This window comes from Kocuria sp. APC 4018 (assembly GCF_030407675.1).
Classification (GTDB): Bacteria; Actinomycetota; Actinomycetes; order Actinomycetales; family Micrococcaceae; genus Kocuria; species Kocuria rhizophila.
This window is the reverse complement of the sequence record NZ_JASDCY010000012.1, coordinates 1-54930: the sequence shown is the minus strand read 5'-3', so window position 1 is coordinate 54930 and position 54930 is coordinate 1. Positions and strand designations below refer to the sequence as shown.

The window sequence follows — 54930 nt, the reverse complement described above, 5'->3', positions numbered from 1 at the left end:
GAATCGGATGGAGCTGTGACTGCCGGGCGGTGGTGCTGCGGTGTGGTGGTGCTGCGGTGGAAGGGGACCGCGCGCCGGGAGGTCGTAGGCTCGAGGAACCAGAGCCCTGCACCTCCCGCGGTGCGGGCGTGACACCACAGTACCCAACCGGGCGCGCCGCCGTACGGGAACCGGGATGCGGGCCCGGGCCGGGCCCCTGGAACGGCCCCGCCGGCGGAGGCGCGGTCCGGGAGGGTGCGGACGAGACGGAGAGGACATCTCATGGCGGCCAAGAAGCACTCGGCACCGGCCACCCCGGCCACCCGGGCCCTGGAGGCGGCGGGAATCCCGTTCGAGGCACTGCCCTACGAGCACGACCCCCGGGCGGAGTCCTACGGGGACGAGGCGGCACAGGCCCTGGGACTGCCCCCGGAGAGCGTCTTCAAGACCCTGGTGGTGGCCCTGGACCACGGTGGCTTCGGGGTGTGCGTGGTGCCGGTCTCCGCGCGGGCGGACCTCAAGGCGGTCGCCGCGGCGCTGGGTGCCAAGAAGGCGCACCTCGCAGACCCCGGGGACGTGCAGCGGCTGAGCGGCTACGTGCTCGGCGGGGTGAGCCCACTCGGGCAGCGCACCACGCTGCCCACGGTCGTGGACGAGAGCGCACGTCGTCTGGAGCGCGTGTACGTCTCCGGCGGCCGACGTGGTTTCGATGTGGGGCTGGCGCCGGAGGACCTCGTGCGGGCCACCGGGGCCGTGTTCGCGGCGGTGGGGCAGAACCCGGGGTAGGAGAGTCGGGCGTCCTGGGCGCCGCGCTCGCCGCGCCGGGGATGCTCAGGCCACCCGCACCGTTCCCCGACGGGGCCGGTCGCTTATGCGTGTCGGACGGCCTTGGCACCGTCTCAGGAGTCGAATAAAGTTTCGAATACCTGGGGAAGGTGAGCCATCATGACGGTGCTGGACGCGGTGGAGATCGAGCGCCACGAGGACCCGTGGGAGGCGGTCCCCGTGATCGGCGGAACCCTCGTGGACGCGAGGGCCGAGGGTGCGGGGGAGGCCGTCGTGCCGGATGCCACGGGGGAGTTCTCGGTGCACTGCGACTCCTCCGGGAATCCGTGTGAGCTGTTCTACCGTGGCCGCGGTCAGCGCGTGCTGCAGCCCGTGATCCACTGGTACGAACGCTGCAACTGGTGGGATCTGGCGGATCGCGTCCCGCGCGAGAGCCCCACCAGTGCGGTGGACCGGGAGCGCTGGCGGGTCCAGGCCGTGGAGGCCGGCGCCGCCGTGGCGCGCACCTTCGAACTCACCCGGGACCAGTCCACGGGCCGGTGGGGACTGCTCCGTGTCAGCTGCTGAGACCCCCGTGCAGCACCGGGCGGTGGGAGCCCCGCAAGGGTCTGTGGTGGTTGACAAACATTCGAACAAAGTTTCGAATATGGGCATGTGGTTCCCTCACCTTCACGTGGCCTCGGCCTTCAGCGCGCACTACGGTGTGGCGCGTCCCGAGGAGCTCGCGGAGACGGCGGCCGGGCAGGACGCCCAGATCCTGGCCTGCACGGACCGGGACGGCCTCTACGGTGCGGTCAAGCACGTGCTGGCCTGCCGGGCCCACGGCATCACCCCCGTGCTGGGGGTGGACCTCGCGCTGCTGGGGGCCACGCCGCCACGGTCCTCGGAGGGGCAGGGCGTCCGCGGCCCCGGAACTGCACGCGGAGCGTCCCCCGGAGGGGGTGCGCCCCGGCGGGACACCGCGTCCCGAGGACGGAGCGCATCCCGCCGGGTGGCCCCGTCGTCCGGGACGGGGCCCGGGCGGCGTCGCCCCGTCACGCCCCGGGTGGTCGGACGCGTGGTCGTGCTCGCCACGGGCCACAACGGCGGGGCCGGGTACGCCGCCCTGTGCCGGCTGGTCTCGGCCGCGCACCGCGCCCACGACCGCAGCGCGGCGCACCCCGTGGGGCTCACCCCCGAGCAGATCGCCCGTCACGTGCACCGCGCCGCCCGTGGCGGGGAACCGGGACTCGTGGTGCTCGTGGGGCCGGACTCGGACGTGGGCAGACTGCTGGCCCGTCGGCACTACCGGGCCGCCCGGAACGCGCTGTCCCGCTGGCAGGCACGAGTGCCTCCCGGGGCCCTTGTGGTGGAGACCACCACCCACCTGGCACCCCAGGGCGCGCCGCTGAGCACGGGTCACGCCGTGCGCATGTACGAGATCGGGCACCAGGCGGGAGTGCCCGTGGTGCTCAGCAACGCCGTGCGCTACGCCCACCCGGGGCAGGCCGTGACCGCGGACGTCCTCGACGCCGCCCGCACGCTGATGTCCCTCGACGAGCTCGCCGGGGCGGAGCGCGGCGTGCTGCAGCCCAACGGCCAGGGCTGGCTCAAGGACGGTGACCGGATGGCGCGCCTGGCCCACGAGATCACGAGCGCCGCGGACCAGGGGGCCACCGGGCCCGCGGGACTGCTCGCGGACACCCACCACCTGGCGCAGCGCTGCGCCCTGGACCTCCAGGAGGACCTGGGGGTGGGCAGGCCCGTGATCCCCGAGGCCTCCGTCCTCGGGCTGCGGGGGGACCCGGACCGCGAACTCGCCCGGCGCTGCTACGCCGGTCTCGCCCGGCTGCACGGCGGCGAGGACTGGGACCGCACCGTCCCCGGGCTCAACCGAGAGTCCCTGCGGGGGCGTCTCGAACGCGAGCTGGACGTCATCTCCCGGCTGGGCTTCGCCGGGTACTTCCTCACCGTGGGAGAGGTCTCGGACCTGATGAGCGCCATGGACGTGCGCCACGCCGCGCGCGGCTCCGGGGTCTCCTCCCTGGTGGTGCACCTGCTCGGGATCTCCCCGGCGGACCCCCTCGAGTACGACCTCGTCTTCGAGCGCTTCCTCTCCCCGCTGCGCCCCAACCTCCCGGACATCGACATCGACATGGAGAGCGCGCGGCGCCACGACGTCTACCGGCGGATCTTCGAGCGCTTCGGAGCCCGCCGGGTCACCCTCATGAGCATGCAGAACGCCTACCGCTCCCGCGGGGCCGTCCGCGACGCCGGGCTCGCCCTCGGCCTCGGGGCCCAGGACGTGGACCACGTGGCCGGCCAGCTGTGGCGCGTTCCCGGGGGCACGCTGCGCGAGGAGATCTCCCGCCGTCCCGAACTGGCACCCCTCGCGGAGCGGCTCAGGGACAACCGGCAGATGGACCTGCTCGTGGACCTCACCGAACGCCTCGACCGGCTGCCCCGCCACATCTCCATGCACCCCTGCGGGGTGATCCTCTCGGACACCACCCTGCTGGAGCGCACCCCCGTGCAGGCCAGCGGGATCGGACTGCCCATGTCCCAGTACGACAAGCACGACATGGACCCCATGGGGCTGATCAAACTCGACATCCTGGGCGTGCGCATGCAGTCCACCCTGGCCCACGCCGTGGCCGAGATCACCCGGTTGCACCCCCACGAACCACCCCCGGACCTCGACACCATGCCCCGGGACGACCCCGACACCTTCCGTCTCATCAGCTCCACCCACACCCTCGGGTGCTTCCAGATCGAGTCCCCGGGCCAGCGCGAGCTCATCGGGACCATGGGACCCGAGGAGTTCAACGACCTCGTCGTGGACATCTCCCTCTTCCGCCCCGGACCCATGCAGGCCAACATGGTTCGCCCCTACCTCAACGCCCGGCACGGCTGGTCCACCCCCGTCTACCCCCACCCGGACCTCGAGGAGATCCTCGCCGAAACCCGCGGCGTGGCCGTCTACCACGAGCAGATCATGCGCATCATGGACCGCATGACCGGGTGCGGACTCGGACAGGCGGACGTCTGGCGGCGACTGCTCGGCTCCCCCTCCGAGGGCCCCGTGGAAACCGCGTTCCGGGACGGCGCACGCGCTCGCGGCTACTCCCCGGCGGTGGTCGACACGGTGTGGGAGATCCTCCACGCCTTCGGCAGCTTCGGGTTCTGCAAGGCCCACGGAGTGGCCTTCGCGGTCCCCACATACCAGTCGGCGTGGTTGAAGACCCACCACCCGGAGGCCTTCATGGCGGGCGTCTGGGAGCACGATCCCGGCATGTACCCGGCGCGGCTGCTCGTGGGGGAGGCCCGCCGCATGGGGATCCCCGTCCTGGGCCCGGACATCAACCGCAGCGGGGAGTGCCACCGCGTGGAGCCGGTCACCCCGCGTCCCGGGACCGTGGCCTCCGGGGACCTGGACGCGGGAATCCCCCACACCCAGGACGGGGCGTGGGGGATCCGGATGTCGTTGGGTGCCATCACCGGCATCAGTGCCGCCGAGGTCGAGCGGCTCCTGGCAGGACAGCCGTACGGGAGCCTCGCCGAGGTCCGGTCCCGGGCCCGTCCCTCCCGCAGGACCCTGCAGAGACTGGCCACCGCCGGGGCCCTCGACAGCCTCCTGCGCGATGCCGGGGCCCGTGCCTCGCGCACGGACATGGTGCGGTTCCTCACGGACCGGGCGGACCGCCCGGCCGTGGCGCGCGGAGCCGCGAGCGGAGCGCAACCGGGTGAGGGTCAACTGGCTCTTCCCCTGGGGGACGTGGACCTGACCTCCCTGCCGGCCCGGCTCCCGGAGCCGTCCCCGCAGGAGAGGGTGAGAGCGGAGATGGAGACCATGGACATCGAGGTCAGCGCTCACCTGATGGACTCCCACGCGGAGCTCATGCGCTCCTACGGGGCCACCCGCGCCGAGGACCTGCTGGGACTGCGCAGCGGCAGCGAGGTGGTGGTGGCCGGGGTGCGGGTGTCCACCATGACCCCGCCCATGCGCAGCGGCAGACGCGTGGTGTTCATCTCTCTGGACGACGGCTCCGGGGCCGTGGACTGCACGTTCTTCGACGAGGCCCAGGCCGAGTCCGGGGAGGTGCTCTTCGCCCCGACCCTGCTGCTGGTCCACGGCCACACCCGGCGCACGGGGCCGCGGGGGATCGGCATCCAGGCCGCCCGGGCGTGGGACCTCTCCCGGCCGGAGACCCTCCCGGACCCCCGCACGCTGCTGGGTTCCCGGCCTGCCGCGTCCCGCCCACCACGGGAGCAGGGCCCCGGCCACGCCCGGCGGCTCCGCGAGCACGGACCGGGGAACGGGGCGGCGGCCGCACCCGGCAGAGTCCTGCGAAAGGCAGGCACACCATGACACGGAGCGTGAGCGCGCAAACGCGCGACAGTACACGCCCGGGCCTGTGGAACACTGTGAGCCATGGCGAAGAACAGTGGTGGCGGGGACCTGCTGCCGTCCGTGGACCAGGTCACGGAAGAAGCGATCAACGTCGGCTACCGCTTCGACCAGAAGCTGCAGCGGTGGCGCCAGGGCCGGGCAGTGCAGCGGGGGGACATCCCCACCATGCTCGCCTTCGACGGCTACGGCAGTCCGCGCTACGTGCGCGCGCTGGGTCGCGTGCTGCTCAAGACCCGCTCGCTCGTGGACGAGACGGACGACGCCGCAGAGTCCATCCGCGGCTGGCGTTCCTTCTCCTCCGTGCCCTACGCCTTCGCCCACGTCAACGTGTGGCTGGGGGACCACGAGTTCCACTTCGTGGCGGACAGAGGCGGTGTGATCGACGTGGACCTCAACGTCTCCATGGCGCCCGGGGTGCACACCATCTACATGCAGGCCGAGGGCTCCACCGTCACCGAGGCCACGATCACCGTGGTCTCGGACCAGCAGCACCTGGGCGTGGTGTGCGACGTCGACGACACGGTGATGGTCACGGCCCTGCCGCGGCCCATGCTCGCCGCGTGGAACTCCTTCGTGGCCAACGAGCACGCGCGCATCCCCACCCCGGGGATGTCCACCATGATGGACCGGCTGCGGCGCAGGCACCCGCACGCCCCGTTCCTGTACCTCTCCACGGGCGCGTGGAACGTGGCACCCACGCTGCGCCGGTTCCTCACCCGCAACGCCTACCCCTCCGGGGCGCTCCTGCTCACGGACTGGGGGCCCACCACCGACCGGTGGTTCCGCTCGGGTTCCCAGCACAAGGTGCAGAACCTGCAGCGCCTGGTCGAGAGGTTCCCACACGTGAAGTGGATCCTGATCGGGGACGACGGCCAGCACGATCCGCAGATCTACTCGGGTTTCGCCCAGCGCTATCCGGAGTCCGTCGCGGCCATCGTGATCCGCAACCTGTCGCCCACGGAGGCCGTCCTGGCCTCGGGTGCGCGCGTGACCGACCGGCACCGGGTCACGGTGCCCCAGGGCGTCCTGTGGATCGAGGCCAACGACGGCGCCTCCATCTCCGACCAGCTCCGGGACGCCGGACTGCTCTGACCACCGGGCTGCCCACGCACCGTGGGCCGAGGTGCCGGGTCGCGCCCGGACCGCCCGCGCTGTCCCTTGCGCTGCTCCCGCATCCTCCGCAACCCTGCCCGGAAAGTTTTTCGGTGACTTCCGGAACACCTCTTGTCCACACCTCAGGGGTCCGGGACCGCGTGATCACGCGGTCCCGGAGCTCGTGTCCTGTGGACAAGCCGGGGGAAAACCCGGGTGCCCCTGTGGAACACGCGACCACATCATGTTGGGTGCCCTACCCACGCGCGACACTAGATGTAGTATTGATCCAGATGTTCCACCGTCTGGCGCACCGCCCCGGTCACCCACCGCGAGGCTTCGGAAGCGCCGGAGAAATCGGTACTTCCCGCAAGGAGAATGGGCTATGTCAATCACCGTGTATTCCAAGCCGTCGTGCGTCCAGTGCAACGCTACCTACCGCGCCCTCACCAAGAAGGGCATCGACTACACGGTGGTGGATGTCACCGAGGACTCCGCCGCGTACGACCACGTGGTGGGTCTGGGCTACCAGCAGGTGCCCGTCGTGGAGACCGGCTCGGACCACTGGTCCGGCTTCCGCCCGGACAAGATCAACTCCCTGGCTCTGCTGCTCTCCGCCTGAGCGCACGGCGCCGCGGGAGACCATGGTTCCGCCACCCGCGCAGGACCGGGCGGGATCAGGGCACCGGGCGGGATCAGGGGGCGTCCCCGGCACGAACCCCGGCCCCTGCGAACGACGCTCCCGGTGGAGAACGCTCGCGGAGGAGGGTCACCGGGTGGCCCGTCTCCCCGGCCGGCGGCGACTTCGGGCCCACCCGGAGCGGAGAGCATCTCCGAGAGCACAGACCCGAACCGGAGACGAATCCGGACCGGAGACGAATCCGGACCGGTCGGCCTCCCGGGCCGGCGCCTCCGGGCCAGGTCCCCGGGGCACCGCCGATGCCCCGTATCGGAACCATCACACAACACCCCCGAAGAATCGAAGTGACCCGGCATGAGCGCACTGGCCTCGGTTCTCGCTCAGGCGCAGGAGCGGGAACGTCATCGCATTCCGATCGTGGCGGACGAGGACGCACCCCTGGTGGTGTACTTCTCCTCCGTCACACGCAACACCGACCGGTTCATCGCCAAGCTTCCGGTGCGATCCGTCCGGTTGCCCCTCAAGACCTCTGAGCCTGCTCCCCGCATCACGGAGCCGTACGTGCTGGCAGTGCCCAGCTACGGACGCCCCGGGGGAGCGGGGTCCGTTCCCCCGCAAGTCGTCAAGTTCCTCAACGACGCCCCGTCCCGTCAGCACCTCACAGGTGTGCTCGGTGCGGGCAACACCAACTTCGGCCCGCTGTTCTGCGTGGCTGCGGAGAAGGTGGCCGCCAAGTGCCAGGTCCCTCTGCTCTACAAGTTCGAGCTGATGGGCACGGACGAGGACGTCGAAAAAGTCACCCAAGGATTGGAAGAGTTTTGGCAAGCATTCACGCAACCCCGGGAGTGAGCGTCGAGCCCGGCCACGAGGACCCCACCTGCCCGGAGCAGTACCGGGGTCTGGGCTACCACGAGCTCAACGCCCTGCTGAACCTCTACGACGCCGAGGGCCGCATCCAGTTCGAGGCGGACCGGCAGGCGGCGCGGCAGTACTTCCTGCAGCACGTCAACAAGAACACCGTGTTCTTCCACGACCTCGAGGAGAAGCTCAAGTACCTGGTGGACCACCAGTACTACGAGGCCGAGGTGCTGGACAAGTACAGCTTCGAGTTCGTCAAGAAGCTGTCCAAGCAGGCGTACGGCTACAAGTTCCGCTTCCAGACCTTCCTGGGGGCGTTCAAGTTCTACACGTCCTACACGCTGAAGACCTTCGACGGTCAGCGCTACCTGGAGCGGTTCGAGGACCGCGTGGTGATGGTGTCGCTGTACCTCGCGGACGGGGACGAGGCCCTGGCCGAGCGGCTCGTGGCGGAGATCATCTCCGGGCGCTTCCAGCCGGCCACGCCCACGTTCCTCAACGCGGGCAAGAAGCAGCGCGGCGAGCTCGTCTCGTGCTTCCTGGTGCGCTTCGAGGACAACATGGAGTCGATCGGGCGGAACATCAACTCGGCGCTGCAGCTGTCCAAGCGCGGCGGTGGTGTGGCGTTCGCGCTGAGCAACCTGCGCGAGTCGGGTGCTCCGATCAAGATGATCGAGAACCAGTCCTCGGGCGTGATCCCCGTGATGAAGCTGCTCGAGGACTCCTTCTCCTACGCGAACCAGCTGGGCGCTCGCCAGGGCGCCGGTGCGGTGTACCTGCACGCGCACCACCCGGACATCCTCAACTTCCTGGACACCAAGCGGGAGAACGCGGACGAGAAGATCCGCATCAAGACCCTCTCCCTGGGCGTGGTCATCCCGGACATCACGTTCGAGCTGGCCAAGAACAACCAGGACATGTACCTGTTCTCCCCGTACGACGTGGAGCGCATCTACGGCGTGCCCTTCGCGGACGTGAACGTGAGCGAGAAGTACCACGAGATGGTGGACGACTCCCGCATCACCAAGCGAAAGATCAACGCCCGCGAGTTCTTCCAGACCGTGGCGGAGGTGCAGTTCGAGTCCGGCTACCCGTACATCATGTTCGAGGACACCGTGAACCGGGCCAACCCGATCGACGGCAAGATCATCATGTCCAACCTGTGCTCCGAGATCCTGCAGGTCTCCGAGCCCTCCACGTACAACGAGGACCTCACGTACGCCGAGGTGGGCAAGGACATCTCCTGCAACCTGGGGTCGATGAACATCGCGATGGCCATGGAGTCCGAGGACTTCGGCGCCACGATCGAGACCGCCATCCGGGGTCTGACCGCGGTCTCGGACATGTCCAACATCGACTCTGTCCCCTCGATCCGGCGCGGCAACCAGATGTCCCACGCGGTGGGTCTGGGGCAGATGAACCTGCACGGCTACCTGGCCAACGAGCACATCTTCTACGGCTCGGAGGAGGGTGTGGACTTCACCGACATGTACTTCTACGCGGTGACCTACCACGCCATCCGCGCGTCCAACCTGATCGCCAAGGAGCGTGGGGAGTCCTTCGTGGGCTTCGAGAAGTCCGACTACGCCAACGGCACGTACTTCGACAAGTACACCGACCGCGCGTGGGAGCCGGCCACGCAGCGGGTGCGGGAGCTGTTCGCACAGGCCGGGATCACGCTGCCCACGGTCGAGGACTGGAAGCGGCTGCGCGAGAAGGTCATGGCGGACGGGATGTACAACCAGAACCTGCAGGCCGTGCCGCCCACGGGTTCCATCTCCTACATCAACAACTCCACGTCCTCCATCCACCCGATCGCCTCGCGCATCGAGATCCGCAAGGAGGGCAAGCTGGGCCGCGTCTACTACCCGGCGCCCTTCATGGACAACGAGAACCTGGAGTACTTCCAGGACGCGTACGAGATCGGCTACGAGAAGATCATCGACACGTACGCCGCGGCCACCCAGCACGTGGACCAGGGCCTGTCGCTGACGCTGTTCTTCAAGGACACCGCCACCACGCGTGACATCAACCGCGCCCAGATCTACGCGTGGCGCAAGGGCATCAAGACCATGTACTATTCGCGGATCCGCCAGCTCGCGCTCGAGGGCACCGAGGTCGAGGGCTGCGTGTCCTGCATGCTGTGACGCGCCGTTCTCGTCCATGAGCACGGGGCACGACGCCGCCGCGTGACGTCCCGCACGTGCCTCACCCTGCTCCGCTGCCCCGTTGGACCAACCGGTCGTGCGGGGCAGCGGCGTCCCCGGGCTCGCCGAGTGCGTGCCCGCCCGTCCCGCCACGTCAGGAGGATCCACGCATGACCCAGCCCCAGCCGAGCACCTCGGAGAGCGCACCGCAGTGGTTCACCGCCCGGCAGATCCTCGACGCCGTGAGCCCACGGCGCGCCCGTCAGCTGCTGGCCCAGACGCTGCAGGACGGCTTCCGCCCCGAGGAGGATCCGGCCCGCGACAACGTGCCGGCGGGGGAGGGCCACATGCTGCTCATGCCCTCCGTGCTGGGACCGTGGAGCGGCATCAAGGTGGCCTCGGTCTCCCCGGGGAATCCGCAACGGGGCCTGCCACGGATCCAGGCAACCTATCTGCTGCTGAACACCGCCACCCTCACCGTGCGCGCCATGATGGAGGGCAACGCGCTCACCACGCTGCGCACGCCCGCGATCTCCGCACTGGCCGCCGACCACCTGGCAACCCCGGACGCCCGCACCCTGATGGTGTTCGGCACGGGCCCGCAGGCACTGTCCCACATCGAGGCGTTCGCGGACGTGAGGGCTCTGGACGAGGTGGTCGTGTGCGGGCGGTCCCCGGAGAAGGTTGATGCGGCCGTCGAGCACGCGCGGTCCCTCGGGCTGACGGCCCGTGCGGGTAACGCGGACGAGGTGGGCTCGGCGGACCTCGTGGTGTGTGCGACCTCCGCGTCCCAGCCGCTGTTCGACGGGACGCTGGTTCGGGACTCGGCGTGCGTCGTCGCCATGGGCTCCCACGAGCCCGGAGCCCGGGAGCTGGACGACGCGCTGATGGCCCGCGCCCAGGTGGTCGTGGAGGACCGCGGGACGGCGTTGCGGGAGGCGGGGGACGTGATCCAGGCCGTGGCCCACGGGGCGCTGGCGGAGGAGGCGCTCGTGCCGCTCGCGGACGTGGTCGCGGGACGCGCAGCCGTGGCCGAGGACCGGCCCCGCGTGTTCAAGTGCGTGGGGATGAGCTGGCAGGACCTCGCAGTGGCGGCCGGTGTGCTGGAGGCCGCAGACACGCCGTGACTCCCATCCGGGCGCGGCCCTCAATGCCACGCCCGACGGGAGCGCCAGAACCCACGCGCACCAGGGACGTGACGGGGCAGTGCCCGGACATGAGAAAACCCCGGAACCAGAGTTCCGGGGTTGTTCCTGGTGCGCGATACTGGGATCGAACCAGTGACCTCTTCCGTGTCAGGGAAGCGCGCTACCGCTGCGCCAATCGCGCTCAATGTTCAATGTATTGAACGAGGTGGTTGCACCGAGGTGGAGACGGGATTCGAACCCGCGTTGACGGCTTTGCAGGCCGCTGCCTAACCACTCGGCCACCCCACCGGGGACCAGATCCTTGGAGGACAAGGTCTCAGGTCTCGACCAGGGTCGAAAACTGCGAGCGGACGACGGGAGTCGAACCCGCGACCCTCACCATGGCAAGGTGATGCTCTACCAGCTGAGCTACGTCCGCATTGTCGGTCAATCGGAAACCTGGTCTGCGGTTCTCCGTTCTTCCGAGCGGAAACTGTATCACAGGTTTTCGCGCTACCCGCTTGCTGCGACTTCCGGGTGTTTCCATCCGGTGGGCCTGGCCTGCGGGGCGTTGCCAACGAGGAAGAACATTACCCACACGCCCGGGTCCGGGCAAATCGCCGTCGCCGGCCGCGGGCCACGCGGGGGAGGGAAGTGGATTTGCCGATCGCGGATCATGTGTTCTAGAGTCTTCAACGTTGCAAGCGCGATTGGCGCAGCGGTAGCGCGCTTCGTTCACACCGAAGAGGTCACTGGTTCGATCCCAGTATCGCGCACGGAACGACGAGAAACCCGGTCCCGGGAGGGGCCGGGTTTTTCGTGTCCGCGCTGTGTTCGCGCCGTGTCCGTGTCTGCGCCCGTTCCTACGCTGGGCCCATGACGCAACCCCGTTTGGCCCAGTCCACGCCCACCGGTCGCATGTACGCGCGCAGGGAGGGCGGGGACCTGGAGGTTCCGTCCATCACCACGATCATCGGCTGCGAGGCCAACGACCTGGGCGGCTGGTACGGCTACAGCGCGGCCCAGGCCCTCGCCGCGGACCCGCAGCTGCCGGACGCTCTGCGGGACTCCCGACGCCGTCGTGCCCTGGTCAACCACGCGGCGAAGGCCGCCGAGCGGCACCGGGACCAGGCCGCGCAGCGGGGGGACCGCGTGCACGACTACTGCGAGCAGCTTGCGCTGCGTGCCATGGGCCGGGACCACCAGGTGGAGCGTGCCCGTGCGGACCTGGAGGAGCACCACGAGGCACGGTTCGCGGACAGTGCGGACCAGTGGTGGCAGCTCTACCGCCCGGAGCCGCTCGCGGCGGAGATCACCGTGTGGAACTCCACGGTGGGCTACGCCGGGACCCTGGACCTGGTGACGCGGATCGGCGGCAAGGTGTGCCTGATCGACTACAAGACCAAGGGGACGGACCGCACCGGGCGTGTGAAGGCACCGGATCCCAAGGTCGTGACCCAGCTGGTGGCCGGGCTCAAGGCGGAGGAGTCTCTGGTGGACGCCGCCGCCGGGCAGTGGGAGCCCTGGGCGTACGGGGATGCCGAGGTGCTCATGGCCGTGGCCATCGGGGAGACCGAGGCGCTGACCGTGCAGGCGGTGGCCGAGCACCTGCCGGCGCACTGGTACAAGTTCTGCGCCCTGGCCAAGGTCTGGGCACGGTCCGCGCAGCTGGACGCGGCGGGCCCGCAGCTGCGCAGCATCGCCCCGCCGCCGCTCGAGGGTCAGCCCACGGGCCGGGTGGCGGGGGGAGCGGCCCCGGAGACCCGGACCGTGGCCGGGCCCGCCGTAGACTGAGACGAGCTGTTCACATCCACCCCACCCTCGCGAGGAGAGCATCACACGGTGAGTATTCTGCGCATCCGCACCATTGGGGACCCGGTGCTGCGGACCCCCGCCCAGGAGGTCACGGAGTTCGACGAGTCCCTCCGGACGCTCGTGCGGGACATGCTCGAGACCATGTACGCCGTGGGCGGGGTGGGTCTCGCCGCCCCCCAGGTGGGCGTGGGGCTGCAGGTCTTCACGTGGGGCATCCACGGGGACGAGGGCCACGTGGTCAACCCGCGGCTGAGCGTGGGGGACGAGCCGCAGGAGAGCGGCGAGGGCTGCCTGTCCGTGCCGGGCCTCTCGTACGAGACCCCCCGCAGGGACAGCGCCACGATCACGGGCGTGGACATGCACGGCAATCCCGTCCACCGCGAGGCCACGGGACTGCTGGCCCGCTGCTTCCAGCACGAGACCGACCACCTCTTCGGCCGGCTGTACGTCGACCGCCTGGAGGGGGAGGAGCGCAAGGACGCCATGAGGCAGCTGCGCAGCGACGCGTTCCGTGCCACGGCCGAGCGGATCGCGCGGGAGCGGGACGAGCAGCGCGACGCCCCGGGCGTGGCTCCCGGCGCCTCTTCCCTGCCCTCTGGTGCCCCTGCCTTCCGTGCGGTCCACCGTTCCGCCGCCGGCCCGGAGCACGACGCCGCCGCGCCGGGTTCCGCGTTCGCCCGCTCGTCCTCCGCCTCCCACGCTGACGGCGCCCGCGGCGCCAGTGCCTTCCACCGGGCGGGAGGAACCCGATGAGCCAGGAACCGTTGAAGGTGCTCTACGCGGGCACCCCGGAGACCGCGGTCCCGCCCCTGGAGGCGCTGCACGAGGATCCCCGGCTGCAGGTGGTGGCCGTGCTGACCCGCGAGGACGCCCCCGTGGGCCGGAAGAAGACCATGACGCCGTCTGCAGTGGCGCGCCGGGCCGAGGAGCTGGGCCTTCCCGTGCTCAAGGCCAACCGGGTGGGCCCGGAGCTGCACGACGCCCTGCGGGCCACGGGAGCGAGCATTGCCGCCGTGGTGGCCTACGGGGCCCTCCTGCCGCAGGCCGCGCTGGAGCTGTTCGAGCACGGCTGGATCAACCTGCACTTCTCCCTGCTCCCGCAGTGGCGCGGGGCGGCTCCCGTCCAGCGCGCGCTGATGGCGGGCGACCGCGTGGTGGGCGCCTCCACGTTCGTGCTGGACCAGGGGATGGACACCGGCCCCGTGGTGGGAACCCTCACGGACGAGGTCTCCGAGGAGGACACCGCCGGCACCGTCCTGGACCGGCTCGCGCACACAGGGGCCCCGCTGCTCGCCGAGTCCCTGCTGGGGGTGGCCTCGGGTGCCCTCCACCCGGAGCCTCAGCGCGGAGAGGCCAGCGCGGCGCCCAAGCTCACCGGCCCGGACGCCCGGATCACGTGGTCACAGCCTGCCGTGGTGGTGGCGCACCACGTCCGCGGCGTCACCCCGGAGCCCGGGGCGTGGACGGAGTTCGACGGCCAGCGCGTCAAGATCGAACGCGTGGTGCCGGCACCCCAGGTCACGGGGATCACCCCGGGTCACGTCGAGATCCGGGACCGGCAGGTCTTCGCCGGGACCGGGTCCTACGCGGTGGAACTGACCCGCGTGCAGCCCGCAGGCAAGAAGCCCATGGCGGCCCTGGACTGGGCCCGTGGCAAGCAGCACATGGAACAGGTGGCGTTCATATGAGTCAGGACCGCAGCACCCACGGACAGGGTGGGCAGGAGGACGGCCGGGACCGTCCAGGACGGGCCGGTCGAGGCGGCTCCGGCGGCCGTGAGGACGGCCCCCGGGCGGCGCGGGACTCCTTCCGCTCCCGCGGCGGCACCGACCAGGGTCGGGCCGGGAACCCACGGCGCGGACCGGGGGACCGGCGTGGCGGAGCGACCGGCTCCGCGGTCCGCCCCGTCGACCGCCCGAACCGGGAGGGACAGGGCGGGTCGGGGCCGGGTAGCTCCCGCCGCAACGCCAAGGGCCACGAGCGCAACCGGCGTGCCCAGCACGAACGGCCCTACTCCGCACAGGCCCCGGGCCAGCGGCGTCGCCACTCCGATCCGGCGCGGCTGGCGGCGTTCCGGGCGCTGCGCGCGGTGAACTCCGAGGACGCCTACGGCAACCTGGTGCTGCCTGGCCTGGTCCGGGAGCTGCGCCTCGACAAGCGGGACGCGGCGTTCGCCACGGAACTGGCCTACGGCACCATGCGCTGGAGCGGCACGTGGGACGCCGTCCTGGCCGGGTGCGTGGACCGCCCTCTGGACCAGCTGGATCCCGCGGTGCTGGACGCCCTGCGGCTGGGTGCCCACCAGCTGCTGGCCATGCGCGTGCCCGACCACGCGGCCCTGGACGCCACCGTGGGGCTGGTGCGCGGTGAGGTCGGGCAGGGCCCGGCCGGGCTCGTCAACGCGGTGCTGCGCAAGGTGGCCCGGCGCACCCAGGAGGAGTGGCTCGAGGCCCTCGAGAGCGAGCAGCCGGACGAGTGGCGTCGCATGAGCATCCGCTACGCGCACCCCGTGTGGGAGATCCGTGCGCTGCGCCGTGCGCTGCGGGCCAACGGGCGGGACCCCGAGGAGATCACGGATCTGCTGGCCGCCGACAACGACGCGCCGCGCGTGCACCTCGTGGCACTGCCGGGCCTCGGCTCGCTCGAGCCCGCGCTGGAGGACGGAGCCAAACCCGGGGATCTCGTACCCGGCAGCGCCGTCAGCGGCGGGGGAGACGTCCACCGTGTGCCCGGCGCCCGCGAAGGAGTGGTGCGTGTCCAGGACGCGGGCTCGCAGCTCGTGGCCCGTGTGCTGGCCCGTGCCGAGGTCGCGGAGGACTCCGGTCGCTGGGCCGACTTCTGCGCCGGTCCCGGCGGCAAGGCCGCGCTGCTCGCGGCGCTCGCGCACCAGCAGGGCGCCTCCTTGCTGGCCAACGAGGTCAGCGAGCACCGCAGCGACCTCGTGCGCCAGGCGCTGCAGCCCGTGCCGCGTGAGGCCTGGGAGGTGCGCACCGGGGACGCGCGGCAGCTCCCGGAGGTGCACCAGGCCGCGTTCGACCGCGTGCTCGTGGACGTCCCGTGCACCGGACTGGGTGCGCTGCGCCGCCGCCCGGAGGCCCGCTGGCGGCGCACCCCGTCCGACGTGGCGAACCTCGCCGGAATCCAGCGCGAGCTGCTCGACGCCGCGGTGGCGGCCGCCCGCCCCGGCGGCGTGGTGCTGTACGCCACGTGCTCCCCGCACACCGCAGAGACCCACGACGTCCTCCAGGACCTGCTGGAGAAGCGCACGGACGTGCAGGTCCTGGACACCGCCGCGCTGGCCGTCGAGGCGGCCCTGCCGGGTGCCCTGGAGGACGCGCGCTCCGTGCGCCACGAACTTCCCGGTGGTGGCACGAGCGTCCAGCTGTGGCCGCACGTGCACGGCACGGACGCGATGTACATGGTCGCGCTGCGCCGCACGGCCTGACCCCGGACCGCTGCTGTCCACCGCCCTCGCCAGACCGCTTCCCCCAGGAGGAACCCATGACCCGCTGCGACATCCACCCGTCCATCCTCTCCGCGGACTTCTCCCGTCTGGGCGAGGAGCTGCAGCGCATCAGCACGGCGGATGCCGCGCACGTGGACGTGATGGACAACCACTTCGTCCCCAACCTCACCCTGGGGCTGCCCGTGGTCGAGCGGCTGCAGGCGGTCTCGCCGGTGCCGCTGGACCTGCACCTGATGATCGAGGACCCGGACCGCTGGGCTCCCGCCTACGCGGAGGCCGGGTGCGCGTCCGTGACGTTCCACGCGGAGGCCGCCACGGCCCCGGTCAAGCTGGCCCGGGAGCTGCGCTCCGCGGGCGCGAAGGCGGGTCTCGCGGTGCGTCCGGCCACCCCGATCGAGCCGTACCTCGACCTGTTCCCCGAGCTCGACATGCTGCTCGTGATGACCGTGGAGCCGGGCTTCGGCGGCCAGACGTTCCTGGACGTGACCCTGCCCAAGATCCGCCGCGCGGCCCAGGCACTGCGCAGCCACGGGGGCACCGTGGCGCTGCAGGTGGACGGTGGGATCACCGAGGAGACGATCGTGCGCGCCGCCGAGGCGGGCGCCGACACCTTCGTCGCGGGATCCGCCGTGTACGGCAAGGAGGACCCCGCCGCGGCGATCGCCGCCCTCCGGGAGACCGCGCGTCCCCACATGGGCTGACGGGTGAGCCGAGCCCCACCTCCCGTGCCCGTGGCGTCGGAGGTGCGTGGCATACTGTGCCCAGCAACGTGTTCCGGGGTCGGTGCAATTCCGAACCGGCGGTGACAGTCCGCGAACCGTGAACACCGTGACCGTGGTGCCGGGCCCCTCCGAGGGTCGGGATCGCGGCCACGGAGTGAACGGCCGAACCGGTGGAATTCCGGTGCCGACAGTACAGTCTGGATGGTAGGCACACGTGGGCACCGCGGTCCCGCGGCGCACCCTGTCCTGGGTGGGTCGCCCTGGGCGTTGTCGTGGTGCCGTCCGCCGCACGGTCTCGACCGTGGGCGTGCTCCTGCTCCCCGGAACCACCGATTCGTGGCGGGTGAGAGGAGACACCGTGGAGGTCCTGCGTTGGTTGTTCGACGCGCAGTTGCGCGTGGGGGACGGCTTCATCCTGTGGCGTGAAGTGATCGGCAACGTGTTCGGCCTGCTGTCCGCCGTGGGCGGGATGCGCCGCAAGGTGTGGGCCTGGCCCGTGGGGATCGTGGGCAACGCCATCCTTCTCACGGTGTTCCTGGGCGCGGTCTTCGAGACCCCCAATCCCGTGAACCTGCTGGGGCAGGCCGGACGCCAGGTCATGTTCATCGCGGTGTCCGTCTTCGGGTGGGTGCAGTGGCACCGCTCGCGGGGCGCCTCGCAGGAGGCCGTGACCCCGCAGTGGGCCGGCACCCGTCAGCGCCTGCTCCTGGTCGCCGCCCTGCTGCTGGGCACTGCCGTGCTCACGCCCATCTTCCGCGCCCTGGGGTCCTACGAGCCCGTGTGGGCGGACGCCTGGATCTTCATGGGTTCCCTGCTCGCCACGTGGGGGATGGCCAAGGGCTGGGTCGAGTTCTGGCTCTTCTGGGTGGCGGTGGACATCGTGGGCGTGCCCCTGCTGTTCTCCGCGGGCTACTACGCCTCGGGGATCATGTACCTGGTCTACGGCGGCTTCACCCTGGCGGGCTTCTTCGTGTGGTGGCGCGTCAACACGCGCCAGCGCAAGGCGGCCACCATCGGCACCGGGTTCCCGGACCTGCACCTCTCGGTCGGGGACGACCGGTCGTGACGGGCGTCCCCGACCTCCCGGCGGCAGACCCCCACGCCCACGACGACGCGGGACTCCCGCACCCCACACGCGTGCCATCGAGCGCGGCGGGTGCCCCCGATCTCCCGGCGGCAGGACCCGATGCGTACGACGACGCCGGACTCCCGGCTCGCGCGCACACGTCACCGCACGCTGCAGGCGCCCCCGCGACGTCGGACCCCGCGGCCGGCCGATGCCCGGAACGGGGATTCACCGCCGCGGAGACGGCCGCGATGCGCGCGGCACTGACTGCTGCGGCGCGCGGGGTGCGGGGCGCCAACCCGGTGGTGGGCGCCGCGCTGCTGTCCGTCGAGGGCGAGGTCCTGCACGTGGGGCACCACCGGGGCGCCGGGACCGCCCACGCCGAGGTCGCCGTCCTGGACGCCGCGCGGGAGGCGGGGACCCCGCTGCAGGACACCACCCTGCTCGTGACGCTCGAACCGTGCCACCACACGGGCCGCACGGGGCCGTGCACGAAGGCCATCCTGCGTGCCGGAATCGGCCGGGTGGTGCACGCCGTGGCCGACACCACGGACGCGGCGCGCGGCGGTGCCGCGTGGTTGCGGGAGCACGGCGTCGAGGTCCGGGAGGGGCTGCTCGCGGCCGAGGCGCTGGAGCTGAACGAGCGCTGGCTGCGCGCCCAGCAGCAGCGTCGCCCGTTCGTGAGCCTGAAGATCGCCCAGAGCATCGACGGCCGCGTGGCCGCCGCGGACGGCACGAGCCAGTGGATCACGGGCGCTCCGGCCCGCGCGGAGGGCCACCACCTGCGCACCCGCGTGGACGCGGTCCTCGTGGGCGGGGGGACGCTGCGCAGCGACGACCCCTCGCTCACGGCGCGCACCGCCGCAGGACAGCTCTGCGCCAGGCAGCCCCTGCGCGCGGTGATGTCCACCCGACCGGTGCCGGAGGCGGCCCGGATCCGTGGCGGAACCGCGCAGGTCGTTCCCGCACCGGGGCCCGGCGGCCCGGTGCCAGAGCTCGGAGCCTCCGGGTCCGGCGTGCCTGTGCCCGGCGCCCCTGCGCCGGAGGCCAGCGGCCCTGGGCCTGGCGCTGCTGGGACCGGCGCCCCTGCGCCGGGGGTGGATGCCCACGTGACCAGAGCCCCTGTGATTGGAGCCCCTGTGACCGGAGCCGCCGCCTCCGGGGCCCCGGCCGAGGGGGCCGACGGCCGATTCGTCCACCTGGACACCCACGACCCCCGCGAGGCGCTCACCCGCCTGCGGGACCGGGGAGCGGCTCACGTCCTGGTGGAGGGCGGTCCCACCGTGGCGGCGGCCTTCCTCGCGGCGGATCTCGTGGACGAGCTGTGGCTGTACCAGGCACCCCTGCTGCTGGGCGCGGGCGCGTCCTCGGTAGCCGGGCTGGGCATCAAGACGCTCGCGGCGGCGTCGTCGTGGCGCGGTGATCCCGTGGGGGTGCCGGACGGTGCAGTGGGGGCCGTGGGGGAGGACCTGCGGTGGCACCTGCGCCCGGCACCGTCATGAGGGCCTCGCGCTGACGGCCTCGCGCTGAGGGTCCCGCGCTCAACGTCCCACGCTGCACGTCCCACGGCGGATGCCCGCACGGCCAGCCCGGGCGGACGACGCACGGAACCAGCGGTGCGCCCCGAGCCTCTGCGCCACGCGGACCCCACCGCGCTCTCGGGCTGCGGCGCCACGGCGTCAGCGCCCCGACCAAGACATCGTGACCGACCGCGCACCGCTGCGCGGTCCACCACCCCCACAGGAGAGTTCTCGTGTTCACAGGAATCGTCGAAACCCAGGCCATCGTCCAGCGAGTGGAGCGCACGGCGCAGGACGCCGCCCGGCTCCACCTCACGGCGGGCACGCTCGTGGCGGACCTGCAGCGCGGCGGGTCACTGGCCGTGAACGGTGTGTGTCTCACCGCCGTGCCCGCTGACGGGTCCGAAGGCACGGACTTCACCGCAGATGTGATGGGGGAGACCCTGCGCCTGACCACCCTCGGCGAGCTGCGGCACGGCGACACCGTGAACGTGGAACGCTGCACGGCGGCCGGCCAGCGCCTGGACGGGCACGTGGTCCAGGGCCACGTGGACGGCGTGGGCCGGATCGTGTCCCGCACCCCGCACAGCGGGTGGGACACCGTGCGCGTGGCCGTGCCGGGGGAGCTCGCGCGGTACATCGCCGTGAAGGGCTCGATCGCGGTGGACGGGGTCTCCCTCACCGTCACCGCCGTGAACCGCCCCGGGGAGGACGAGGCGTGGTTCGAGGTGGGTGTGATCCCCGAGACGCTACGGGTGACCACCCTGGGCACGCGTGCGCCGGGGGACCGGGTCAACCTGGAGGTGGACGTGCTCGCCAAGTACGCCGAGCGGCTGGCCGCGTGCGCCGCCGCGCCCGCGGGGGACGAGGTGCGCCTCGACTCCGTGCCGGACGCGGTCGCCGCGATCGCCTCGGGCGCGGCCGTGGTGGTCGTGGACGACGAGGACCGGGAGAACGAGGGCGACCTCGTCTTCGCCGCGCAGCACGCCACCCAACCGCTCATGGGCTTCACCGTGCGCCACAGCTCGGGCGTGGTGTGCGTGCCCATGCCGGGGGAGCGGGCCGACGCCCTGGGGCTGCCACCCATGACGGCGCACAACGAGGACGCCAAGGGCACCGCCTACACCGTCACGTGCGACGCCCGCGTGGGCATCACCACCGGCATCAGCGCCCGGGACCGGGCCCTGACCACCCGCCTGCTCGCCCTGCCCGGCACCACCGCGTCCGATCTCACCCGGCCCGGGCACATCCTCCCGCTGCGGGCCGTCCCCGGCGGCGTGCGGGAGCGCCCGGGGCACACGGAGGCCGCCGTCGAGCTCACCCGCTTGGCCGGGTGCGAGCCCGTGGGTGCCATCGCGGAGATCGTCGACGACGCCGGCCAGCCCCGCCGCGCGCCCGCCCTGCGCCGCTTCGCGGACGAGCACGGCCTCGTGATGATCAGCATCGCGGACCTCGTGCGCCACCTGGACGAGGTCGAGGCGCTCGCCGCGCGCGAGGACGGAGCGGCACGGGGACTCACCGCGTGAGCGCCGCAGAGCACCGCACGGCACAAGAGCACTGCCACGCGGAAGTGCACGGCCTCTCGGAAGAGCGCGGCCCCGCGGAAGGGCACCGCCCCGCCACGGCTCCGGCGCCCGGCCCCGTGCTGGAGCACTCCGAACCGGTCACGATCCCCACGGACCACGGGTCCTTCTCGGTGATCGGGTGGCGAGTGCCCGAGGGCCACGGCGCCCCCGCCACGGAGCACGTGTCGCTGACGGCACCCCCGCCGCCGGGCGAGGAGACGCTGCCCCCGCTCGTGCGGCTGCACTCGGAGTGCCTCACCGGGGACGTCCTCGGGTCCTGGCGCTGCGACTGCGGACCCCAGCTGCAGCTTGCGCTCGAGCGGATTCACAGGCACGGCGGCACCGTGCTGTACCTGCGCAACCACGAGGGCCGCGGCATCGGCCTGGTCAACAAGCTGCGGGCGTACAAGCTCCAGGACGCCGGGGCGGACACCGTGGACGCCAACACCATGCTCGGGCTGCCCGCCGAGGCTCGTGACTACACGGCGGCGGCGCGGATCCTCACCGCCATGAACCTCACCTCGATCCGCCTGCTCACCAACAACCCGGACAAGATCAGCAAGCTCGAGGCCCTCGGGATCACCGTGGTGGAAGCGGTGACCCACCAGGTGCCCGCCCGGACCGAGAACGTCGACTACCTGCGCGTCAAGCGCGACCGCATGCACCACCACCTCACCCACCTCACACCAGGAGAGAACTCATGAGCGGACACGGAGCCCCCACCACCGATGCCACGACCCTCGACGCCACCGGCCTGCGCGTGGCCGTGGTGGCCGCGAGCTGGCACACCACCATCATGGACGGGCTGCTCCGCGGCGCCCGGCGCGCGCTCGCGGACGCCCGCACCGGGCAGCTGCTGGAGGTCCGCGTCCCCGGCAGCTTCGAGCTGCCCGTCGCGGCGAGCCGCCTGGCCGGTGACGTGGACGCGGTGGTCGCGCTCGGCGTCGTGATCCGCGGCGGGACCCCGCACTTCGACTACGTGTGCCACGCGGCCACCACCGGTCTCACCGAGGTCTCCGTGCGCACCGGGACCCCCGTGGGGTTCGGGCTGCTCACGTGCGACACCGAGCAGCAGGGGCTGGACCGCGCCGGGCTCGAGGGCTCCCAGGAGGACAAGGGTTACGAAGCCGCCCACGCGGCCCTGAGCACGGCACTCACCCTGGCCGCGCACGGGAGCTGACCCCGCCGAGGACCGCGACCCCGGCCCCGTGCGGTGAGCCACACCGCGGGACCGGGGCCCGCGTTCGGGGGAGCTGCACGCACGCATTACCCTGGAACGGTGAAAACCTTCGACGACCTCTTCACCGAACTCAGCGCCAAGGCGGCCCAGCGCCCCGAGGGCTCCAAGACCGTGGCGGAACTGGACTCCGGCGTGCACGGCATCGGCAAGAAGGTCGTGGAGGAGGCCGCCGAGGTCTGGATGGCGTGCGAGCACGAGACCCACGAGGAGGCCGCTGAGGAGATCTCGCAGCTGCTCTACCACCTCCAGGTCATGATGATCGCCAAGGGCATGACCCTCGAGGACGTCTACAAGTACCTCTGAGCCCGCACCGCGCGACGTGAGCACACCGCCGCGCTCGCGGGTCACCACCGTCCCAGTCCGCTGTCGCGGGAAGGAATCCCATGCTGAGAGTCGCCGTGCCCAACAAGGGTGCGCTGTCCGAGTCCGCCACCACCATGCTCACGGAGGCCGGCTACCGGCAGCGGCGCAGTAGCCGCGAGCTCGTGCTCGTGGACAACGACAACGGGGTGGAGTTCTTCTACCTGCGCCCGCGTGACATCGCCATTTACGTGGGCGGGGGCACCCTGGACCTGGGCATCACGGGCCGTGACCTGCTCCTGGACTCCGGGGCCGAGGCCGCCGAGGAGCTGTGCCTGGACTTCGCCCGTTCCACCTTCCGCCTGGCCGGCCCGCTCGGGCAGTTCTCCTCGGTGCAGGACCTGCAGGGCAAGCGGATCGCCACGAGCTACCAGCTGCTGCTGGAGCAGCACCTCGCCAAGCAGGGCGTCGATGCCGAGGTGGTGCGCCTGGACGGCGCCGTGGAGTCCGCCATCCGGCTGGGCGTCGCGGACGCGATCGCGGACGTCGTGGAGACCGGCAACACCCTGCGGGCCGCGGGACTCGAGATCTTCGACGAGCCCATCATGAGGTCCGAGGCGCTGCTCATCCGGCGCGGGGACGAACCGGAACCCGAGGGGCTGAGCGTGCTGCGGCGTCGTCTGCAGGGTGTGCTCGTGGCCCGGCAGTACGTGATGATGGACTACGACATCCGCGAGGAGCTGCTGCCCGCGGCCGTGGAGATCACCCCCGGCATGGAGGGCCCCACCATCTCCCCGCTGGGCCGGGACGGGGCGGTGGCGGTCCGCTCGATGGTCCGCAAGGCGGACACGAACAAGGTCATGGACGCGCTCTACGAGGTGGGGGCCCGGGCCATCCTGGTGTCCCCGATCCAGGCGGCGCGGATCTGACGTGCGCCCCGCCGCGGTCCGTGCGGCGGGGCGGGCACGGCGCAGCAGCACGAGCGAACGACGAAGGGCGGCACAGATGGGTGTGGCGGTGCGGGTGATCCCGTGCCTGGACGTGGATGCCGGGCGCGTGGTCAAGGGTGTGAACTTCGAGAACCTGCGGGACGCGGGCGATCCCGTGGAGCTGGCGGCCCGCTACGACCTCGCGGGTGCGGACGAGCTCACGTTCCTGGACGTCACGGCGTCCTCGAGCGAGCGGGACACCATGTACGACGTGGTGGCGCGCACCGCGGAGAAGATGTTCATCCCCCTCACGGTGGGCGGCGGCGTGCGGACCCCGGAGGACGTGGACCGGCTGCTGCGGTGCGGCGCGGACAAGGTGTCGGTCAACACGGCGGCGGTGACGCGACCGGAGGTGATCGACGAGATCACCCGGCGCTTCGGCAACCAGGTGCTCGTGCTCTCGCTGGACGCCCGCCGCACCGGCAACACCGCCTCCGGCTTCGAGGTCACCACGCGCGGTGGCCGCACGCTCACCGGCATTGACGCGCTGGACTGGGCGCGGGAGGCCGAACGGCGCGGCGTGGGGGAGATCCTGCTCAACTCGATGGACGCGGACGGCACGCGGGAGGGCTTCGACCTGGAGATGATCGCCGCCGTGCGCGCCGTGGTGGGTGTGCCGCTGATCGCCTCGGGCGGCGCGGGTGCCCCCGAGCACTTCCCCCCGGCCGTCGCGGCCGGCGCGGACGCGGTGCTCGCCGCCTCGGTGTTCCACTTCGGACCGGACCACGCGATCGAGGACGTCAAGAACGCCCTGCGCGCCGCGGGCCACGAGGTGCGCTGATGACCGGCACGGACACTCCCCGCGAGGCGCACGGCCACCCCGCCCTGGACCAGGAGATCGCGGCCCGTCTGAAACGCGACCCCGCGGGTCTCGTGGCCGCCGTGGTGCAGCAGCACGACACCGGCGAGGTGCTCATGCTCGGCTGGATGGACGACGAGGCCCTGCGCCGGACCCTGACCGAGGGCCGGGTGACGTTCTGGTCCCGTTCGCGCCAGGAGTACTGGCGCAAGGGGGACACCTCCGGCCACGTCCAGCGGGTGCACTCGGTGCACCTGGACTGCGACGGCGACGCCCTGCTCGTGAAGGTCGACCAGACCGGCGCGGCATGTCACACCGGTACCCGCACGTGCTTCGACGGGCGGAACCTGAACGCGGAACAGGCGGTCCAGTAGTGCAGGAGCTCGGCACCATCACCCCCACCCTCGAAGAGTTCCGGGAGCATGCCGCCTCGCGCCGCGTGGTCCCCGTGCGGATGTCCGTGCTCGCGGACGCCCTGACCCCCGTGGGCCTCTACCGGGCGCTCGTCACACGGGACGGTGCGGCCCGCCCGGGAACGTTCCTGCTGGAGTCCGCGGCCGAGGGCGGCGTGTGGTCGCGCTACTCGTTCGTGGGCGCGGGGTCCGTGGCCACGCTCACCGCCCGGGACGGGCAGGCGCACTGGCTCGGGGACGCACCCTCCGGCGCACCCACGGACGGTGACCCGCTCGAGGCCCTGCGCGCGACCATGGAGCTGCTGCACACCGAGCCGTTCGAGGGCGTCCCCCCGCTCACCAGCGGCATGGTCGGGTTCGTGGGCTGGGAGGCGGTGCGGCACTGGGAGAAGCTGCCGCACCCGCCCGAGGACGACCTCTACGTCCCGGAGCTCGCCATGAACCTGGTCTCCGACATGGCCGTGCACGACAGCAAGGACGGCACGGTCCTGCTGGTGGCCAACGCCGTGAACGTCAACGGCACGGACGAGAACGTTGACGCGGCCTACCACGACGCCGTGGCGCGCCTGGAGTCGATGCTGCGCCGGCTCGCCACCCCCCTGGAGCGCACCACGGTGTCCGTGGCGCCGCCCGGCCCGGTGGGCCTGGAGGCCGCCGTGGAGCAGTCCTGGGACCGGGAGCTGTTCATGTCCGCGATCGACCGCGGCAAGCAGGCCATCGTGGACGGCGAGATCTTCCAGGTGGTGGTCTCGCGCCGCTTCGAGACGGCGTGCGGCGCGGACTCCCTGGACGTGTACCGCGCCCTGCGCCGGATCAACCCGAGCCCGTACATGTACCTCTACTCGTTCGAGGACGCCCACGGCAGGCCCTACTCGATCGTGGGCTCCTCGCCGGAGGCCCTCGTCACGGTCACGGGGCGTCAGGCCGTGACCCACCCGATCGCGGGATCGCGCCCGCGGGGGGCCACCGTGGACGAGGACCTCGCGCTCGGGGAGGACCTGCTCGCGGACGAGAAGGAGCGCGCAGAGCACCTCATGCTCGTGGACCTCGCGCGCAACGACCTCTCCAGGGTGGCCGAGCCCGGCAGCGTGGACGTCAGCGAGTTCATGGAGATCGAACGCTTCAGCCACGTCATGCACCTGTGCTCCACCGTGGTCGCGCGGATGCGCGAGGACGTGACGGCCTATGACGTGCTGGCCGCCACCTTCCCCGCGGGAACGCTCTCCGGAGCCCCCAAGCCCCGGGCGCTGCAGCTGCTGGACGAGTACGAGCCCCTGCGTCGCGCGGTCTACGGCGGCGTGGTGGGCTACATGGACTTCGCCGGGAACATGGACATGGCCATCGCCATCCGCACCGCGCTGCTGCTCGAGGGCCGGGCCTACGTGCAGGCCGGCGGGGGTATCGTGGCGGACTCCGATCCCGAGTCCGAGGCCCAGGAGTCGCTCAACAAGGCCACCGCCCCGTTGCGCGCCGCCCTGATCGCCCAGTCCCTGCGACCGCTCGCACCCTGAGCGCCCCCGCACCGCACCCCCAGAGGAGCCGACCTTGCCGCGTCGCACCGCCCCCGCCGTCCTGAGCACGCTGCTGTGCGCGCTCGCGCTGTTCGGCACCACCACCCAGGCCTGGATCCACGCCGCCGTCACCACGTCCCTCCAGCCGGTCACGGTGGACGTCACGGGTGCCGACGCCGCTCCGGCCGTCACGGCCCTGGGTCTCGTGGCCGCCGTGGCCGCGGTGGCCTCCGCCCTGGGAGGGCGGATCCTGCGGACGGTCGTGGGCGTCGTCGTGGTCCTCGCCGGTGCGGGCGCGGTGGCCGCGGTGCTCGCCGTCACGGCGGATCCGCGGGCGGCGGCCCAGCCCACCGTGGGCGCCCAGACCGGCGTGATCAGCGACGGCGGCGAGTACGCCATGACCGCGTGGCCGTGGGCCGCCGTGGCGGCGGCGGTCCTGCTGGGCCTGTGCGGGATCTGGCTCGTGCTCGTGGCCCAGCGGGTGCGGGCTCGTGCGACCCAGCGCTACGACCGCGCGCCGCTCACGGGTGCCGCGGGTCCGCAGGACACCGCGGCGAGCGGGCAGGACGTCGCGGCCGAGGGGTCGACGAGCGCGGCGGGCACGTCGAGCACCCCGCCCGGTGAGACCCAGGCGGCCGAGCACGCCGACGACATCGACACGTGGGACGCCCTGACCCGCGGCGAGGATCCCACGCGGAACACGTGAGACGCTGCCGCTGACCGGGCCCGGGTAGTGGCACAATGGGCACGGAGAAGACTCGGCCTCGCACCGCACGCGAGTACGTCACAACGAGAGCCATGGGCTCAACCTGCACGGGAGAGTGGACACGCATGTCGAACACCGATCAGATCATTCTGGACCACACCGCCGCGGTGGGGCACGGCAACACCGTGGCCGCGTGGGCCTGCGTGGCCGTGATGACCGTGGGCGTCATCGTCGGCTGCGTCGGGTTCATCAACGCCTCCGTGCCCGTGACCGTGGTGGGCATCGGGTTCATCGTCGTGGGCCTCGTCGTGGGCGGCGTGCTCAAGGCCATGGGCTACGGCAAGGGCGGGGCGAAGACCACCGCGCACTGACCCCCGCGCCCGCTCGCGGGCGCGGTCAGGTCGAACGTCACCGGATGATGGCCGGCTCCTGGACACGGGGAGCTGGCCATCGTCATCAGCGTGGCGGGTGGGCGGCGCCGCCCCCCATCCGTCGACAGGCAAGGGAGTCTCATGACGCAGCAGGACACCGGCACGGTGCTGGACCAGATCATCGAGGGGGTGCGGGAGGACCTCGAGACGCGCAGGTCCGCGGTGAGCCTGCAGGAGGTGCAGCGAGCGGCCGCAGAGCAGACGCCGGCGCTGGACGCCGAGGCGGCGCTGCGGGGCTCGGACCCCGCCGCCGTGCAGGTCATCGCCGAGGTCAAGCGCTCCAGCCCCTCCAAGGGGGCCCTGGCCGAGATCACGGACCCCGCCGCCCTCGCGGCCGCCTACGAGCGGGGTGGCGCCTCCGCCATCTCCGTGCTGACCGAGCAGCGCCGCTTCGGCGGCTCCCTCGAGGACCTCGACGCCGTGCGCCGTGCGGTGGGGATCCCTGTGCTGCGCAAGGACTTCGTGGCGGAGGACTACCAGGTGTGGGAGGCCCGGGCCCACGGGGCGGACATCGTGCTGCTCATCGTGGCCGCGCTGGACGACGACACCCTGGTCCGGCTGCTCGAGCTCACCCACCACCTGGGGATGCACGCCCTCGTGGAGACGCACACGGAGGCGGAGATCGACCGCGCGGTCGCGGCCGGCGCCCGCATCATCGGTGTCAACACCCGCGACCTCAAGACCCTCCAGGTGGACGTGGACACGTTCGGCCGCCTGGCCCGCCGGCTGCCCCAGGACGCGGTGCTCGTGGCGGAGTCGGGGATCGTGGGCGAGGACCAGGTGCGGCTGTACGCCGGGCACGGGGCCAACGCCGTGCTCACGGGGGAGGCGCTCGTGACCGCCGAGGACCCCTCCCAGCGGATCTCGCGGTTCCGCGAGGTGGGCGCCCTGGCACGGGGCGAGTTCCTGGAGGGGGCCACCCCTCCCGCGGCTCAGGCGGAGCACGCCGCCTCGCAGGCCGCCGGCACCGACTCCGCCGAGAACACCGGTTCGCTGCGGAACGCGCCGGGCCCCTACTTCGGGGACTTCGGCGGGCGCTGGATGCCCGAGTCCCTCGTGGCGGCCCTCGACGAGCTCACGGAGACGTTCGAGAAGGCCCGCACGGACGACGAGTTCCAGGCGGAGTTCCAGCGGCTCTGCCGGGACTACGCGGGCCGCCCCTCCCTGCTCACCGAGGCCGAGCGCTTCGGCGCCGAGCTGGGCGTGCGGGTGTTCCTCAAGCGCGAGGACCTCAACCACACCGGCTCCCACAAGATCAACAACGTGCTCGGGCAGGCGCTGCTGGCCCGCCGCATGGGCAAGACCCGCCTGATCGCGGAGACCGGCGCGGGCCAGCACGGCGTGGCCACCGCAACCGCCGCCGCGCTGTTCGGCATGGACTGCACGGTGTACATGGGGGAGGAGGACACCCGGCGCCAGGCGCTGAACGTCGCGCGCATGCGCCTGCTGGGGGCCGAGGTGGTGGCCGTGACCAACGGCTCGCGCACCCTCAAGGACGCCATCAACGAGGCCCTGCGGGACTGGGTGGCCTCCGTGGACACCACCCACTACCTGCTGGGCACCGCCGCCGGTCCGCACCCGTTCCCGGCCATGGTGCGCTACTTCCACGAGCAGATCGGTGAGGAGGCGCGGGCGCAGATCCTCGAGCAGGCCGGGCGCCTTCCGGACGCCGTGACCGCGTGCGTGGGCGGCGGCTCCAACGCGATCGGCATCTTCCACGGCTTCCTGGACGACGCCTCGGTGCAGCTCTACGGCAACGAGGCCGGGGGCGACGGCGTGTCCACCGGCCGCCACGCCGCGACCATCTCCCTGGGCCGCCCGGGTGTGCTGCACGGGGCGAAGACGTTCCTGATGCAGGACACGGACGGCCAGACCGTGGAGTCCCACTCCATCTCCGCGGGCCTGGACTACCCGGCCGTGGGCCCGGAGCACTCCTACCTGCACTCGATCGGCCGGGTGGCGTACGAGGCCGTCACGGACCAGCAGGCCATGGACGCGTTCCGGCTGCTGTGCCGCACCGAGGGGATCATCCCCGCGATCGAGTCCTGCCACGCGCTGGCGGGCGCCCGTGAGGTTGCCTCCCGGTGGGTCGCGAAGCTCGGGCCCGAGGCCGCCGCCCAGAAGATCATCGTGGTGTCCCTCTCCGGGCGCGGCGACAAGGACGTGGCCACGGCCGCGGAGTGGTTCCACATGCTCCCGGACGACAGCCACGAGGAACGCGTCGCGCAGAAAGGCGAGCAGCTGTGAGCACCACCGCATCCCCTGAGAACTCCGAGAACTCCGAGAGCACCGCCGGGAGCCTGACCGGGCGGATCGTGCCGCAGAACCTGTCCCGGGCGGGGGACTCGGCCCTGTCCCGCAGGATCGAGCAGTGCCGGGAGCAGGGCCGACCCGCGCTCGTGGGCTACCTCCCCGCGGGGTACCCCACGGTGGCGGAGTCCGTCGAGGCAGCCGTGGCCCTCGGACGCAACGGCGCGGACGTCATCGAGATCGGGATCCCCTACTCGGACCCCGTCATGGACGGCCCCGTGATCCAGGCCGCCACCACCGAGTCCCTGGCCAACGGCTTCCGCGTCTCGGACGTGTTCACCGTGGTGCGCGCCGTGGCAGAGCAGACGGATGCCGTTCCGGTGGTCATGACCTACTGGAACCCCGTGCTGCAGACCGGCGTGGACGGGTTCGCCCGCCGGCTGAGCGAGGCCGGGGGAGCGGGGATCATCACCCCGGACCTGATCCCGGACGAGGCCGGTGAATGGTTCGCGGCCTCCGAGGAGCACGGGCTGGACCGGATCTTCCTGGTGGCCCCGTCCACCACGCGCGAGCGCATGGACATGACCGTGCACGCGTCGTCGGGTTTTGTGTACGCGGTGTCCGTGATGGGCGTGACGGGTGCGCGGGACAGCGTGTCCTCCGCCGCGGAGGACGTGGTGGCGCGTGCCCGCGCGGCTGGCGCGGAGCGGGTGTGCGTGGGCCTGGGGGTCTCCACCCGCGAGCACGTGCTGGAGATCGGCGAGTACGCGGACGGCGTCATCGTGGGCACGGCGCTCGTGCGGGCGCTGCGGGACGGCGGTCCCGACGCCGTGGGACGACTGGCCGCCGAGCTCGCGGGACGAGCGTGATGGGCCTCGTGGTCCCGGCGTCCATCCCCTCGCCGGAGATCAGCAGCATCCACATCGGCTTCCTCACCATCCACTTCTACGCGCTGTGCATCCTGCTGGGCATGGCGCTGGCCGTGGGGCTGACCATGCGGCGCTGGACCCGGCGCGGGCAGGACCCGGATGTGCTGTGGGACATCGTCTTCTGGGCGGTGCTCGCCGGGATCGTGGGCGCCCGTGCCTACCACGTGCTCATCACCGACCCCATGGGCTACTTCGGCCCGGGTGCCGATCCGTGGGATGTATTCCGGATCTGGGAGGGCGGGATCGGCATCATGGGCGCGGTCACCGCCGGTGCCGGCGCCGCGTGGCTGGTGTGCCGCCGCTACGGTCTGCCGCTGCACGTCTTCGCGGACTGTGTGGCCCCGGGGCTGCTGCTCGCCCAGGCCATCGGCCGCTGGGGCAACTGGTTCAACCAGGAGCTCTTCGGCAAACCCACCACGCTGCCGTGGGGCCTGGAGATCTCCCCGAGCTCTGCGAACTTCCCGCCGGGGCTGCCCCCGGACACCCTGTTCCACCCCACGTTCCTCTACGAGAGCCTGTGGGACCTGCTGGGTGTGGTGCTCCTGCTCCTCGCCGAGCGCCGGATGCGCGTGACCCACGGCCGGGTCTTCGCGCTCTACATGGTGTACTACGGCGTGGGGCGGCTGTTCATCGAGATGTTCCTGCGCGTGGACCCGGCCCTCATGGTGCTCGGGGTGCGCGTGCACGTGTGGACGTCCCTGCTGATCGTGCTCGGCGGTCTGGTGCTGTTCCTCGTCCTGGGGCGCCGCGCCCGGCGGACGGGGCCCACCACGCCGGCCGCCACGCTGTCGGGAGCCGCGCCGAGCGCGGACTGAGCGCACCGCCCACCCGTGCGGCCACCGCCCCGGGCACCGGATCCTCCGACCGGTGACCCGGGGCGGTGCCGTGTCCGGCATGCGGACAGTGTCCACATGCTGGAATCGTGGGGCCGGGTCCGGCTGTGATCTGAGCAACGTGCTACGTTACCGGAGCACCGCGTGGGAACCGCCACCCCGGGCTCCCACCGGTGCCGATCCACGGCTTCCCACGAAGCCGCATCCTTTCCGCAACGGGGCGGACACAGGCGTCACCTGGATCCCACGACGTCCGCCGCGCACCCACCGAGTGTTCCCGGGCATCGTCGACGCACCAGACCAGCCCACCCCTTGGTGAGGAGCTCCGTCATGAGTCAGCAGCACGCGCCCCACGCGGCGCCCCGCGAGCACGAGCCCGCGGACCACGCGCCCACCGGCACCGGACCCGAGGTCGTCTCTCCCTTCGAGCGCTTCTCCGCCGTGCCCCAGGACCAGGGGCTCTACCACGCGGAGGACGAGAAGGACGCGTGCGGCCTCGCGGTGGTCGCCACCCTGAACGGCTCGGCCTCCCACGACATCGTGGACGCCGCGCTGACCGCGCTGCGCAACCTCGAGCACCGCGGCGCGGTGGGCGGGGACGAGGGCACGGGCGACGGCGCCGGCATCCTCACCCAGATCCCGCACGACTTCCTGCGGCAGAGCGTGGACTTCCGTCTGCCGCCTCGTGGTTCCTACGCCGTGGGAACGGCGTTCATGCCCACCGGCGGAGCCCACCTGTCCGAGCTCAAGGCAGCGCTCGAGGACCTCGCGCGCGCCGAGCAGCTCACCGTGCTGGGCTGGCGGGACGTCCCGGTGGTCGAGGACGCCGTGGGGGCCTCCGCCCGCGCGGTGATGCCCACGTTCGTGCAGGTCTTCGTCGCGGCCGCGGGCGCAGCGGAGGCTGCCGCCTCCCCGTCCGCTGACGGTGCGGCGTCGTCCGAGCGGGATGCCGCGCAGCTGGAGCTGGACCAGCGGGTCTTCCGCGTGCGCAAACGCGCCCAGAACAAGTTCGGGATCTACTTCCCGTCCTTCTCCTCCCGCACGCTCGTGTACAAGGGCATGCTCAGCACGGCGCAGCTCGAACCGTTCTACCCGGACCTCTCCGACCCCCGCTTCACCACCGAGCTGGCCGTGGTGCACTCCCGGTTCTCCACCAACACCTTCCCGTCCTGGCCCCTGGCCCAGCCCATGCGCACCCTGGCGCACAACGGGGAGATCAACACCGTGGTGGGCAACCGCAACTGGATGCGCGCCCGGCAGTCCTCGATGTCCGGCGCCGTGCTGGGCCGCCAGCCCGAGGACCTCTACCCGATCTGCTCCGAGGGGGCCTCCGACTCCCAGTCCCTCGACGAGGTCGCGGAGCTGCTGCAGCTCGCGGGACGCCCGATCACCGAGACCATGCTGATGCTGATCCCGGAGGCCTGGCAGAACCACGAGAGCATGGACCCCCGGCTCAAGGCGTTCTACGAGTACCACTCCACGCTCATGGAGCCGTGGGACGGGCCGGCGTGCGTGTCGTTCACGGACGGCGTGCGCGTGGGGTCCGTGCTGGACCGCAACGGGCTGCGCCCGGGGCGCTTCTGGCAGACCGAGGACGGCCTCGTGGTCTTCGCGTCCGAGGTGGGCGTGGTGGACGTGGGGGACCGCCGTGTGGTCCGCAAGGGCCGGGTGGCCCCCGGCACCATGTTCCTCGTGGACACCCGGGCCGGGCGGATCGTGGAGGACGCCGAGATCAAGGAGGAGCTCGCCGCCGCGAAACCCTGGGAGGACTGGGTGAGGGAGTCGGTCCGGCCGGTCTCCGAGCTCCCCGAGCGTGAGCACATGAGCCACCCGGCCCACTCCGTGCGGCTGCGGCAGAAGACCTTCGGATACACCGAGGAAGAGCTCAAGATGATCGTGGGCCCCATGGCCACGGCGGGCGCCGAGCCCATCTACGCGATGGGCACCGACACCCCCGTGGCCGTGCTCTCCAACCGGTCGCGGCTGCTCTACGACTACTTCGTGCAGTCCTTCGCGCAGGTCACCAACCCCCCGCTGGACGCCATCCGCGAAGAGCTCGTGACCTCCATGGCGGGCGCCGTGGGGCCCATGGCCAGCATGCTCTCCACGGCCCAGACCCGCACGCGGCAGATCCGCCTGGACTTCCCCGTCATCGACAACGACCAGCTGGACCAGTTCGCCCACCTGGACGACGACGACGGCGCGTCGCTGAGTCTGCGCGTGCGCGGGCTCTACCGGCCCGTGGACGGCGCGCGCTCGCTGCGCGACAGGATCGCGGAGATCTGCGAGAAGGTCTCCGCCGCGGTCAACCGCGGTGTGCAGTTCGTGATCATCTCGGACCGGGACTCCAACGGGGCGTGGGCTCCGATCCCGTCCCTGCTGCTGACCTCCGCGGTGCACCACCACCTGCTGCGCTCGGCCACCCGCACCAGGGTGGCGCTGATCGTGGAGTCCGGGGACGTGCGGGAGGTCCACCACGTGGCGCTGCTGTTGGGCTACGGCGCCTCCGCCGTGAACCCGTACCTGGCCATGGAGTCCGCCGAGGAGCTCGTGCGGCGTGGCGAGGTCACCGGCGTCACCGAGGAGCAGGCCGTGGCGAACCTCATCACGGCGCTCGGCAAGGGCGTGCAGAAGATCATGTCCAAGATGGGCATCTCCACCGTGCAGTCCTACTGCGGTGCCCAGACCTTCGAGGCGCTCGGGCTCTCCAGCGAGCTCGTGGCGGACTACTTCTCCGGAACCCGCACGCAGATCGAGGGCGTGGGCCTGGACGTCATCGCCGCGGAGACCGAGGCGCGGCACCGGCTCGCGTACCCGGAGGACGGCGTCACCGAACCCCACCGGGACCTCGCGACCGGCGGCGAGTACGACTGGCGCCGCGAGGGGCCCCGCCACCTCTTCGACCCCCACACGGTGTTCCGGCTGCAGCACGCCACGCGCACGGGGCGCTACGACATCTTCAAGTCCTACACGCGGCGGGTGGACAGCCAGGCCCGGGAGATCGCCTCCCTGCGCGGGCTGATGACCTTCGCCTCCACCCGGGAGCCGGTGGACATCGACGAGGTCGAGCCCGTCAGCGAGATCGTCAAGCGCTTCTCCACCGGTGCCATGAGCTACGGCTCCATCTCCATGGAGGCGCACGAGACCCTCGCGATCGCCATGAACCGGCTGGGCGGGAAGTCCAACACGGGCGAGGGCGGTGAGGACGTGGAGCGGCTCGTGGACCCCGAGCGCCGCTCCGCCATCAAGCAGGTGGCCTCGGGACGCTTCGGCGTCACGAGCCTCTACCTGGCCTCCGCGGACGACCTGCAGATCAAGATGGCCCAGGGCGCGAAGCCCGGTGAGGGTGGCCAGCTCATGGCCCAGAAGGTCTACCCGTGGATCGCCCGCACCCGGCACTCCACCCCCGGGGTGTCCCTGATCTCTCCGCCGCCGCACCACGACATCTACTCGATCGAGGACCTCGCGCAGCTCGTCTACGACCTCAAGCGCGCAAACCCGAGGGCGCGCGTGCACGTCAAGCTCGTCTCGGAACGGGGGATCGGCACCGTGGCGGCGGGCGTGACCAAGGCCAAGGCCGACGTCGTGCTGGTGTCCGGCCACGACGGCGGGACCGGCGCCGCGCCGCTGAACTCGCTCAAGCACGCGGGCATGCCGTGGGAGCTGGGACTCGCCGAGACCCAGCAGACCCTGCGCCTCAACGGCCTGCGCGAGCGCGTGGTGGTGCAGGCGGACGGGCAGCTCAAGACCGGGCGGGACGTGGTCGTGGCCGCGCTGCTCGGGGCCGAGGAGTTCGGCTTCGCCACCGCGCCGCTCGTGGTGGAGGGCTGCATCATGATGCGCAAGTGCCACCTGGACACGTGCCCCGTGGGCGTGGCCACCCAGAACCCCGAGCTGCGCTCGCGGTTCACGGGCAAGGCGGAGCACGTGGTGAACTTCTTCGAGTTCATCGCCCAGGAGGTGCGCGAGCACCTTGCGGAGCTCGGCTTCCGCAGCATCGCGGAGGCCGTGGGCCACGCCGAGGTGCTGCGCACCCGGGAGGCCGTTGAGCACTGGAAGGCCAAGGGACTGGACCTGAGCCCCGTGCTGGACTCCTTCCGCGCGGAGGGCGTCACGGACGGGCTGCGCAACACCACGTCGCAGGACCACGAGCTGGAGAAGCACTTCGACAACCGGCTCATCCCGCTCGCGGCCCCGGCCATTGAGCGCGCGGAGCCCGTGCGGGTCCAGGAACGCGTGGTCAACACGGACCGTGCGGTGGGCACCATGCTCGGCTACACGGTCACGAACGCCCTGGGCACGCGCGAGCTGCCGGACGACACGATCGACGTGACCCTCACCGGTGAGGCGGGCCAGTCGCTCGGCGCGTTCATCCCGCGCGGCATCACGCTGCGTCTCGAGGGGGACGCCAACGACTACACCGGCAAGGGACTCTCCGGCGGGCGGATCGTGGTGCGACCACCGCGGGACGCGGGCTTCACGGCCCACGAGAACGTGATCGCGGGCAACGTGATCGGCTACGGCGCCACGAGCGGTGAGATGTTCTTCAACGGCGTGGTGGGCGAGAGGTTCCTGGTCCGCAACTCGGGCGCCACCGCGGTGGTCGAGGGCATCGGGGACCACGGCTGCGAGTACATGACCGGCGGCGTCGCGCTCGTGCTCGGTGAGACCGGACGCAACTTCGGCGCCGGCATGTCCGGGGGAGTGGCGTACGTGCTGGACCTGGACGAGACGGATGTGAACCGGCAGGCCCGCGCGAACGGCGACCTGCAGCTCGGGCACCTGGACGGCAACGACCGCGAGCTGGTGCTGGAGCTGCTCAAGCGCCACGGCGAGGAGACGGGCTCCGAGTTCGCCGCCACGCTGCTCGCGGACCCGCAGCACAGCCTGACCCGCTTCACCAAGGTGCTGCCGCGGGACTACTCCGCGGTGCTGGCACTGCGCAACGAGGCCGAGGCCGAGGGCGAGGACCCGGACGGCGACGGCACCTGGCACAAGATCCTGGAGGCGACCCGACGTGGCTGATCCCCGTGGTTTCCTGACCGTCCGCGAGCGCGCGGACCGTCCCAAGCGTCCCGTCCCGGTGCGCCTGATGGACTGGAAGGAGGTCCAGCAGCGCCAGGAGGCCGGTGTGCTCCACCAGCAGGCCGGGCGCTGCATGGACTGCGGCGTGCCCTTCTGCCACCAGGGGTGCCCGCTGGGCAACCTGATCCCGGAGTGGAACGACCTGGTGTGGCGGGAGCAGTGGGGCGAGGCGTCCGAGCGGATGCACGCCACCAACAACTTCCCCGAGTTCACCGGCCGGGTCTGCCCGGCGCCGTGCGAGTCCTCGTGCGTGCTGGGCATCAACCAGGATCCCGTGACCATCAAGCAGGTGGAGTACGCGATCGGGGAGAAGGCGTTCGAGGACGGCCTGATCGAGCCGTGCATCCCGCAGCGGCTCGTAGGCCGGACCGTCGCGGTGGTCGGCTCCGGTCCCGCGGGCCTCGCGGCGGCCCAGCAGCTCACGCAGGCGGGGTTCACGGTGGCGGTGTACGAGCGCGACGACCGCATCGGCGGGCTGCTGCGCTACGGCATCCCCGACTTCAAGCTGGAGAAGTCGGTGCTGGAACGCCGACTGGACGTCATGCGCCAGGAGGGCACGCGCTTCCGACCGGGCGTGGAGATCGGCCGGGACATCACGTGGGACGTGCTGCGCCGGCGGTACGACGCCGTGATCGTGGCCACGGGTGCCACGCTGCCCCGCGAGCTGGAGATCCCCGGGCGGGACCTGGAGGGGATCCACCCCGCAATGGACTACCTGGTGCGCTCCAACAGGCACGTGGCGGGGGACGAGGTCCCGGACCTGGTGGACGCGCGCGGCAAGCACGTGATCGTGCTCGGCGGCGGGGACACCGGCTCCGACTGCATCGGCACTGCCCTGCGACAGGGGGCCGCGTCCGTGACGTCGCTGGCCATCGGCCGCAAGCCGCCCGTGGACCGGGCGGACGAGGAGCCGTGGCCCATGATGCCCAAGGTCTTCGAGGTCTCCACGTCCCACGAGGAGGGCGGGGAGCGCACCTTCCTGGCCTCCACCGTGGAGTTCGTGGGGGAGGACGGGCACGTCACCGGGCTGCGCGTGGCCGAGACCGAGTACCGCGAGGACGGCTCCCGCGGCCCCCGTGACGGCACGGAACGGGTGCTGCCCGCTGACCTCGTGCTGCTGGCCCTCGGGTTCACGGGCAACGAGTCGGAGCAGCTCACGGAGCAGCTGCCCGTGGCGCTGGACGGCCGCGGCAACGTGGCACGGGACGAGAGCTACATGACCGAGGTCGACGGCGTGTTCTCGTGCGGCGACGCCGGGCGCGGTCAGTCGCTCGTGGTCTGGGCCATCGCGGAGGGTCGCGCGTGCGCCGCGAACGTGGAGCGCCACCTCACGGGCCAGACCCGGCTGCCGGAGCCCGTGGCACCCTCGGAGCGGGCGATCGACCTGAGCCTGTGAGGCCCGCCGCGGCGGTCCCCGGCCCGCGGACGCCGGCCCGGCGGCGTCGTACTCCGCGCGGCGGGTGTGACGCAGCGTGCGACGCCCCGTAAGCGGGCTCATGTTCTTCCGCCGCCCGGGATTGTTAGGCTGGAGGCAACATCGGCGGAGCGGCCGCGGCCACGCAGCATCGGCAGCGTGACCCGGCCGCTTCCGTTGTGTGTGACAACCATCCGTTCTTCGAGAAGGAGTCACCCCATGCGTCGAGCGAAGATCGTGGCCACCATCGGCCCCGCCATCTCCTCGTACGAGAACATCACCCAGGCGATCCGGGCCGGCATGAACGTGGCCCGCCTGAACATGAGCCACGGGGACCACTCCGTGCACAGCGCCTCCTACGAGAACATCCGCCGGGCCAGCGAGGAGCTCGACACCACGGTGGCGATCCTCGCGGACCTGCAGGGCCCCAAGATCCGCCTGGGCAACTTCTCGGACGGCCCGCACGAGCTGGAGGTCGGTGACACCTTCACGATCACCGTCCGGGACGTGCCCGGGACCCGGGAGATCTGCTCCACCACCCACAAGGGCCTGCCCGGGGACGTCTCCGTGGGGGACCCGCTGCTGATCGACGACGGCAAGGTGGCCCTGCGCGCCACCGGGGTGACGGACACGGACGTCACCACCGAGGTGGTGGTGGCCGGACCGGTCTCCGACCACAAGGGCATCAACCTGCCGGGCGTGGCCGTCAACGTCCCCGCCCTCAGCGACAAGGACGAGGCGGACCTGCGCTGGGCGTTGCAGCGCGGCGTGGACATCATCGCGCTGTCCTTCGTGCGGGACGCCAAGGACATCACTCGGGTGCACGAGATCATGGCGGAGGAGGGTCGCAAGATTCCCGTGATCGCCAAGATCGAGAAGCCCCAGGCGGTGGACGCGCTGCACGAGATCATCGACGCGTTCGACGGCATCATGGTGGCCCGCGGCGACCTCGGTGTGGAGCTTCCGCTCGAGGCCGTGCCGATCGTCCAGAAGCGTGCGATCGAGCTGGCCCGCCGCTGGGCCAAGCCGGTCATCGTGGCCACCCAGGTGCTGGAGTCCATGATCGACAACCCGCGCCCCACGCGCGCCGAGGCCTCGGACTGCGCCAACGCCGTGCTCGACGGCGCGGACGCGGTCATGCTCTCGGGCGAGACCTCCGTGGGCAAGTACCCCATCAAGACGCTCGAGACCATGGCGAGCATCATCGAGGCCACGGAGACCGAGGGCATGGACCGGATGCCGCCGCTCGGCACCGAGCCGCGGACCCGCGGGGGCGCGGTCACCCGCGCGGCGGTGACCATCGCCCGGCAGCTGGACGTCCCCTACATCTGCACCTTCACGCAGTCCGGGGACTCCGCACGCCGGCTCTCCCGGCTGCGGCCCGACCGTCCCATCCTGGCCTTCACGCCCGAGAAGAGCGTGCAGTCCTGGTTGCAGCTGCTCTGGGGCGTGCAGCCCATCCGCGTGGACCGCGTGGAGCACACGGACGAGATGACCCGTCAGGTGGACCACCACCTGCTGCAGTACGACCTCGCGGACACGCAGGACATGGTCGTGATCTGCGCCGGCTCGCCCCCAGGGCACGCCGGGTCCACCAACCTGGTGAAGGTGCACCGGGTGGGGGACCTCCAGGACGCGGGGGAGGCCCCGCAGCGCGAACCGCACGAGGGTGTGGGCCCGTGGCGGGAGACGCTGCGCGGGTCCGGTTCCTGGCGCGAGCCGTGAGCCGGTAACCGGCTGAACGGCACGCTCCCGGTCTGACCGGGGCGCCGTGGACGACGACGCGGGTGCGGATCCGAGGGATCGGCACCCCGCGTCGTCTTCGTGGGGACCGTCCACCGGCTCCGCCCGGGGGCAGGTGCCGGTCCGGAGGAGGCAGCGGCCGTCCGGACGGGCACCCGGGAACGACGAACGGCCCCGCGTCAACGGGGCCGTTTCGCTGGTGCTCTGACCAGGTGATTGGTGGTGCCCAAGGTGGGACTCGAACCCACACATGTCTCCATACCGCATTTTGAGTGCGGCGCGTCTGCCAATTCCGCCACTTGGGCCCGGACCGTGCGTCTGCCGCTGCGGATCGCCGAGGGATCCGGGGGCTCCGGCGCCGGTGCGGCTCACAGCCTACATGATGGGACTAGCATGACAGGGACACCGGGCGCTCCGCCGGTGACCCCGCCCGGCGCGGCGGTGTGCTGTGTCTCACGGGGCGCCGGGGCCGCTCCCGTGGTTGGATGCGGTGTCGAGAACATCGTGACCACCTCGAGACCAGGAGTGCCCGTGACGGATATGCCGACCACCCCCGACCCTGACCCCGCCACGGCGCAGGAGCAGGGCGAGCAGGAGACCGCCTCGACCGCGGGTGCCACGGGTTCCGCCCCCCGGACGGTGGTCGTGGCCGAGGACGAGGCCCTGATCCGCATGGACGTCGTGGAGATGCTCGAGGACGCCGGCTACCGCGTGGTGGCCCAGGCCGAGAACGGCGAGCAGGCGGTGGCCCTGGCCACCGAGCACCGCCCGGACCTCGTGCTGATGGACGTCAAGATGCCCGTGATGGACGGCATCACGGCCGCGGAGCAGATCGCCGCGGACCGGATCGCCCCCGTGGTCCTGCTGACCGCCTTCAGCCAGCGCGAGCTCGTGGAGCGCGCCCGCGAGGCCGGGGCCATGGCCTACGTGGTCAAGCCGTTCACCGTGGACGACGTGGTCCCCGCGATCGAGATCGCCATGTCCCGCTTCGAGGAGATCGAGGCGCTCGAGAACGAGGTCGCGGACATGAAGGAGCAGTTCGCCACCCGCAAGCTCGTGGAGCGCGCCAAGTCCCTGCTGCAGTCCAAGATGGGGCTGTCCGAGCCCGAGGCGTTCCGCTGGATCCAGAAGACCTCCATGGACCGCAGACTGTCCATGCGCGAGGTCGCGGAGGCCATCATCAACCAGGTGGCCTGAGCGTCCCCCAGCTCCCTGTCCGGGGGTGCCCCTAGGATGGGTGCGTGACCGAGACGAGCCAGCAGCCCAGCCAGGATCCGAGCACGCCCCGCACGGTGGTGATCGGCGAGAAGACCGACGCCCCGCAGCAGGTGCCCCTGCCCGAACCGGTGTCCCGCCCGGACAGGAGGCTGCTGCTCATCGACGGGCACTCCCTGGCGTTCCGCGCCTTCTTCGCGCTGTCGCGCGCCGCCGAGTACGGCGGCGGTCCCGGATTCGTGACCTCCGAGGGGGTGCACACGGAGGGCGTCTACGGCTTCGTGAACACCATGGTCAAGCTGGTGCGCGAGGAGAAGCCCACGCACCTGGTGGTCTCCTTCGACCTCGAGGGCCCCACGCTGCGCTCCCAGGAGTACGGGGAGTACAAGGGCGGCCGCGACGAGACCCCCGAGGAGTTCCACGGCCAGGTTCCCAACATCCAGCGCGTCCTGGAGGCGCTGGGCGTTCCGATCGTCACCATGGAGGGCTACGAGGCGGACGACGTCCTGGCCACGCTGGCCTCCCGCGCCGCTGCGGACGACTTCGAGGTCCTCGTGTTCTCCGGGGACCGGGACGCGTTCCAGATGATCACGGACCACGTGAACGTGGTCTACCCCGGCCGCACACCCTCGGACCTGCGGCGCATGGACGCGGCCGCCGTCTTCGAGAAGTACAAGGTGGCACCCCAGAACTACCCCGATCTCGCCGCGCTCACGGGGGAGACCGCGGACAACCTCCCGGGTGTCCCGGGGGTGGGCCCCGGCTTCGCTGCCAAGTGGATCACCGCCTACGGCCCCGTGGAGTCCCTGCTGGAGCACGCCGGGCAGATCACCGGCAAGAAGGGGGAGGCCCTGCGCGAGAACGAGGAGCTCGTGCGGCGCAACCGCAAGCTCAACCGGCTGGTCACGGACCTGCCCCTGGACATCGACCTGTCCACCGCAGTGCTGCCGCGGGCCGACGCCGAGCGCGTGGGCGAGGTCTTCGACGAGCTCGAGTTCGGTTCCCAGCTGCGCGGACGCCTGCTGGATGCCTTCGGCGGGGACGTTCCCGCGGACGACGCCGCCGTTCTCGCCCCCGTCACGGACATCACGGTGGTGCGCACCGCCCAGGAGTTCGCCGACTGGCTGGCCGTGCAGGAGGACGGTGTGCCCGTGGTCGTGCGCCGGCTGTCCCCGGACCCCAAGGCGCTCAGCGGGGAAGAGGTCACCACGCTCGTGCTCACCGGGGACACGGGCGCCGCGGTCGATCTCGTAGCGGCGGACGAGGACCTCACGCACGTCGTGGAGTCCTGGCTCGGGGACGCCGCGGCCCCCAAGGTCGTGGACGGCCTCAAGGACCTTTACCACGGGCTGATCCAGCGCGGCATCGACCTCGCGGGGGCCGTGGACGACGTCCAGCTCTCGGGCTACCTGGTCCGGCCGGCGCTGCGCTCCTACGAGCTGGAGGCCCAGCTGGCCCAGCACCTCGAGGTCGAGGTGCCCGCGGCGGAGGACACCGCCGGGGATGCGCACGGGCAGACCGAGCTCGCCCTGGACGAGGAGGACGAGCTCGTTGGCGTGAGCGAGGCGGTGCTGGTGCGCGAGGCCACCCTCGGTCGCGCGTGCCGCGACCTCAGCGCGCACCTGCGCGGGCTGCTGGAGGCGGACGGGCAGCTCGGGCTGCTCACCGAGCTCGAGATGCCGCTCGCGGTGATCCTCGCGCGCATGGAGGCCACCGGGATCGCGATGGACCGGCCGGGGATCGACGCCCTGTTCGAGGACCTCCAGCACCCCATCGACCAGGCGTTCGAGCAGGCCCAGGCGCAGCTCGACCACGAGGTCAACCTGGGCTCCACCAAGCAGCTGCAGGCCGTGATGTTCGACGAGCTGGGACTGCCCAAGACCAAGAAGACCAAGACCGGCTACACCACGGACGCCGCCGCCGTGGCGGACCTGATCGGCAAGGTCTCCCCGGACACCCCCGGCTCCCGGTTCCTGGTGGCCCTGATGCACTGGCGCGAGTACTCCAAGCTCAAGCAGATCGTGGCGGGGCTTCGGGACGCGATCGCGAACGACGGCCGCATCCACACCACCTACCAGCAGACCGTGGCGGCCACCGGGCGGCTCTCCTCCACGGGCCCCAACCTGCAGAACATCCCGGTGCGCACCGAGCAGGGCCAGCGCATCCGAGACGTCTTCGTGGTGGGGGAGGACGCCACGGGTCCTTTCGAGTGCCTGATGACCGCGGACTACTCCCAGATCGAGATGCGCATCATGGCGCACCTGTCCGGGGACGAGGGGCTGATCGAGGCCTTCCGGGGCGGTGAGGACCTGCACCGGTTCGTGGGCTCCCGCGTCTTCGACGTGGCCCCCGGGGACGTCACCCCGCAGATGCGATCCAAGGTCAAGGCCATGAGCTACGGGTTGGTCTACGGACTGAGCTCCTACGGACTCTCCCAGCAGCTGAACATCGGTGTGGACGAGGCCCGGACCATGATGAGCGGCTACTTCGAGCGCTTCGGGGGCGTGCGGGACTTCCTGCGCGGCGTCGTGGAAGAGGCCCGTTCCAAGGGCTACACCGAGACCATCGACGGCCGCCGGCGCTACCTCCCGGACCTCACGAGCGACAACCGGCAGGCCCGCCAGGCCGCGGAGCGCATGGCCCTGAACGCTCCCATCCAGGGGTCCGCTGCGGACATCATCAAGAAGGCGATGATCGGTGTGGACCGGGCGCTGCGAGACGGTGAGCTCCGCTCCCGCGTTCTGCTGCAGGTCCACGACGAGCTCATCGTGGAGGTGGCCCCCGGCGAGAAGGACGCCGTGGAGAAAATCTTGCGCACCGAGATGGCCGGCGCGGCCGATCTCACGGTGCCGCTGGATGTGAACGTGGGCACCGGGCCCACGTGGCACCAGGCGGCGCACTGACCCCGCCCCCGCGAACGGCCCGGCAGCCCGGACCGGCTGCCGGGCACAGCACCCCCACCCCCTGCGGCCCCGAACGGTTCCTCCCCGTTGTGGGAGGAGCCCGGGGCCGGTGCACGGAACGAAGGAGCACGATGAGCACGACACCCCCTCAGGACCAGCCCGCCGAGATCACCCACACCGCACGGGGCAACACCTACCGGCTGCGGCGGTTCTCCGTGACCGAGGGCTCGCTCGCGGACAACCCCGAGGCCGTGCAGTGGAACCGCGCGGTGTACCAGGGGTTCCACGACGCCGAGCCCACCGACGAGGCCACCCGGCGGATCCTGCGCTCCCTGCGGGAGGCGGGCACCCGGCTGCGCTCCGTGTACACGGCGGATCCCGTGCCCCCCGCGGCCCTGGGTGCGGAGCGTCCCGTGGCCACGTTCTGCTCGTGGGACTCCGAGCTGACGCTGGGCGAGGGCCGCAGCATCCCGGCGTGGCTGATTTCCGAGGTCACCGTGCGACCCACCCACGCCCGGCGGGGTCTGCTGCGCCGCCTCATGACGCAGGACCTCACCGAGGCGCACGAGGCCGGGTTCCCGGTGGCGGCGCTGACCGCCTCCGAGGCCACGATCTACGGCCGGTTCGGATTCGGTGCCGCCACGTTCAACGCCGAGGTCACGGTGGACGCGCACTCCCGGCTCCAGCTCAAGGCCCCCACCGTGGGGACGGTGGAGATGGCCGACAACCTGGCCGTTGCCGAGCTGGCCCCGCAGATCTTCGAGCGCTTCCACCGTTCCACCGCCGGTTCGCTGCGGCGCACTGTGAAGTGGTGGGACTACGTCTCGGGGCAGTGGAACTGGCACCGCGGCGCCGCCGAGCCCGAGCTGCGCACCGCCGTGCACTACGACGAGCAGGGCCGGCCGGACGGCTACGTGAGCTACAAGTTCCTGCCCACCCAGGGCTACGAGGGAACCCTTGAGGTCGTTGACCTGGTGGGCGCGGACTCCCAGGCGCAGATCGCCCTGTGGGAGTTCCTGTGCAACCTGGACCTCGTCACCGAGGTGCGCTACAAGTCGGCACCCATCGAGGACCCCCTGATGTGGGGCATGGTGGACATGTCCGCGTACACCGTGCACAAGCGCGCGGACCGGGTGTGGCTGCGGGTCCTGGACCCCGTGGCCGCGCTGTCCGCCCGTCACTACACCGCGCACCGCAAGATGACTCTGTCCATCGTGGACTCGCTGGGATTCGCGGACGGGATCTACGAGATCGACACCACGGACGGGGAGACCCGCGTGGCGCGGGTGGGGGACCGGCCCCGGACCGAGAGCGACCGGGCGGGCGCGTCCATGCCGGAGGTCGAGCTGCCGGAGGGGGTCGACGCCGCGCTGACCGTGGACCTGCTGGGCTCCCTCTACCTGGGCGCGGTCAAGGCGTCCACGCTGCACCAGGCGGGTCTGCTGCGGGTGCGGGACGACGACGCGCTGCGGGACCTCCAGGACCTGATGACCACCACGGCGGACCCGTACTGCATCTCCCCGTTCTGACTCTCAGCCGCTTGAACACGCACCTGCCGGGCACTAGACTGGTACGGTGCGTGTTTTCGCACGCCCACACCAAGTTCTACTCTTCCGCTCCGCCGTGCCCTCGCGGCGCGGGTGCGGAAGTGACAATCCATCACACCAATTCCATCGGAGTCCCTACTACATGACCACCACCACCCAGCAGGTCGCCGTCAACGACATCGGAACCGAAGAGGACTTCCTCGCCGCTGTCGACGCGACCATCAAGTACTTCAACGACGGCGACCTCGTGGAAGGCACCGTCGTCAAGGTCGACCGCGACGAGGTCCTCCTGGACATCGGGTACAAGACCGAAGGTGTCATCCCCTCTCGCGAGCTGTCCATCAAGCACGACATCAACCCCGACGATGTCGTGGCCGTGGGTGACGAGGTGGAGGCTCTGGTCCTCACCAAGGAGGACAAGGAAGGTCGCCTGATCCTGTCCAAGAAGCGCGCCCAGTACGAGCGCGCCTGGGGCGACATCGAGAAGGTCAAGGAGGACGACGGCGTCGTCACCGGTACCGTCATCGAGGTCGTCAAGGGTGGTCTCATCCTGGACATCGGCCTGCGCGGCTTCCTGCCGGCCTCCCTCGTGGAGATGCGTCGCGTCCGCGACCTCGCGCCGTACATCGGCCAGCAGCTCGAGGCCAAGATCATCGAGCTGGACAAGAACCGTAACAACGTGGTGCTGTCCCGCCGTGCATGGCTCGAGCAGACCCAGTCCGAGGTCCGCGCCAACTTCCTGCAGCAGCTGCAGAAGGGCCAGGTCCGCACGGGCACCGTGTCCTCGATCGTCAACTTCGGTGCGTTCGTGGACCTGGGTGGCGTGGACGGCCTCGTGCACGTCTCCGAGCTGTCCTGGAAGCACATCGACCACCCCTCCGAGGTCGTCGAGGTCGGTCAGGAAGTCACCGTGGAGGTCCTGGACGTGGACATGGACCGCGAGCGCGTGTCCCTGTCCCTCAAGGCCACCCAGGAGGATCCCTGGCAGCTGTTCGCCCGCACCCACGCCCTGGGTCAGGTCGTGCCGGGCAAGGTCACCAAGCTGGTTCCGTTCGGTGCGTTCGTGCGCGTCGAGGACGGCATCGAGGGCCTGGTGCACATCTCCGAGCTGGCCCAGCGCCACGTGGACATGGCCGAGCAGGTCGTCTCCGTCAACGAGGAGCTGTTCGTCAAGGTCATCGACATCGACCTGGAGCGCCGCCGCATCTCGCTGTCCCTGAAGCAGGCGAACGAGGGCGTGGACCCGGAGTCCACCGAGTTCGATCCCGCCCAGTACGGCATGGCCGCGGAGTACGACGAGCAGGGCAACTACAAGTACCCCGAGGGCTTCGATCCCGAGACCAACGAGTGGATCGAGGGCTACGAGGAGCAGCGCGCCGCGTGGGAGGAGCAGTACGCTCAGGCCCAGTCCCGGTGGGAGGCGCACAAGGAGCAGGTGCGCAAGCACATCCAGGACGATGCCGAGGCCGCGACCACGTCGTCCTCGTCGTCCTCCTCCTCGTCCAGCCCGTCGCAGAGCCACTCCTCCGGCCCCACGAGCTACTCGTCCGAGGCCCCGGCCGAGGACTCCGGCACGCTGGCGTCCGACGAGGCCCTCGCCGCTCTGCGCGAGAAGCTCACCGGCCACTGAGTCGAGCGTGTGGGTGATCTCGTGAGGGAAACCCGCCCGTGAGAAAGGTCCCGCACCCCATCCGGGGTGCGGGACCTTTCGCATGTCCGCCCGGTCAGCCCAGGGGCACGTCCTGCCACCGGATGGCTCCCTCTGCCACCTCCGCGTGACCGGAGGTCGCCGCGGCCAGGTCCTCGTGGGCCCGTGCGATCTGGGCAGGGTGGTCTGGCACGAGCAGGTGCAGGGTGGCGCGGGCGGCGTCGTAGCCGGTGGGGAGCATGGTGTAGTCCTGGGACCGCAGCTCGGCCTCGATCCGCCCGACCTCGGGGTGCGGTGCGGTCACGCTCAGTTCCCGGCAGCGGAGCCTGCGGGCCAGGGGAGCGGTCTCGAGAGCGGCCGTGACGGCCCCGGAGTAGGCGCGCACCAGACCTCCCGCGCCGAGCTTCACGCCGCCGAACCAGCGGACCACCACGGCGCACACGTCCGAGAGGTCTCCCGCCTCCTGCGCAATCCGCTGCTGCGGGGTCGCGAACTGCGTGAGGGTCTGCAGCATGGGGATGCCCGCGGTGCCTGCGGGCTCCCCGTCGTCCGAGGAACGTGTGGTGTCCCGCGTGGGCCCCAGCACGAACGCGGTGCAGTGGTGGCGGGCGTCCCTGTGCTGCGCCGTGACCTCGGCTATGGCCGCACGGGCCGCGTCCTCGGAGTCCACGCGGGCGAGCACGGCGAGGAACCGTGACTTCCTGATCTCGAGCTCCGCGGTGTGCGCCGCTCCGGACCGCAGGATCGTGTAGGAGACCTGGGTGGCCTGTTCGGCCCCGGGGCGCTCCGGGATCGGATGGGAGGACATCCTCCCAGTCTAGGGAGACCGGGCACGGGCTCTTGCACCGGGTCGCGTGGCGTGCCTGCCGGGGGTGGTCGCGTCGCGTGCGTGTTCGGGGTGGTCGCCGCGAGCGCATCCCTCTCGGTGGGCGGTCCCGCGCGGAATCGGGGCAGAGTGCTGCCGTGCCCGGGAGCCGGGGGCCGCTACAGTGGGCTGGGCCGCCGACGCGGTGGCCCAGTGCGTTCCGACCACCAACTGAAAGTGCCGCTCCGTGCTCAACCGCCTCCACGACCGTCTCGGGCTGCGCACCACGCCCTCCATCTTCTTCGCCTCAGCCGCACTCGTCGTCGTCTTCACGGTGGCCATGGGGCTCTTCCCGGAGCCCGTGCACGGCGTCTTCGGGGCGGTGGCCCACGTGCTGCGCTACGAGACGGGCTGGTTCTACACGTTCAGCGTGACCTCCCTGGTGATCTTCGCCCTGGGCCTGGCCGTCAGCCGCTACGGCAGGGTCCGGCTGGGCGACGACGACTCCGCGCCCGCGTACTCGGGACTCACCTGGTTCGGCATGCTGTTCGCCGCGGGGGTGGGTGCCGTGCTCATGTTCTGGGGCGTGGCCGAGCCCATCAACCACTACGCCAACCCGCCCATGTACGGCACGGAGCCCGGGTCCGACCAGGCCGCCGTGGAGGCCCTGAACATCGCCAACTTCCACTTCGGTCTCCACATGTGGGCCATTCTGGCCGTGCCCGGTCTGGCATTCGGCTACTTCACGTACAAGCGGAAGCTGCCCCCGCGGGTCTCCTCCGCGTTCCACCCCCTGCTCGGGGACGGCATCCACGGCCCGTGGGGCAAGGCCATCGACGTCCTCTCCATCGTGGCCACCGTGTTCGGCCTGGCGGTGTCCGTGGGCCTGGGGGCCCTGCAGATCAACAGCGGGCTGAGCTACGTGTACGGGATCCCCGTGGCCGGCTGGATCCAGGCGGCGATCATCGCGGTCATCACCGCGGTGGGGCTGGCCTCCGTGCTCGCGGGCATGGAGAAGGGCGTGAAGCGGCTCTCGTACGGCAACATCATCCTGGCGGTCGCGCTCATGCTGTTCGTGCTCATGGCCGGTGCCAGCATGGACACGATGCGCGCGATCGTGGAGTCCGCGGGAAGCTACGTCAACCAGCTGCCCACGCTGGCGTTCTTCAACGACACCTTCGGGGGCGGTCAGTGGTCCGGTGACTGGACGGTGTTCTACTGGGCGTGGACCGTCACGTGGGCGCCGTTCGTGGGAATGTTCGTGGCCAAGATCTCCCGGGGGCGCACCATCCGCCAGTTCGTGGTGGGTGTGCTGGGCGTGCCGTCCGCGTTCGTGGTCGTCTGGATGGGCATCTACGGCTACAACGCGATCCGCGTGGACCGGGCCCCCGGAACCGAGGGCAGTCTCACGGAGACGATCGTGACGCAGGGCAACGCGGAGGCTGCGCTCTTCCAGTTCCTGCAGTCGATGCCGTTCTTCGGGGTCACTGCGCTCGTGGCCCTGGTCGTGATCACGATCTTCTTCATCACCTCGATCGACTCCGGTGCTCTGGTCATGGACGCCATGGCCAACGGGCACGAGGACGAGGCGCCGCGGCGGCAGCGCATCTTCTGGACACTGGCGGTCGGGGCCGTGTGCACCGCCATTCTGATCACCTCGGGTGAGAACGGGCTCAACGCCCTGGAGGAAGTGATCATCGTGATCGGGGCGCCCGTGATGCTGCTCGTGGTGCTGCAGGCGGTCATGCTGCTGCAGGCCCTGCGCCAGGACGCGGGCACGGCCAAGCCCATGCGCACCCGGCAGTGGAAGCGCGTCCTGCCCGCGGAGGAGTACCACCGTCGGGCGCAGGAGGACACCTCAGTGGTGTCCGAGTACGTGATCCGTCCCGAGTACGAGGTGGGCACGGAACCGGAGAACGACACCCACCAGCCTCGCACGTGGCACTGGCAGCGCGAGCAGGAGGGGCGCCCGGTCTTCCAGCTCGCCCTCACGGGCGGCGCCTCGGCGGGCAAGCGCACCGCCGCGCACGCGTTCGAGGAGCTCGGAGCGGCCATGCTCGACAGCGTGCAGATGTGGCAGGAGCTGCTCGAACCCGGTACGCAGACGCGCGCGGAGGTGGACCGGATCTTCGGGGAGCAGCTGCCCACGGGGCCCGGGGCGGGCGCCGCGGACACCATGGAGGCACTGGACGAGCTGATGGCGGGCAACGACACCGTCCGGGCCCGCGCCCACGAGCTGCTGCTGCCGCACATGCGGGAGTCCGCGCGGCGTCGTGCCCGGGAAGCCGGGCCCGACCGCGTGGTGGTCCAGGTGCTGCGGGACCCCCTGGAGACCGAGCAGCGAGACCGCTTCGACCTCGTGGTCGCGGTCGCGGCCCCGGCGGAGGAGCGCGTGCAGCGCCTGCGCCGTGACGAGGGCGTGCCCGCGGACGTCGCGTGGGAGATCGTGGACCAGGCCCCGTCGGACGACGAGACCCGTGAGGTCGCCGACCGCGTGATCGTCAACGACGACGGCGTCGAGCGGGTCCGCGAGCAGGTGCGGGAGATCTGGGAGGACGCCGTCCGCCCGGTCCTCGACGAGGACGAGCCGAAGGAGGCCGCTGACGATGACGACACCGTTCGCACGCCCAGGGCGCACTGACGTGCTGCGCGTGGGCCTCACGGGAGGCATCGCCTCCGGGAAGTCGACCGTGTCCCGCTGCCTGGCGGACCTCGGGGCTGTGGTCGTGGACGCGGACGCGATCGCGCGCCGGCTGCAGGAACCGGGAGAAGCCGGCTACGAGGCCGTGGTCGGGCACTTCGGGGACACCGTGGTGGATGCGGCCACCGGGCGCCTGGACCGCGCGGCGCTGGCGGGGATCGTGTTCGCGGACGAGGCCCGGCTCGCGGAGCTCAACGCCATCATGCACCCCCTGGTGCGGGCCGAGGCCGCGCGGCTCGCGGCCGCCGTCCCGCCGGGGGGCGTGCTCGTGCAAGACATCCCGCTGCTCGTGGAGACCGGCCAGCACGCGGACATGGACCGCGTGCTGGTGGTCGAGGCCCCCGAGGCCGAGCGGGTCCGGCGCATGGTCGCCGACCGCGGCATGGACCCGGACGACGCACGACGCCGCATCGCCGCCCAGGCCTCGGACGCGCAGCGCCGCGCCGTGGCCACCACGGTGTTCGACAACTCCGGTACGCGTGAGGACCTCGTGCGCCAGGTGCACGGGTGGTGGGCGGAGCAGACGGGCTGAGCCGGGAACCGCACCGCGGTCGCCGCTGACCCGCCGTGGCCAGGGGTAAGCCGGGCCAACGTGGTGGGCCCGACCGGTGGAGCCCGACCTGTGGTGCACGCCCGGGTGCGGTGGGGCACCCGGGCGGCCCTGCGGCGTCGTCGTGCGTGTCGGAGGGCCCGCGTAGCCTGGTGCCATGTCGCTCGCCCAGAAGATCAACCGTGTGGTCGCGCCGTTCGAGGTCGTGTCCGAGTTCCAGCCCGCCGGGGACCAGCCCAAGGCCATTGCGGAGCTCTCGGAGCGGATCCAGGGCGGGGAGAAGGACGTGGTGCTCATGGGCGCCACGGGCACCGGCAAGTCCGCCACGGCGGCCTGGCTGATCGAGGCCGTGCAGCGGCCCACGCTGCTGCTCGTGCAGAACAAGACGCTCGCGGCGCAGCTGGCCAACGAGCTGCGGGAGCTGCTGCCGAACAACGCGGTGGAGTACTTCGTCTCCTACTACGACTACTACCAGCCCGAGGCCTACGTCCCGCAGACGGACACCTTCATCGAGAAGGACTCCTCCATCAACGAGGAGGTGGAGCGGCTGCGGCACTCCGCCACCAACGCGCTGCTGACCCGCCGGGACACCGTGGTGGTCTCCACCGTGTCCTGCATCTACGGCCTGGGCACGCCCGAGGAGTACGTCAAGCAGATGGTCACCCTGGCCGTGGGCCAGGAGATGGACCGGGACGCCCTGCTGCGCCAGTTCGTGAACATGCAGTACGTGCGCAACGACGTCGACTTCCACCGCGGCACGTTCCGCGTGCGGGGGGACACCGTGGAGATCATCCCCATGTACGAGGAGAACGCCCTGCGCATCGAGTTCTTCGGGGACGAGATCGAGGCCATCTACACCCTGCACCCGCTCACCGGGGAGGTCATCAACGAGGAGCAGGAGATGTACGTGTTCCCGGCCTCCCACTACGTGGCCGGTGCGGAACGGATGGCCACGGCCATCGAGTCCATCCAGAACGAGCTGCAGGAGCGGCTGCAGGAGCTCGAGTCCCAGAACAAGCTCGTGGAGGCCCAGCGGCTGCGCATGCGCACCCAGTACGACCTCGAGATGATGGAGCAGATGGGCTACTGCAACGGCATCGAGAACTACTCGCTGCACATCGACGGCCGCCCGCGCGGGTCCGCCCCCCACTGTCTGCTGGACTACTTCCCGGACGACTTCCTGCTGATCATCGACGAGTCCCACGTGACCGTGCCCCAGATCGGCGGCATGTACGAGGGGGACATGTCCCGCAAGCGCACCCTGGTGGACCACGGCTTCCGGCTGCCCTCCGCCATGGACAACCGCCCGCTGAAGTGGGACGAGTTCCTGGAGCGGATCGGGCAGACCATGTACATGTCCGCCACCCCCGGTCCGTACGAGATGTCCAAGGTGGACTCGGTGGTGGAGCAGATCATCCGGCCCACGGGGCTGGTGGACCCGCAGGTGGTCGTGAAGCCCACCAAGGGCCAGATCGACGACCTCCTGGAGCAGATCGAGCTGCGCGTGGAGCGGGACGAGCGTGTCCTGGTGACCACCCTGACCAAGCGCATGGCCGAGGACCTCACCGAGTACCTCATGGAGCACGGGGTCAAGGTGCAGTACCTGCACTCGGACGTGGACACCCTGCGTCGTGTGGAGCTGCTGCGCGAGCTGCGCATGGGCACGTTCGACGTCCTCGTGGGCATCAACCTGCTGCGTGAGGGCCTGGACCTCCCCGAGGTGTCCCTGGTGGCCATCCTGGACGCGGACAAGGAGGGCTTCCTGCGCTCCACCACGTCCCTGATCCAGACGATCGGCCGTGCCGCCCGCAACGTCTCCGGCGAGGTCCACATGTACGCGGACAAGATCACGCGCTCCATGGACGTGGCCATCGAGGAGACCAACCGCCGCCGCGAGATCCAGGTCGCCTACAACACGGAGCACGGGATCGACCCCCAGCCCCTGCGCAAGAAGATCGCGGACATCACGGACCAGCTGGCCCGCGAGGACGAGGACACCAGGACCCTGCTGGCCCAGCGCTCCGCGGCCAACAACCACACCGCCCCCGTCAAGGGCGGCAAGGGGAAGAACTCCGAGAAGGACCAGGCGGCGGCCGCCGCGGAGTCCAAGCTGCTGCGGGACGGGGTGGCCGCGGCGCCCGCGGAGGACCTCGTCCAGCTCATCGAGGACCTCAGCGAGCAGATGCGCAATGCCGCCGCGGAGCTCAAGTTCGAGCTGGCCGGGCGGCTCCGGGACGAGATCGCGGACCTCAAGAAGGAGCTGCGGCGCATGAAGGACGCCGGCCACGCGTGAGCGGGGCCACGTCCCTCCTGGCCACACCAGGGGGTCGGGTAAACTGGCGGTCCTGTACGGCCCGCACCCGGGTTGTTCCCTGTCGTCTTCTCACCTAAGGGGTACCCGTGGACATCTCCAGTCTGCAGTGGGGTCTCACCATTGCACTGATCGTGGGGCTGCTGGCCTACGACTTCATCTTCCACGCCCGCAAGCCGCACGAGCCGACCGTCAAGGAAGCGGCCATGTGGACGGGGCTGTACGTATCCCTGGCCCTGCTGTTCGGGCTGCTGATCCTCTTCTGGGACGGGCCCACCTACGCTGCGGAGTACTACGCCGGCTTCGTCACGGAGCAGGCGCTGTCCGTGGACAACCTCTTCGTGTTCCTCATCATCATGGCGTCCTTCAAGGTGCCCCGGGCGGACCAGCAGAAGGTCCTGCTGTTCGGCATCGTGGTGGCGCTGATCGCCCGCACGGTGTTCATCTTCGTGGGCGCGGCGGCCATCAACCGCTGGTCCGCACTGTTCTACGTGTTCGGCCTCTTCCTCATCTACACCGCCGGCAACCTGGTCAAGGGTGAGGTCACGGACTCCGCGGAGGACGACGACGCCAACAACATCATGGTCCGGCTGGCCAAGCGCTTCCTCAAGACCACGGACGAGTACGACGGCGACAAGCTCTTCACCCAGGTCGACGGCAAGCGCGTGATGACGCCCATGCTGCTGGTCATGGTCGCGATCGGCCTCACGGACATCATGTTCGCGCTGGACTCGATCCCGGCGATCTTCGGTCTGACCCAGGAGACCTACATCGTCTTCACTGCCACGGCGTTCTCCCTCATGGGCCTGCGCCAGCTGTACTTCCTGATCGACGGTCTGCTGGACCGGCTCATCTACCTCTCGTGGGGTCTGGCCATCATCCTGGGCTTCATCGGCGTGAAGCTCATCCTGCACGCACTGCACGAGAACACCCTGCCGTTCATCAACGACGGCGAGCCGGTGCACGTGGTCGAGGTGACCACAGGGTTCTCCCTGGCCGTGATCGTGGGCGTTCTGGTCCTCACGGTCCTGGCGTCCCTGCTCAGCCCCAAGGGCCGCGCGGTGCGGATCATCAACGGTGCACGCGACTGGTCGGAGCGCTACCTCGAGATGCCGGAGTCGGCGCCCGTGGAGGAGCGGACCAAGGCGGCCGAGAAGATGAAGAAGTACCGCGAGCAGCTGCCCACCGTGAAGGCCAAGTACCGGGACGAGCTCATCGAGTCCGAGGCCCGCTACCACGACCTTCTGGAGCGTGCCCACGGTCTGCGTCAGGAGCGACTGGCCGAGGCCGAGCGCCACAACTGACCACCCCGGCCTGGGCTCCGGCCCTCTCCCCATGGCGCCCCTCCTGCCCGGGCGGTTTCTAGGGGTCCTCGCAACACCTGATGGTTATGTGGTTGTCAGTAGATCACGCAGACGCTCGGCTGGGGTATCC

General features: G+C 71.1%; 40 protein-coding genes, 5 tRNA genes and 1 riboswitch. Of the genes, 40 read left to right on the top strand and 5 right to left on the bottom strand.

The features are described 5' to 3' along the window. The first annotated feature begins 261 nt into the window (after nucleotides 1-261). The 8 genes from ybaK to QL985_RS03880 all read left to right on the top strand — a co-directional run bounded on the left by ybaK (nucleotide 262) and on the right by QL985_RS03880 (nucleotide 11019). Entirely contained in the window at nucleotides 262-765 is a 504-nt protein-coding gene (ybaK, locus tag QL985_RS03915; protein ID WP_059281235.1) for a Cys-tRNA(Pro) deacylase, read from the top strand. A 159-nt stretch (nucleotides 766-924) separates the two neighbouring features. Then, nucleotides 925-1332, top strand: coding sequence for a DUF6504 family protein (locus QL985_RS03910; protein ID WP_059281236.1), 408 nt, complete (start codon nucleotides 925-927; stop codon nucleotides 1330-1332). Between the two features lie 85 nt (nucleotides 1333-1417). Continuing rightward, nucleotides 1418-5113 (top strand): DNA polymerase III subunit alpha, encoded by a 3696-nt coding sequence (gene dnaE / locus QL985_RS03905; RefSeq protein WP_059281260.1) that lies wholly within the window; start codon nucleotides 1418-1420, stop codon nucleotides 5111-5113. Between the two features lie 63 nt (nucleotides 5114-5176). After that, a complete protein-coding gene (locus QL985_RS03900; RefSeq protein WP_059281237.1) occupies nucleotides 5177-6247 on the top strand; it encodes a phosphatase domain-containing protein in 1071 nt (356 codons plus the stop codon). Between the two features lie 385 nt (nucleotides 6248-6632). After that, a complete protein-coding gene (gene nrdH / locus QL985_RS03895) occupies nucleotides 6633-6869 on the top strand; it encodes a glutaredoxin-like protein NrdH (protein WP_019309058.1) in 237 nt (78 codons plus the stop codon). Nucleotides 6870-7241: 372 nt separating this feature from the next. Beyond that, nucleotides 7242-7736: a class Ib ribonucleoside-diphosphate reductase assembly flavoprotein NrdI gene (gene nrdI, locus QL985_RS03890; protein WP_223110383.1), complete on the top strand. Its 495-nt coding sequence runs from the start codon at nucleotides 7242-7244 to the stop codon at nucleotides 7734-7736. Further along, a complete protein-coding gene (gene nrdE / locus QL985_RS03885; protein WP_059281238.1) occupies nucleotides 7733-9892 on the top strand; it encodes a class 1b ribonucleoside-diphosphate reductase subunit alpha in 2160 nt (719 codons plus the stop codon). Before nrdI ends, nrdE begins: the two co-directional genes overlap by 4 nt. 170 nt (nucleotides 9893-10062) lie before the next feature. After that, entirely contained in the window at nucleotides 10063-11019 is a 957-nt protein-coding gene (locus QL985_RS03880) for an ornithine cyclodeaminase family protein (protein WP_059281239.1), read from the top strand. Nucleotides 11020-11146: 127 nt separating this feature from the next. Here QL985_RS03880 and QL985_RS03875 read toward each other — a convergent pair. From QL985_RS03875 to QL985_RS03865, 3 genes are all read right to left on the bottom strand, one after another. After that, a tRNA-Val gene (locus QL985_RS03875) sits at nucleotides 11147-11221 on the bottom strand. A gap of 36 nt (nucleotides 11222-11257) precedes the next feature. Further along, nucleotides 11258-11328: transfer RNA gene (locus QL985_RS03870), tRNA-Cys, on the bottom strand. 57 nt (nucleotides 11329-11385) lie between these two features. Next, nucleotides 11386-11458 (bottom strand) — tRNA-Gly (locus tag QL985_RS03865). 265 nt (nucleotides 11459-11723) lie between these two features. Between QL985_RS03865 and QL985_RS03860 the strand changes: the two genes are divergently transcribed. The 24 genes from QL985_RS03860 to pyk all read left to right on the top strand — a co-directional run bounded on the left by QL985_RS03860 (nucleotide 11724) and on the right by pyk (nucleotide 39798). Further along, nucleotides 11724-11795 (top strand) — tRNA-Val (locus QL985_RS03860). A 100-nt stretch (nucleotides 11796-11895) separates the two neighbouring features. Continuing rightward, complete coding sequence (locus QL985_RS03855; RefSeq protein ID WP_259906311.1) at nucleotides 11896-12813, top strand: cytochrome; 918 nt, start codon at nucleotides 11896-11898, stop codon at nucleotides 12811-12813. 48 nt (nucleotides 12814-12861) lie between these two features. Continuing rightward, entirely contained in the window at nucleotides 12862-13587 is a 726-nt protein-coding gene (gene def / locus QL985_RS03850; protein ID WP_059281240.1) for a peptide deformylase, read from the top strand. Between the two features lie 11 nt (nucleotides 13588-13598). Beyond that, a complete protein-coding gene (fmt, locus tag QL985_RS03845) occupies nucleotides 13599-14522 on the top strand; it encodes a methionyl-tRNA formyltransferase (RefSeq protein WP_259906312.1) in 924 nt (307 codons plus the stop codon). After that, nucleotides 14519-16279: a transcription antitermination factor NusB gene (locus tag QL985_RS03840; protein ID WP_259906310.1), complete on the top strand. Its 1761-nt coding sequence runs from the start codon at nucleotides 14519-14521 to the stop codon at nucleotides 16277-16279. The genes fmt and QL985_RS03840 overlap by 4 nt, the downstream gene beginning before the upstream one ends. A 56-nt stretch (nucleotides 16280-16335) precedes the next feature. Next, nucleotides 16336-17001: a ribulose-phosphate 3-epimerase gene (gene rpe / locus QL985_RS03835; RefSeq protein ID WP_059281241.1), complete on the top strand. Its 666-nt coding sequence runs from the start codon at nucleotides 16336-16338 to the stop codon at nucleotides 16999-17001. Nucleotides 17002-17066: 65 nt separating this feature from the next. Next, nucleotides 17067-17239: riboswitch (FMN riboswitch) on the top strand. 141 nt (nucleotides 17240-17380) lie between these two features. Next, the gene (pnuC, locus tag QL985_RS03830) at nucleotides 17381-18088 is read left to right on the top strand and encodes a nicotinamide riboside transporter PnuC (RefSeq protein WP_035884946.1); all 708 of its coding nucleotides are present in this window, start codon (nucleotides 17381-17383) and stop codon (nucleotides 18086-18088) included. 251 nt (nucleotides 18089-18339) lie between these two features. Continuing rightward, the gene (ribD, locus tag QL985_RS03825; RefSeq protein WP_259906016.1) at nucleotides 18340-19590 is read left to right on the top strand and encodes a bifunctional diaminohydroxyphosphoribosylaminopyrimidine deaminase/5-amino-6-(5-phosphoribosylamino)uracil reductase RibD; all 1251 of its coding nucleotides are present in this window, start codon (nucleotides 18340-18342) and stop codon (nucleotides 19588-19590) included. Nucleotides 19591-19841: 251 nt separating this feature from the next. Then, entirely contained in the window at nucleotides 19842-21134 is a 1293-nt protein-coding gene (locus tag QL985_RS03820; RefSeq protein ID WP_047978564.1) for a riboflavin synthase, read from the top strand. Continuing rightward, on the top strand, nucleotides 21131-21877 hold the full coding sequence (gene ribA / locus QL985_RS03815; protein WP_223246180.1) for a GTP cyclohydrolase II: 747 nt from the start codon (nucleotides 21131-21133) through the stop codon (nucleotides 21875-21877). Before QL985_RS03820 ends, ribA begins: the two co-directional genes overlap by 4 nt. Further along, a complete protein-coding gene (gene ribH / locus QL985_RS03810) occupies nucleotides 21874-22353 on the top strand; it encodes a 6,7-dimethyl-8-ribityllumazine synthase (RefSeq protein ID WP_070637900.1) in 480 nt (159 codons plus the stop codon). Before ribA ends, ribH begins: the two co-directional genes overlap by 4 nt. A gap of 99 nt (nucleotides 22354-22452) precedes the next feature. Continuing rightward, on the top strand, nucleotides 22453-22716 hold the full coding sequence (locus tag QL985_RS03805) for a phosphoribosyl-ATP diphosphatase (RefSeq protein ID WP_059281244.1): 264 nt from the start codon (nucleotides 22453-22455) through the stop codon (nucleotides 22714-22716). Nucleotides 22717-22796: 80 nt separating this feature from the next. Further along, on the top strand, nucleotides 22797-23642 hold the full coding sequence (gene hisG, locus QL985_RS03800; protein ID WP_208546881.1) for an ATP phosphoribosyltransferase: 846 nt from the start codon (nucleotides 22797-22799) through the stop codon (nucleotides 23640-23642). 76 nt (nucleotides 23643-23718) lie between these two features. Continuing rightward, on the top strand, nucleotides 23719-24483 hold the full coding sequence (gene hisF / locus QL985_RS03795; RefSeq protein ID WP_019309074.1) for an imidazole glycerol phosphate synthase subunit HisF: 765 nt from the start codon (nucleotides 23719-23721) through the stop codon (nucleotides 24481-24483). After that, nucleotides 24483-24875 carry a phosphoribosyl-AMP cyclohydrolase gene (gene hisI, locus QL985_RS03790; RefSeq protein WP_059281246.1) on the top strand — a complete coding sequence of 131 codons (393 nt, stop codon included), beginning with the start codon at nucleotides 24483-24485 and terminating at the stop codon, nucleotides 24873-24875. Before hisF ends, hisI begins: the two co-directional genes overlap by 1 nt. Continuing rightward, nucleotides 24875-26425 carry an anthranilate synthase component I gene (locus QL985_RS03785; RefSeq protein ID WP_257744621.1) on the top strand — a complete coding sequence of 517 codons (1551 nt, stop codon included), beginning with the start codon at nucleotides 24875-24877 and terminating at the stop codon, nucleotides 26423-26425. The genes hisI and QL985_RS03785 overlap by 1 nt, the downstream gene beginning before the upstream one ends. Before the next feature lie 34 nt (nucleotides 26426-26459). After that, nucleotides 26460-27131 (top strand): Trp biosynthesis-associated membrane protein, encoded by a 672-nt coding sequence (locus tag QL985_RS03780; protein ID WP_059281248.1) that lies wholly within the window; start codon nucleotides 26460-26462, stop codon nucleotides 27129-27131. A gap of 125 nt (nucleotides 27132-27256) precedes the next feature. Continuing rightward, on the top strand, nucleotides 27257-27502 hold the full coding sequence (locus QL985_RS03775) for an HGxxPAAW family protein (RefSeq protein WP_019309078.1): 246 nt from the start codon (nucleotides 27257-27259) through the stop codon (nucleotides 27500-27502). A gap of 141 nt (nucleotides 27503-27643) precedes the next feature. Beyond that, entirely contained in the window at nucleotides 27644-29809 is a 2166-nt protein-coding gene (locus tag QL985_RS03770; protein WP_259906022.1) for a bifunctional phosphoribosylanthranilate isomerase/tryptophan synthase subunit beta, read from the top strand. 80 nt (nucleotides 29810-29889) lie between these two features. After that, nucleotides 29890-30681, top strand: a complete 792-nt coding sequence (gene trpA / locus QL985_RS03765; RefSeq protein ID WP_259906025.1) for a tryptophan synthase subunit alpha — start codon at nucleotides 29890-29892, stop codon at nucleotides 30679-30681. Further along, nucleotides 30681-31556, top strand: coding sequence for a prolipoprotein diacylglyceryl transferase (gene lgt, locus QL985_RS03760; protein ID WP_208546894.1), 876 nt, complete (start codon nucleotides 30681-30683; stop codon nucleotides 31554-31556). Before trpA ends, lgt begins: the two co-directional genes overlap by 1 nt. A gap of 348 nt (nucleotides 31557-31904) precedes the next feature. Further along, nucleotides 31905-36599, top strand: coding sequence for a glutamate synthase large subunit (gltB, locus tag QL985_RS03755; protein WP_259906023.1), 4695 nt, complete (start codon nucleotides 31905-31907; stop codon nucleotides 36597-36599). Continuing rightward, a complete protein-coding gene (locus QL985_RS03750; RefSeq protein ID WP_259906024.1) occupies nucleotides 36592-38055 on the top strand; it encodes a glutamate synthase subunit beta in 1464 nt (487 codons plus the stop codon). The genes gltB and QL985_RS03750 overlap by 8 nt, the downstream gene beginning before the upstream one ends. 237 nt (nucleotides 38056-38292) lie before the next feature. Then, entirely contained in the window at nucleotides 38293-39798 is a 1506-nt protein-coding gene (gene pyk, locus QL985_RS03745; protein WP_019309084.1) for a pyruvate kinase, read from the top strand. 238 nt (nucleotides 39799-40036) lie between these two features. On the opposite strand, the gene QL985_RS03740 is transcribed toward pyk, so the two are convergent. Further along, nucleotides 40037-40121: transfer RNA gene (locus QL985_RS03740), tRNA-Leu, on the bottom strand. Between the two features lie 235 nt (nucleotides 40122-40356). On the opposite strand from QL985_RS03740, the gene QL985_RS03735 reads away from it, so the two are divergent. The 4 genes from QL985_RS03735 (at nucleotide 40357) to rpsA (ending at nucleotide 47111) form a co-directional block, all read left to right on the top strand. Beyond that, a complete protein-coding gene (locus QL985_RS03735; protein WP_224764872.1) occupies nucleotides 40357-41013 on the top strand; it encodes a response regulator in 657 nt (218 codons plus the stop codon). A 44-nt stretch (nucleotides 41014-41057) separates the two neighbouring features. Continuing rightward, nucleotides 41058-43934, top strand: a complete 2877-nt coding sequence (polA, locus tag QL985_RS03730) for a DNA polymerase I (protein ID WP_059281253.1) — start codon at nucleotides 41058-41060, stop codon at nucleotides 43932-43934. 131 nt (nucleotides 43935-44065) lie between these two features. After that, nucleotides 44066-45463: a GNAT family N-acetyltransferase gene (locus QL985_RS03725; protein ID WP_059281254.1), complete on the top strand. Its 1398-nt coding sequence runs from the start codon at nucleotides 44066-44068 to the stop codon at nucleotides 45461-45463. 160 nt (nucleotides 45464-45623) lie between these two features. Beyond that, nucleotides 45624-47111 (top strand): 30S ribosomal protein S1, encoded by a 1488-nt coding sequence (gene rpsA, locus QL985_RS03720; RefSeq protein WP_059281255.1) that lies wholly within the window; start codon nucleotides 45624-45626, stop codon nucleotides 47109-47111. 94 nt (nucleotides 47112-47205) lie between these two features. Here rpsA and QL985_RS03715 read toward each other — a convergent pair whose 3' ends face one another. Further along, nucleotides 47206-47937 carry a YigZ family protein gene (locus tag QL985_RS03715; protein WP_059281256.1) on the bottom strand — a complete coding sequence of 244 codons (732 nt, stop codon included), beginning with the start codon at nucleotides 47935-47937 and terminating at the stop codon, nucleotides 47206-47208. A gap of 244 nt (nucleotides 47938-48181) precedes the next feature. On the opposite strand from QL985_RS03715, the gene QL985_RS03710 reads away from it, so the two are divergent. The 4 genes from QL985_RS03710 (at nucleotide 48182) to QL985_RS03695 (ending at nucleotide 54800) form a co-directional block, all read left to right on the top strand. After that, on the top strand, nucleotides 48182-50575 hold the full coding sequence (locus QL985_RS03710) for a dephospho-CoA kinase (protein WP_059281257.1): 2394 nt from the start codon (nucleotides 48182-48184) through the stop codon (nucleotides 50573-50575). Then, nucleotides 50541-51167, top strand: a complete 627-nt coding sequence (coaE, locus tag QL985_RS03705) for a dephospho-CoA kinase (RefSeq protein ID WP_059281258.1) — start codon at nucleotides 50541-50543, stop codon at nucleotides 51165-51167. The genes QL985_RS03710 and coaE overlap by 35 nt, the downstream gene beginning before the upstream one ends. Before the next feature lie 175 nt (nucleotides 51168-51342). After that, nucleotides 51343-53478, top strand: coding sequence for an excinuclease ABC subunit UvrB (uvrB, locus tag QL985_RS03700; protein ID WP_039101214.1), 2136 nt, complete (start codon nucleotides 51343-51345; stop codon nucleotides 53476-53478). A 107-nt stretch (nucleotides 53479-53585) separates the two neighbouring features. Beyond that, nucleotides 53586-54800: a TerC family protein gene (locus tag QL985_RS03695; protein WP_059281259.1), complete on the top strand. Its 1215-nt coding sequence runs from the start codon at nucleotides 53586-53588 to the stop codon at nucleotides 54798-54800. Nucleotides 54801-54930 lie beyond the last annotated feature (130 nt).

Excerpts from the sequence above, each read along its gene's own strand:
- ybaK (WP_059281235.1), top strand. The coding sequence starts at position 262 with ATGGCGGCCAAGAAGCACTCGGCACCGGCCACCCCGGCCACCCGGGCC.
- QL985_RS03910 (WP_059281236.1), top strand. The coding sequence starts at position 925 with ATGACGGTGCTGGACGCGGTGGAGATCGAGCGCCACGAGGACCCGTGG.
- dnaE (WP_059281260.1), top strand. The coding sequence starts at position 1,418 with ATGTGGTTCCCTCACCTTCACGTGGCCTCGGCCTTCAGCGCGCACTAC.
- QL985_RS03900 (WP_059281237.1), top strand. The coding sequence starts at position 5,177 with ATGGCGAAGAACAGTGGTGGCGGGGACCTGCTGCCGTCCGTGGACCAG.
- nrdH (WP_019309058.1), top strand. The coding sequence starts at position 6,633 with ATGTCAATCACCGTGTATTCCAAGCCGTCGTGCGTCCAGTGCAACGCT.
- nrdI (WP_223110383.1), top strand. The coding sequence starts at position 7,242 with ATGAGCGCACTGGCCTCGGTTCTCGCTCAGGCGCAGGAGCGGGAACGT.
- QL985_RS03880 (WP_059281239.1), top strand. The coding sequence starts at position 10,063 with ATGACCCAGCCCCAGCCGAGCACCTCGGAGAGCGCACCGCAGTGGTTC.
- QL985_RS03855 (WP_259906311.1), top strand. The coding sequence starts at position 11,896 with ATGACGCAACCCCGTTTGGCCCAGTCCACGCCCACCGGTCGCATGTAC.
- QL985_RS03840 (WP_259906310.1), top strand. The coding sequence starts at position 14,519 with ATGAGTCAGGACCGCAGCACCCACGGACAGGGTGGGCAGGAGGACGGC.
- rpe (WP_059281241.1), top strand. The coding sequence starts at position 16,336 with ATGACCCGCTGCGACATCCACCCGTCCATCCTCTCCGCGGACTTCTCC.
- ribD (WP_259906016.1), top strand. The coding sequence starts at position 18,340 with ATGCGCGCGGCACTGACTGCTGCGGCGCGCGGGGTGCGGGGCGCCAAC.
- ribH (WP_070637900.1), top strand. The coding sequence starts at position 21,874 with ATGAGCGGACACGGAGCCCCCACCACCGATGCCACGACCCTCGACGCC.
- hisG (WP_208546881.1), top strand. The coding sequence starts at position 22,797 with ATGCTGAGAGTCGCCGTGCCCAACAAGGGTGCGCTGTCCGAGTCCGCC.
- hisF (WP_019309074.1), top strand. The coding sequence starts at position 23,719 with ATGGGTGTGGCGGTGCGGGTGATCCCGTGCCTGGACGTGGATGCCGGG.
- hisI (WP_059281246.1), top strand. The coding sequence starts at position 24,483 with ATGACCGGCACGGACACTCCCCGCGAGGCGCACGGCCACCCCGCCCTG.
- QL985_RS03775 (WP_019309078.1), top strand. The coding sequence starts at position 27,257 with ATGTCGAACACCGATCAGATCATTCTGGACCACACCGCCGCGGTGGGG.
- QL985_RS03770 (WP_259906022.1), top strand. The coding sequence starts at position 27,644 with ATGACGCAGCAGGACACCGGCACGGTGCTGGACCAGATCATCGAGGGG.
- lgt (WP_208546894.1), top strand. The coding sequence starts at position 30,681 with ATGGGCCTCGTGGTCCCGGCGTCCATCCCCTCGCCGGAGATCAGCAGC.
- gltB (WP_259906023.1), top strand. The coding sequence starts at position 31,905 with ATGAGTCAGCAGCACGCGCCCCACGCGGCGCCCCGCGAGCACGAGCCC.
- pyk (WP_019309084.1), top strand. The coding sequence starts at position 38,293 with ATGCGTCGAGCGAAGATCGTGGCCACCATCGGCCCCGCCATCTCCTCG.
- QL985_RS03735 (WP_224764872.1), top strand. The coding sequence starts at position 40,357 with ATGCCGACCACCCCCGACCCTGACCCCGCCACGGCGCAGGAGCAGGGC.
- QL985_RS03725 (WP_059281254.1), top strand. The coding sequence starts at position 44,066 with ATGAGCACGACACCCCCTCAGGACCAGCCCGCCGAGATCACCCACACC.
- rpsA (WP_059281255.1), top strand. The coding sequence starts at position 45,624 with ATGACCACCACCACCCAGCAGGTCGCCGTCAACGACATCGGAACCGAA.
- QL985_RS03715 (WP_059281256.1), bottom strand. The coding sequence starts at position 47,937 with ATGTCCTCCCATCCGATCCCGGAGCGCCCCGGGGCCGAACAGGCCACC.
- coaE (WP_059281258.1), top strand. The coding sequence starts at position 50,541 with ATGACGACACCGTTCGCACGCCCAGGGCGCACTGACGTGCTGCGCGTG.
- uvrB (WP_039101214.1), top strand. The coding sequence starts at position 51,343 with ATGTCGCTCGCCCAGAAGATCAACCGTGTGGTCGCGCCGTTCGAGGTC.